This is a genomic window from Mesorhizobium sp. M0991, assembly GCF_040318915.1.
Classification (GTDB): domain Bacteria; phylum Pseudomonadota; class Alphaproteobacteria; order Rhizobiales; family Rhizobiaceae; genus Mesorhizobium.
Map to the genome: position 1 here is coordinate 224,354 of NZ_JAMYNE010000004.1, position 56,510 is coordinate 280,863.

The window sequence follows — 56,510 nt, forward strand, 5'->3', positions numbered from 1 at the left end:
GGAATATCTGGTCAATTCCGACATGATGCAGATCAAGGTCGCGCAAGGGGCGAAGCCCGGCGAGGGCGGCCAGCTGCCGGGCCACAAGGTCGATGCGACCATAGCCAAGGTCAGGCATTCGACGCCGGGCGTCGGCCTGATCTCGCCGCCGCCGCATCATGACATCTATTCGATCGAGGATCTGGCGCAGCTCATCTACGATCTGAAGAACGTCAATCCGGCGGCCGATGTATCGGTCAAGCTGGTCTCGGAAGTCGGCGTCGGCACAGTTGCGGCCGGCGTTGCCAAGGCGCGTGCCGACCACATCACCATATCAGGCTATGACGGCGGCACCGGCGCCTCGCCGCTGACCTCGCTCAAGCATGCCGGCAGCCCGTGGGAGATGGGCCTTGCCGAGACGCACCAGACGCTGGTGCTCAACGGTCTCAGGTCGCGCGTCGCGCTGCAGGTCGATGGCGGCCTGCGCACCGGGCGTGACGTCATCATCGGCGCACTGCTCGGCGCCGACGAGTTCGGCTTTTCGACCGCGCCGTTGATCGCGGCCGGCTGCATCATGATGCGCAAGTGCCATCTCAACACCTGCCCGGTCGGCGTCGCGACACAGGACCCGGTGCTGCGCAAGCGCTTCAAGGGCACGCCCGAGCACGTCATCAACTTCTTCTTCTATGTGGCGGAAGAGGTGCGGGCGCTGCTTGCCGAGATGGGCCATACCCATCTCGACCAGATCATCGGCGACACCGACCTTCTGGAAAAGCGCGAGCTGATCCAGCACTGGAAGGCGCGCGGGCTCGACTTCAGCAAGATGTTCTACAAGCCTGATGCGCCGCACGAGGCGGTGCACTGGACCGAGCGGCAGAAGCATCCGATCGACGACGTGCTCGACCGCAAGCTGATCGAACTGGCAAAGCCGGCGCTCGAAGCCAGGCAGCCGGTCAGTATCGAACTGCCGATCCGCAACGTCGACCGTTCGACGGGCGCCATGCTGTCGGGCGAGGTGGCAAAGCGCTTCAAGCACAAGGGCCTGCGCGAGGACACGATCTCGGTCAAGCTCACCGGCACGGCCGGCCAGTCCTTTGGCGCCTTCCTGGCGCGCGGCGTCTCGTTCGAACTGGTGGGCGCTGCCAACGACTATGTCGGCAAGGGCCTGTCGGGCGGCCGCATTGTCATCCGCCCGCCGGAGAACACGAAAATCGTTGCTGCCGAGTCCATTATTGTCGGCAATACCGTGCTCTACGGCGCAACCGAGGGCGAGGCCTATTTCTGCGGCGTCGCCGGCGAGCGTTTTGCCGTGCGCAATTCGGGTGTCGCCGCCGTCGTTGAAGGCGTCGGCGACCATGGTTGCGAATACATGACCGGCGGTATCGTCGTCGTTATCGGCCAGACCGGCCGCAACTTCGCCGCCGGCATGTCGGGCGGCGTCGCCTATGTGCTCGACGAGGCGGGCGATTTCGCCGAGCGCTGCAACATGGCGATGGTCGAGCTGGAGCCGGTTCCGGAAGAGGACGACCTTATGGAAAAGCTGCTCCACCATGGCGGCGATCTCGACCACAAGGGCCGTGTCGACGTATCCGGCGATATGACCAGCCACGACGAGGAGCGGCTCTACCAGCTGATCTCCAACCACGTCCACTACACTGGCTCGGTACGAGGTCGCGAAATCCTCGACGACTGGACAACTTTCCGGCCGAAATTCCGGAAGATCATGCCGGTCGAGTACCGCCGCGCGCTGATCGAGATGGAACGGATGCGCATGAACGTGGCGGCGGAATAGATTTGGAAATTGCCGGGAGGCCATGCGTCCCGGCAACCATCTTCATCAACAATCCTGACCTCGGACTGAAGGTTGCCACGGCTGCCTTATGAGGTTAACGGGTGCGTCGCCAGGCGTGCCTTCCGGACAGCAGGGACTGGACTATGGGCAAGGTAACAGGGTTTCTCGAGATCGACCGGCAGGTGCACAAGTACCAGCCGGCTTCCGACCGCATCCGGCATTTCCGCGAGTTCACGCTGCCGATGTCGGACAAGGAGGTCGAGAAGCAGGCCGCGCGCTGTATGGATTGCGGCATTCCGTATTGCCATGGACCGACCGGCTGCCCGATCCACAATCAGATCCCGGACTGGAACGACCTCGTCTACAATGGCGACTGGGACAACGCGATCCGCAACCTGCATTCGACGAACAATTTTCCGGAATTCACCGGCCGCATCTGTCCGGCACCTTGCGAGGAAGCCTGCACGCTGAATCTCGAGGACATTCCGGTCGCCATCAAGACGATCGAGCAGGCGATTGCCGACAAGGCCTATGAAACCGGCCATATCCGGCCCTATCCGCCGGAACGGAAGACCGGCAAGCGCGTCGCGGTCATCGGCTCGGGGCCGGCGGGAATGGCCGCTGCCCAGCAACTCGGTCGTGCCGGCCATGACGTTCACGTCTATGAGCGCGAGAGCCGGCCGGGCGGGCTGATGCGCTACGGCATCCCCGATTTCAAGATCGAGAAGCATTATATCGACCGGCGCATCGAGCAGATGCAGGGCGAAGGTGTCAGCTTCCATTGTGGCGTCAATGTCGGCGTCGACAAGCCGGTCGCCGAACTGCTCGCCGAATATGACGCGGTCCTCTATTGCGGCGGTTCCGAAACACCGCGTCCGGCCAACATCCCGGGCGATGATCTCGACGGCGTGCACGACGCCATGCCCTATTTGGTGCAGCAGAACAAGCGCATAGGCGGCGAGCCGATCCAGTCGGTCGCATGGCCGTCCCGCCCAATCGTCGCCGGCGGCCAGCATGTCGTCGTCGTCGGCGGCGGCGACACTGCCTCCGACTGCGTCGGCACTGCCTTCCGCCAGGGCGCGGTGCGCGTCACCCAGCTCGACATCCGGCCGCAGCCGCCGGAAAAGGAAGACAAGCTGTCGGTCTGGCCCTACTGGGCGACCAAGATGCGCACCTCGTCCTCGCAGGCCGAAGGCGCCGAGCGCGAATTCCAGGTGGCGACGCTCGAATTCATCGGCGAAGACGGCCAGCTGACCGGGGTCAAATGCTGCGAGGTCGACGAAAAGCGCAAGCCGATCGCCGGCACCGAATTCGTTATCCGCGCCGATCTCGCGTTCATCGCCATCGGCTTTGCCGGGCCAGCCGCTCGAGGGCCGGTGTCGGAGCTCGACGGGCAGATGACGATCGTCACCGACAGCCGCCGTTCGAAGAATGTCGAGGCCAATGATCGGGATTACAGGACCAGCGTCGAAAGGCTCTATGCGGCGGGCGACGTGCGGCGCGGCCAGTCGCTGGTCGTCTGGGCGATCCGCGAGGGCCGCCAGGCGGCGCGCGCCATCGACGAGGCGCTGATGGGATCGAGCGTGCTGCCGCGTTGAGTCCGTTCCGAAGAGGTTCTGCTTACTGCCGGATCGCCGTCGTCGTGTCGGATGCGGCCGCCGTCGCAGGCTGTGTCTTCGGCGGCCAGGAGAAATCGTCGGCACGGCCCGGTGAGGCGTCGGGCGCCTTGCCCTCGACGATCAGCCTTTCGCCCGGCAAATTCTTGTCAGCTTTTGCCGGCGGGGCGGCGCCGAGAAGTTCCGAACCGCCGTCCAGCGCCGGATCGCTGAGCAGCATCGGCACGGTGCGATCGACCGCTATCGGTGCGGCAGCAGGTGCCGGCGCCTCGACGGGAGCGCCGGCCGGGGCAGAAGCTGTCATCACGCTTCCCGGCGCGGCCAGCCCAAGGATCTTCATCAGCGGCTTTTCGGTATAGAAGGCGAGCTTGCGCTTGCCGGCCTTCGACATGTTGATGCCGTCGTCGGAGCGCAGGCGCACCGATTGGCCGTTGATGTCCGGACCGCTGGTGATGAAGGCGCCGTTCTCGTCGACGAACCCGTCCCAGACGTCGACGAATTCGCCGCCGTGGCTTTCGGCGGACGAGCGGAATATGTCGTTGAAGGCCAGCATGTCGGAGGTCATCTTCGAGACCCGGATGGCCGGCATGCCGACCCACAGATACGGCACCTTGGTTGCGGCGATGGCCTTGCCGAACGCATCGGTCCGGCGCTCGTATTCCTTGGTCCAGTTTTCGGATCGCGGCTGCTCGCGCACATCGCCGACGCGCATCTGCTGTCGGTCGTTGGATCCGAGCATGACGACGACGGCTGCCGGTTTTTCGGCAGCGATCAGCGACTTGACCTGTTCTGGCCAGTTGTAGACATCGTCACGCACGAAGCCGGACGATCCGTTGGCACGGACGACGATCCTGACGCCGGTGTTCTCGGCAAAGGCGGCGTCGAGCCCCTCAGCCAGCCCAGACGCCATGAAATCGCCGACCACCAGAACGACGCGTGCATCCGGCGCCTTCTCGGTCACCGGGGTTGTCGGTTCGGCCGGCGGCGGCCGGCGACCGGACCGGGGCTTCCTCAGCTTGGGTCTGGGCTTTGTTCTCTGGAATTCTCTCTGGAATTCGGGCGGCGGCTGCTCAAACCGCTCGCTTCTGCGCGGAAACAACAGGTCGCGCAGCGACCAGCCACGACTTTCCGGCTCCTGCGCCATGGCCGAGGTATGAAAGGCACTGGCGGCGCCGACTGCCAGAACGGCGATCGCCAGAACGAGGATCGGCACGCGACGAACGATTAACCGGATGCGCGCAGCCGAAACCAATCACCCTCTCCATCCCGTAACCGGCTCTAGTTCTGCCTGAGCCATTTGAGCACTTCCTTGCTCGGATACCCGTCCTGGGTCAAGCCGGCCTTTGCCTGGAAGGCCATGATGGCGGTTTTCGATCCGTCACCGATCTTGCCGTCGAACTTGCCGTCGTAATAGCCGTGCTCGGAAAGTCGCTTCTGAAGCTCCTGCCTTTCCTCGAAGGAGAGCCTGGTAAACGGGCGCTTCCAGTCCTGCACAAGCCCGCCATAGCCGGCGATTTCGTCGGCAAGAAGGCCCACGGCGAGCGCATATTTGTCGGCATTGTTGTAACGCTTGATGACCGAGAAATTCTTGATCATCAGGAAGGCTGGCCCGCCGCGGCCGCCGGGCAGCTTCAACGTCGCCTTGTCCGCACCGTTCTTGAACGGCTTGCCGTTGGCACGGGTGACGCCCAGCGCCTGCCATTGCGACAGCGATTTCGAGCCCCCAGGCAGCTTCTTGCCGTCCGGAATGCTGACCTCATAACCCCAGGTCTTGCCTGCCTGCCAGCCGTTCTTCCGCAGCAAATTGGCGGCTGTCGCCAGTGCGTCGGGAATCGAATTCCAGATGTCGCGCTTGCCGTTGCCGTCCATATCGACCGCATAGGACAGGTAGCTGGTGGGGATGAACTGGGTATGGCCCATCGCGCCGGCCCATGAGCCGCTGAGATGGCTTTCGTCGATGTCGCCGGTCTGCAGGATCTTCAGCGCGGCGATCAACTGGGTGCGGGCAAATTTCGCGCGCTTCGGGTCTGCATAACCAAGCGTCGCCAGCGAGCGCACGACACTGCGCATGATATCATCGCGCTTGAGCGTTTCGCCGTAGTTCGATTCCATCGACCAGATGGCCAGCAGGATGTAGCGGTCGACGCCGTATCTTGCCTCGATCCTGTCCAGCCAAGGCTTCCATTTCCTTGCCATCTGCTGGCCGACGGCGACCGACTGGTCATGGACGCGGTTGTCGAAATAATCCCAGGCGGGCGCGGTGAATTCGGGTTGAGTACGGGCCTTTTCCAGCACCACCGGGTCAGCGTCGTTGATGCCCTTGAATGCCTGGTCGTAGACGGAGCCGGAAACGCCGCTCGCCACGGCGGTAGCACGGAAGCTGGCGACCCATTGGCGGAAGCCGGCATCGGCAAAAGCCGGCCCGCTGGGCATGAGCAAGGCAAGCGAGAGGCTGGCGGCCGTCAGGACGCTGGTGAAGCGCCTTGCGGCGTTGCGAACGGACATCTTTTCCTCCTTCTTCATCTCAGGAAGACTATTCATCGCCGAACCCGGTTAGCATTTGGTTTACCATAGGTGCCGTCCGGGGTGAAAAGATGCGTCAATGCTTTACCAACTGAGATTTCTGACCCGCCGTTCAGTAATCCTCGATTTCGGCATGAAAATGTCTCGAATCGGGATTGCCGAACAGGCATGCAAATGGATAATTGGCACATGAAGAGAGTTCGCAAGGCAGTGTTCCCGGTTGCCGGTCTCGGCACGCGCTTTCTCCCCGCTACCAAGGCCATTCCCAAGGAAATGCTGACGGTCGTCGACAGGCCGGTCATCCAGTATGTGGTCGATGAGGCCCGCGATGCGGGGATCGAGCATTTCATCTTCGTGACCGGCCGCAACAAGGCGGTCATCGAGGATCACTTCGATGTCCAGTTCGAGCTCTACGACACGCTTGCGCAGCGCGGCAAGGACGACCAGCTCGCCCGCCTGCAGCGGCTGCAGCCGGCGCCGGGGCAGACCAGCTTCACCCGCCAGCAGGTACCGCTCGGCCTTGGTCACGCCGTCTGGTGCGCGCGCGAGCTTGTCGGCGACGAGCCCTTTGCGCTGCTGTTACCCGACATGATCATGCAGTCGGAAAAAAGCTGCATGAAGGACATGGTCGAGCTTTACGCCGAGACCGGCAACAACATCGTCGCCGTGCAGGAATGCGATCCGGCCGAGGCGCACAAATACGGCATTGTCGGCCGCGGCGAGGACGCGCATCACGGTTTCCGCATCACCGGCATGGTGGAAAAGCCGAAGACCGGCACGGCGCAGTCGAACCTCTACATCAACGGGCGCTACATCCTGCAGCCGGAGATATTCAAGATACTCGAAGGTCAGGAAAAAGGCGCCGGCAACGAGATCCAGCTCACCGATGCAATGCTGAAGCTGCAGAAGCAACAGCCCTTCTACGGCTACCACTACCGCGGGCGGACGTTCGACTGCGGCTCGCCCGAAGGCTTCGTCGAGGCCAACGTTGCCTTCGCACTGTGGCGCAGCGACATGAATGCCAGCATGGCCGGTGTCATTCGCACGCTTCTGGACGAACTCGCGCCGTCAGAACGCCGCGGCGTAGCCTTGTAGTTTTCAACACCGGCTGCCGCAGACCGGCTAAAGCGCGCCGCGTTCGACCGACCTCATGCGACGCGCATTAGGTTCTTGTTTTATGAATGTCATTATCGCAAAACCGCTGCACACTTTTGCGCGACATGCGTTTAGCGCTGCAACTTCAAGCCGACGAAGATACTGTTGGCCGTGTAGTCGCGCCCAACCAGGTTGCTGGTCAGTTTTTCAGTCCTGGCGCGGGTGGTGAGCCCGGTGTAGCGGTTCAGCCACCACGTCAGCCCAGCCTCGGCGCTCAGCGTCAAATCATGATCGTCGGAGCCGGTATAGTCGCGCCATTCAAGGCCGAGTGCGGCATTTCCGGTCAGGTTGGCGCGGATTTGCCGCTCTCCCGTGAGGCTGCCGGAATAGAGCATGTCGCCGCTTTCGCCCGCGTTCGTCGTGTTCTCGGCGGTCGTCTGTGCGGTGAGCCCGATCGTGGTGCCGCGTTCCGGCGACCATTTGAGATCGGCATTGACCGTCGCGCCCGAAATCGCCGGCAGGGCGTCGTCGTCGATGGCTTCGCGCAGCCAGCCGACCGAGAACTCGCCGCTAAGCTTTTCGCGGAGATCGAGCTCGACGCCGGCCCGCGCGCCAAGCCTGGTCGAGGAGCGCTGGAAACCGTTTGGATCGACTCGCAAATCATAAGCGCGCCGGCCGATCTCGATTTCGGTGAACGGGGTGATGGCAGGCGAGATCTCGTAACCGGTGCGCAAAATGGCCGTGTAGAGCGTCGAGTCGCGGCCCTTCTGCGACAGCGATCCGCCCGACGAAAGCTTGGCGTCGCCAAAGATGTCGTGCTCGACCGCGCCGGTCAGCGCGAAGCGCATCTTGCCGGCATCCTTCTCGACGGCGAGACTGCCGTTCACGGTCTGGCGCACTGGCTGCCCAACGGCACCGACGATGGCGTCCGGCGACGAGGCTGATTCGGGCACGGCCTCATAGCCCAGCTTGGCGATGGCGCGCAGATCATTGTCGAGATCGATGTTGAGCGTGCCGTCGACGCGGCCTTGCGCCTCGTGAATGTCATAGCCGGACAAGGTTTCGCGGAAGATGCCATAGCCCTCAACCGTCGCCGAATTCTCCCGCCAATCGGAGACGGCGTTGAAGCGTAGCGTCGTTTCCGACAGCAATGCCGGCTTGCCGAGGCTGCTCGAATCGGCGTTTGTCGAAGACGTCAGGCCTTGCTCGAGCGTCGGCCGGATCACGAAGGAGCCGAGCTCGATGCCTGCGGCGGCGAACGGATCGTCCTCGTTCTTTTTGTTCTGGCCTTCGATGGCTTCGGTGCGCTCGGCGCCGGGGTCGAGCTTGAGCCTCTCGGCGGAATCGACGGTGACGGCACGGCGGTTGACCGTATCCTGCTCGTCTATGGCAGCTGTATCGGTGTCATCGGTCGTCGCCGCGCCTGCAGTCGCGGTTCCCTTGCTCTTCGTACTGTCCGCGGTCTCGTCTTCGGCGTTGGCCGCATTGGTGGCGCGTTGCGTTGCGCTTGGCCGCCGTCGCGGCGGCGGAGCAGGGTTGTCGGGAAATGGGTCGCCGCTGGCCTCTGGCGGATCGAAAGTGCCGCCGGTTGTGGCCGCTTCGCCCGTGCCGTCGTCAGGCAAGGCCCCCGGACTGGCCGGACGATAGGTAGGCAGCGGCGTATTGTCGTTGGCGGTTGCAGCAGCCTGCGCGGCCTGGGTTCCAGCCATGCTCGATTGCCTGATCTTGTACTGCTGGTCGTCCAGGATTGTCGATTCCGAAACCTCGCCGCGCAGCTCGGTTTCCTGGGCGCAAAGCAGCGCCGGCCGCGACAACGCAAGGACACTGGTTGCCAGCAGCAAAGCGCAGATCGCCTTGCCCTTTCGTCCCATTTTGCTTTGAGGCTGAAACCCGGACATCGGCACCACTGCTTGCGCGGCGCACGCGCGCCATACTTACGAAACCGTAAATGGGGATGGTTAACGGAGCGTTGAGGGATGGGCCGTCAAGGTGTTCGGGGCGGCAATTCCGTTGGACAGGCGCGCGCCGAAGCGCTAATCGCATCGTCCATGGACGTGAAATCCCCAGACAGGAAGCGGCACGACGGGCAGGCCGCGATTGCCTCGGCGCTGAGAACGGTGGCGACGGAGCAGGCCGGCGTCGCGGCACTGGCAGACGCTCTCGAAAACGGGCTGGCCGAGCCGTTCGCACGGGCCGTCGACATGGTGTCGCAGATCGATGGCCGCGTCATCGTCACCGGGGTCGGCAAAAGCGGCCATATCGGCTCGAAGATCGCCGCGACGCTCGCCTCGACCGGCACGCCGGCCTTCTTCGTCCACCCTGCCGAAGCCAATCACGGCGACCTCGGCATGATCGCCAGGAACGACGCTATCGTCGCCCTGTCGTGGTCGGGGGAAAGCCTCGAGCTCAAAGGCATCATCGCCTATTCGAGGCGCTTCTCGATCCCGCTGGTCGCGGTCACTGCGGGCGAAAAATCGGCTCTGGCGCGCGCAGCGGACGTGGTGCTTCTGCTGCCGCGAGCCCCGGAAGCCTGTCCGCACGGCCTTGCGCCGACGACCTCGACGCTGCTGCAAATGGTGATGGGCGATGCGCTGGCCATCGCGCTGCTCGAGGCACGCGGCTTCACCCCGGACCATTTCCGCACGTTCCATCCCGGCGGCCAGCTCGGAGCCAACCTGACGCAGATCCGCGAGATCATGCATGTCGGCGACAGGCTGCCGCTGGTGTCGTCAGGTACCGGCATGCGCGAAGCGATCCTGGAATTGTCGCGCAAGGGGTTTGGCTGCGTGGCGGTGACTGGCGCGGACGGCAAGCTGATCGGCATCATCACCGACGGTGACATCAGGCGCCATATCGGCAGCGATCTCCTGGCGATGAGCGTCGATCAGGTGATGACCAGAGAGCCAAAAATGGCCGCGCCCGACACGCTTGTTGCGACGGCGCTGCAGACGATCAACGACTCGGCCATCACCAGCCTAATGGTGGTCGAAGGCAGGCGGCCGATCGGGCTCGTCCATCTGCACGACCTGCTGCGCATCGGTGCTGCCTAGCGGGCTTCTAGACCGCCTCGACCGTCAGTTCCAGGTCGGTATCAGCGGCGCCCGTCACGCGCACCTGCGTGCCGGCCGGCAGGTCAGGGCCGGAGACGCGCCACAACGTGTCGCCCAGCTTGATGCGGCCGCGCCCGTCCTTGATCGGCTCGGCAAGGGTCGCCGTCCGGCCGACCATCTGTGCGCCGCGACGGTTGAGCAGCGGCTGGTCGGTTTCATCATGGCGCCCGCCCACCAGCCGCTTGCCGACATAGGCCGAGACCAGCGACAGCGCGAGGAAGGCGAGGACCTGGACCTGCCAGGTCCAGAAACCGGCATCCCAGATGAGAAGTGAGACGACGCCGATCAACAGCGCGGCAATGCCGATCCACAGCATGAAAATACCCGGCGCGATAACCTCCATAACCAGCAGGACGAAGCCGAGGACCATCCAGCTCCACGGGCCGAGTTCGGAAACAATGCGGTCGAGCATGGCGGCGGCCTCAGGTTTCGCTCGGGCGAACCACCGGCGGGCGGGCGGCCTGTCGTGCGGCGGCGGCGGTGCCTTCGCTCCGGAAAACCTCCTTGGCGATTTCGCCAATGCCGCCGAGCGTGCCGATCAGCGATGAGGCCTCTATCGGCATCAGAACGAGCTTGCTGTTTGTCGCCGAGCCGATCTTGGTCAGCGCTTCGGTGTATTTCAGCGCGACGAAGTAGTTGAGCGCCTGCACGTCGCCCTTGGAGATCGCCTCCGACACCACCTGCGTGGCGCGTGCTTCAGCCTCGGCCGAGCGCTCGCGCGCCTCGGCGTCGCGGAAGGCGGCTTCCTTGCGGCCCTCGGCCTCCAGAATCTGCGATTGCTTGAGGCCTTCGGCGGCGAGGATCTGGGCGCGCTTATTGCGCTCGGCCATCATCTGGCGGCCCATCGATTCGACGAGATTGGCCGGTGGGTTGATGTCCTTGATCTCGACACGAGTAATCTTGATGCCCCAGGGATGCGCCGCCTCGTCAACGACCCGCAGCAGGCGCTCGTTGATGGCGTCGCGGTTCGACAAAAGTTCGTCGAGGTCCATCGAGCCCATCACGGTGCGGATGTTGGTCATCGTGAGATTGAGAATCGCATTCTGCAGGCCGGAGACCTGGTAGGCGGCCTGCGCCGCGTTGAGCACCTGATAGAAGGCGATACCATCGACGGCAACGGTGGCATTGTCGCGGGTGATGATCTCCTGCGTCGGAACGTCGAGAACCTGCTCCATCATGTTCATCTTGGCGCCGACACGGTCGACGAAAGGCACGATCAGATTTAGGCCTGGGTTCAATGTCCTGGTGTAACGGCCAAAGCGTTCGACGGTATAATTATAGCCTTGCGGAATTGTCCGGATGCCCTTGAAAAGCACCAGGACGACAAGGGCGACAAGAACAAGAAGCGCGATATCAAAACCACTGAAACCCATTTGGCTCTCCCCTCAAAAGCCGGCCATGTTGGACATTCCACGCGGCCGACTTGACCAAACACTTAAGTGTGTTTCAGCAACGTTACAATCAGGTGATCACGGATTGCAGGTGCATGGACGGGTGATCTGTTCAGGCCCAGCCGGACAACTCGCGCCGCACCATCGCCTCGATCACCGCCATGCCCTCGGCACTGTCGTTGAGGCAAGGGATGTGTGCGAACTTTTCACCGCCGGCATGGTGGAAGGTCTCGGCCGCTTCCCTGCCGATTTCGTCCAGCGTCTCGATGCAGTCGACGGAAAATCCCGGATTGACGATGGCGATCGATTTCACGCCTTCGCGCCCTAGTCTTTCGACCGTCTTGTCGGTGTAGGGCTGCAGCCATTCCTGCGCGCCGAAGCGCGACTGAAAGGTTGTGATCAGCTTCTTTTCATCCCAGCCGAGCTTTTCGCGCAGCAGCCGCGTCGTCTCGAGGCAATGGGCTTGGTAGGGGTCGCCCTTGTCGGAATAGGGTTTAGGAATGCCGTGATAGGAAGCGATGACAATTTCCGGTTCGAAGTCGAGGCTCGCCAGATGCTTTTCGATTGAACGGGCGAGCGCCTCGATATAGGCCGGCTCGTTGTAATAGGGCGGCACGCTGCGAATGGCCGGGGCGCGGCGCATCTTCATCAGCGCGCGAAACAGTTGGTCGTTGGCAGTCGCAGTCGTCGTCGCCGAATATTGCGGATAGAGCGGGAAAGACAGGACGCGGTCGCAGCCTTGCTCGACCAGTCTGTTGGCCACGCTCTCGGTCGAAGGGTTGCCGTAGCGCATCGCCCAGTCGACGACGACGTTGGGTAAATCGCCGAGCGCAAGCCCGAGCTTCTCGGCCTGGGCACGGGTGTAGGTTCGCAGCGGCGACTCGTTGCGCTCCCGGTTCCATATCCTGGCATAGTTGGCGCCCGATTTCTTCGGCCGGGTGGTGAGGACCACGCCATAGAGGATCGGATACCAGATCGCCTTGTTGAGCTCGATGACGCGCGGATCGGACAGGAACTCCCGGAGGTAGCGCCACATCGGCTTGAAGCCGGTGCCGTCCGGGGTGCCGAGATTGATCAGCATGACACCGACCTTGCCGGTCCTGACCAGAGGGCGCCCTGCCGACGGCGAGGCGGTGGTCCTCTCGGCTTTGATTTCAGCAGGGCTGGCACGCGTCATGAGGTTCTCCAACACCGCGAACCAACGGTGCCGCGGCGAAAGTAGCGATGCCGCGCCGGTTTTCAAATGCAGCGTCTGGCCGCACCTTATCCCAGAAATGCAGCACCCGCCCGGTTTGCCGGGCGGGTGCATTGCGTTCATGCGGCCGGATTACTTCGAGGCCGCCGGGATAGTCAAGGTTGCGCCGACCGGCAGCCGGCGTGGCTCGTAGGCTTTGTTGGCATCGTAGATCATTTTCCATTTGGTGCCGTCGCCATAGGCCTTCACCGCGAGATCCCAATAGGTATCGCCGGCGACGATTACATGGCTGCTTTCGGCTGGTGCCGTCGCAGCCGGCTCGGCAGGTTTTGCCGGCTCACTTGGGGCTGGCTGACTCGGGGCAGGCGCTGTCTCGGCGGGCTTGGCCGGTTCGGCCGGAGCAGGGGTCGCCGGAGCCGGTGTGGCCGGAGCCGCAGGTGCCGCCGGCTGGGCCGGCTCGGCGGGTGCGGGTGTTGCCGGCGCGGTTTCCGCCGGGACGGCCGGCGGCGTTTTGGAAATGTCGCCGGAGCCGGCCGGCATTTCGGGCATTGCCGGCTCAGCAGGCTTTATCGGCGCTGCCTCAGCAGGTTTTGGCGGTTCGGCCGGGTTGGCAGGTTCTGCGGTCGGGGCTCCGGTCGCGGCGATCTCGGTGATGCGGCCATCGAGCTTCGGCGTATAGGGCCGGTGCGCGCCGAGGTAATCGGCAACGACCTGTTCCAGCCCCGGGCCGTAATCATAGGCGTTCTTGGCCTTCTCGGCGAACACCTTGTAGCCGTCGCCGCCCTGGCGGACATAGTTGTTGGTGGCGACCAGGTAGTCCTTCTCCGGTTTGATCGGCGTCCAGGCGCCGCCTTCTATCACCTCGACCGATTTGACGCGTCCGTTAGGCGGCGCCGATTTGTCGAACGCATATTTCAGGCCGGCAACCTGCGGGAAGCGCCCGGCGCCGTCCTCGACCTGGCTGAGGCCGCTTTCGAGGCCGGCAACCAGATCCTTACCGGAGATCTGGAAGGTCGCCAGCGTGTTCTGAAACGGCAGGACGGTGAGAACCTCGCCCATGGTGACGGTGCCCTGGTCGATCGAGGCGCGCAAGCCGCCACCATTCGAGATGACGATCTCTACACCCTGGCCCTTGACCCGGTCGAGGACGGCGTCGGAGACCAGATTGCCCATCTCGCATTCGCGGGCGCGGCAGTTTTCGCGGCTGCCGTCGATCGCCTTGGTGGTCTCGGCGACTTCCTTGTTCTTCAAAGCCTCGATCGGCGCGCCGAGTTCCTTGATACGGGCAAGCACGGCGGGGTCGGGAATGATCGATTTGTCGAGATGGATAGGATCGCCGCTGGCCTCCTTGACGACGCCGTTGTCGTCGAACACGACCTTGAACTCGCCGAGATATTTCGAATAGGACGCCGCCTGCACGACCGGCACTTTGTAGCCGTCCGGATTGTCGACCATCGTCGGATAAGGGCCTTCCGCCTTGGGGTCGGTGTTGGAAAGCAGCGAATGGCTGTGGCCGCCGACCACCACGTCGACGCCCGGGATCTTGGCGATCACGTCGCGCTCGCGCTTGTAGCCGATATGGGTGACCGCGATGATTTTGTTGACGCCCTCTCCCTTCAGTTTCTCGACCTCAGCGGTGATCGACTTGACGTCGTCTTCAATGGCGATGTTCGGGCCAGGGGAGGCAAGCTCCGGCGTGTCGTTGGTGACCGCGCCGACGATGCCGATCTTCTGGCCGCCGACCTCGACCACGATCGACGGCTTGACGCGGTCGCCGAGCTTGGATTGCGCATTGGCCTTCACGTTGGCGCCGAGCACCGGAAACTGGATCATGTCGAGAAACGGCGCCAGCGCCGACTCGCCATCGTCGAACTCATGGTTGCCGACCACCTCGGCATCGAATTTCATCTGGTTGAGGAATTCGCCTTCGGTCTTACCCTTGTAGGTCGTGTAGAAGAGCGAGCCCTGGAAATTGTCGCCGGCGCTGAGCAGCAGCACGTTCTGGCCTTGCAGCTTCTTGCGCTCCTGGGCGATCGCGGTGACCAGGCGGCCGGCGCCGCCGACGCATTCGCCCTTGGTCTCCTCCTCGGCCGAGCAGGTCGATTCATACTTGTTGTTGCTCTCGATGCGGCTGTGCCAGTCGTTGATGTGCAGGATGTTCAGCGTGTAGTCGGCAAAGGATACCCCTGCCGACAGGCCAAGCGCCGATGCCGACAGCGCGGCGATGGCAGCGATCTTCTTCATTCTCGTCTCCCGGATAACTGGACCAGACGCGTTTAACGCTCTTGTTTGACTGGGATGTAACAGCCCTCTCGGGCCATGTTCACATCGCGTTTCAGTCGATGCAAGCGGAAATCGGCATCAGCTTTGCCGGCGCAAGAAGACGGCGGCTTGAAGCCGCCGCCCTTTGCAAAGTCAAGTCGGAATCGAATTTCAGGTGCGCCTGGTCAGCACAAAATTCTGCCCGCTCGCGCTGGTGCAATTGAGCTGGCTGGTGGAGACCATCAAGCAGTTGAAGCTGATCGGCGTCTGGCGGATCAGCGAAGTGCCATGGATCTCGACTGAGGTGCCGCCGGTCATGGTGTAGCTGCCATCGGCAAGCTTCTGGCCGGTATCGGTGGCGACGGTCGCGAAGCTGCCGCCCCTGAAGGTGGACAAGCCCGTGCCCTGCGCGTCGATCCAGGAGCCTTCGACCCCTTTGGCCGTGATCACCGGCGGCTCGCCTGGGCCGGTGGTGGTGCAGGCCGCCAACGTGACGGCAGCGGCTGCGGCAACGCCAGCCGAAAGCAACCTTTGCACAATCGTCATCATCAAATTCCTCTCCTCGGTCCGCCCTCTTCAATCGCCCGATTTCCGGGCGATTGCAAGCTGGCGGAGTGTCGAGGCAACGCTGCTATCGAACGAGGATGTTGCGGAATTGCCACGGGTCTTTGGTGTCGAGGTCCTCGGAAAACAGACCAGGCCGATTGTCGAGCGGTGTCCAGTCCGTATAATAGCTCCTGACCGGCCCGAGATATGGGTTCTGCACGTCGAGGCAGCGCTTGTAATCCATCTCGTCGGCTTCGACGATGCCGGCCTCGGGATTTTCCAGCGCCCAGACCATGCCGGCCAGCACCGCCGACGTGACCTGCATGCCGGTGGCGTTCTGGTAGGGCGCCAGCTTGCGCGCCTCGGCCAGCGACAGCTGCGAGCCATACCAGTAGGCGTTCTTGGCGTGGCCGTAGAGCAGCACGCCGAGTTCGTCGATGCCATCGACCAGTTCGTTTTCGTCGAGCACGTGATGCACGGGCTGAGCCTCGCCGGCGGCACCGAACATCTCGTGTAGTGACAGCACGGCGTCGTTGCAGGGATGATAGGCGTAATGGCAGGTCGGCCGGTACTGCACCTTGCCCTTCTTGCTGTGCAAAGTGAAGAAATCGGCAATCGAAATCGCCTCATTATGCGTCACCAGGAAGCCGTATTGCGGACCGGACGTCGGGCACCATGTGCGCACGCGCGTGTTGGCGCCGGGCTGCTCCAGAAAGATTGCGGCCTTCGAGCCGTTCTTGTGCTTTTTGGCGTTCTTCGGCATCCACGTCTCATGCGTGCCCCAACCGAGCTCGGCCGGCTGCAGGCCTTCCGAAATGAAGCCTTCGACCGACCAGGTGTTCCAGAACACGTTCATCGGCTTGGGTTTCTTGGTGCGCTGGGTGTCGCGCTCGGCGATATGGATGCCCTTGACGCCGGCCTTCTTCATCAGCCTGGCCCAACCTTCGCGATCGTGCTGCGCGGGTTCCGAGAAGTCGAGGCCAAGATCTGTGGCGAGGTTGACCAGTGCCTGCTTGACGAACCACGAGACCATGCCGGGATTGGCGCCGCAGCACGAGATCGCCGTGGTGCCGCCCGGGTTCTTTGCGATTTCAGTACGCACCGTCTCGCGCAGCGCATAGTTGGTGCGTGAGGCATTGTCGGCCTTTTCGTCGAAATAGAAGCCGAGCCAGGGCTCGACCACCGTGTCGACGTAGAGGACGCCAAGCTTGCGGCAGAGCTTCATCAGCTCGAGCGAGGAAGTGTCGACCGACAGGTTGACGCAAAAGCCCTGGCCGCCGCCATTGGTCAAAAGCGGTGTCAGCAGCTTCTTGTAGTTCTTTTTGGTCACCGCATCCTGCATGAAGGTGATGCCGCGCTCGTCGAGCAATTTGCGGTCGGTGTCGCGCGGGTCGATGACCGTCATGCGCGACTTGTCGAATTTGAAATGGCGCTCGATCAGCGGCAGCGTTCCCCGTCCGATCGAGCCGAAGCCGATCATCACGACAGGGCCGGTGATCTCACCGTAAACGGGCCAGTTTTCATTCGCCATTTATCGATTACTCCCTCAAAAAACGCTTCGGAACAGCGGCTTGGCCGCGGCGCGACAAACCATAGATCATTGTCACAATAAAGCGAAAAGCGGACGGCCGGCCTCACGCCGCGCCATCCCGGCTACGGCTCGACCAGTCTTGCGAATTCAGGCTTGAAGAGGTCACGTGCCTCGGCGACCGGCAGTTCCAGCAGATCGTCGGCGCAGGCCTGGATGGCATGCGGCAGGGTCTGGAGCCCGAAAACCAGAACCTGCTTGTCACCCTGACGCCAAAGGCTGACCGCCAGATATTCGCCGATGAGATCGTCCATGCCGCATTCGGCTTCGTGATCGATATCGGTCTGATCGGTCGGTTTCTTGCGCCGTTGCTTGACCAAGGAGGCGAGGGAAGGACCGGGCTTGCCATCCACCGTATCCAAGAAAATGTCCTGAAGCCCGAGCAGGACGCCGCGGCGCACATCCATGATGTAGGCGTCCGAATAGTTGGTCGGATGCGCTCCGCCGCAGAAGATGCTGCCGGACTCCCGCCAGCTCATCAGCCGCGGCGTCAGCGAGGTCAATTCGAATGTGCTGTCCTCATAGCCGCCGAGTGTGCCGCCGTCCGCACCCTCAATCGACCCGCCTTCGTTGAAGCCGGCATATTGCGCCGCCACGCAGCCCAGTGCGCCGATGTTTGCGCGCCAGTGCCTGTCTTGCAGCAGAGCATTCGCGGCCTCGATTGGAACGTCGCCGAACAGTTCGACAATGCGCGGCGTGGCAAATTTGGTGCGGGGGTCGACGACATAGCGGTAGGTTGCGTCCGGCCAACCAGTCGTCTTGCCGTTATCGAGCCGAGTGTCCATCCGCAGATAGTCATAAGGGGACGTTTCCATGGTGAGCGGCGTGTCATTGCCGAAGAACTTCATGAAGCTGAAATCGTAGAGATCGAGCGGGCTGCTGGGCTCGTTCTCGGTCACCTGCCGACTTGCGACCCGTTCCAATCTGAGCGGCAGCGCCTTCTTTCCGTTCCAGCTGCCTTCAAGGGTTTTGCCGTTACTCGATGAGGCCAGGCGCCAGACGGCGGCAATCGGCGCGGCCTTTCCGTTATCGCAATTGTCGGCGCCGCATGCCTCCTCCTCGGCCAGTTCGAACTTGCTGCCCTTTTGAGACCGGGCCTGCAGCGGGATGTCGACGCCCTTCGAGCGGTAGAAATAACGGCCGGCCAGCGGGCCGCCGGCGGCCGCGGGGTCGCCGGCGAATTCGACGACGATATCGCTCTTTCCAAGCTTGCCGGCATACGTCACCGGCTCCGCCTCGGCTGCTGTCAACAGTCCCAGGATCGCGGCCATGAACGTGACCGGCCTGCCAAGATGCTGGATCATTGTTCCCCCAAGCCACAAGTTACAGTTGTCTTCCGCCGGCAGTCACGGTCGGCTGTCAGGCCCTTATAGTCAAGTTGTGCCTCGTCCAGTGCCAGACGCTGCTCAGAGAAAAGACGCTGCGAGCGCCGCCCCTGGTGCGGATGGCGCGCCCGCCCGTTTCAGCGGATTTTTGCCCTCGGCGCGGCTGTGGAGGCTCGAACCACCAGTTCTACCGGCAGAACGACCTGGCGGGGGGCTTCATTGTCAAGAACCATTCGGGCGGCAAGCCTGCCTTTTCCGATCACGTCCTGTGCGACAGTGGTCATCGGAGGCGTGGTGCGTGCGGATTCGGCGGTGCCATCGAAGCCGACGACCGATACGTGGCCCGGCACGTCTATGCCGCGGCGAACCGCCTCGTCCAATATCGTGATCGCCTGCCAATCCGACATTGTCAGGATCGCGGTTGCTTCAGGTGCTCTGTCGAACACTACTGCTCCGGCAGATGGCTCGCCTGGGATCGTCTCGATGATCGGGACATCGTCGATCGACAAATTCGCCTCCGCCAAACCCTGTTTGAAACCGTCGAGCCTTTCATCGTCGAGCGGGAAGCCGGCCAGAAGCGGGCGGGTTGCCTGTCCGGGCATGTGGACAATCGGCGGGCCGGGAGTCCGGCGCACCGAAAGGATGGCAAAATGCCGGTGCCCCAGCCCGGTCAAATGCCGGACAGCAGCAACCGCTCCACTCCTGCCGTCGATCTTTATCGAATTGATGCCGGGACCTGCGTCGCTTTCGAGAATGACGAAGGGCAGACGCCGTCTCTGTACCGAAGTTATGAGACCAATGTCGGCGCTGTGACCAAGGATAAAGCCGTCAACCAGGGCATCGCGGATGCTGGCGAAGCGCGTATTGACGGTGCCGTTTACAAGGCTGAGCGTCGTTCCAGCCTCGTCGCAGGCGAGCGAAACGCCGAGCACCAGCTCGCGGCCGTAAGGGCTTCTCATCACTTCGGAGATGGCGTAGGCGCCAGGCGGCATGAACCCGATGGCATTGAACTTGCCGTCCCGCAGCAATCGTCCTTTCGGATCGGGGCCGCCAAACCCGAGCGCTCGCGCGGCCGCTTCGACGCGCTCGCGCAATTCAGGCCTAACCAGCTCCGGCCGGTTGAAGACGTTGGAGACAGTCCCCCGGGAAACTCCGGCAGCCTTGCCGACATCGGCTAGGGTGGGCATTGGCGATTCACTCGTTTTCCCTGAGATAGACCATTTTTTGGAGCGCTCCAAGAATTTTATTGACTCAAAACCGAAATAGAGGGATCGTATTCCTTGGAGCGCTCCAAGGGCACCTATTCGGAATATTTCTGCGACTGCGATACCGAGAATCGTCAAATGGCGTGGTCGCAGCGGCCATGCCCAAGGAGAGGATGATGGCAGCAACCGATGCTTTTCCAGCCTCGCTCGTAGGCAAGACTTTCGACTGCGTTTTCGGCCCCTTCGTACCGCGGCTGACATTTCTCTCGCCGCAGGAATTGCATATCCAGGCGTCGATCGGGACCACCGAAATCGACGAGGTGGTCAACGTCGGCCTGACCAGCGTGCGCCCGAATCTCGTGCTCGCGAGCTGGACGGAGCAGAGCGGCAACTTCATTGTGCAGTTGCAGGATCACGAGAACGGGATCGTCCATAATTATGCGCGGCTGGCCGATGGGCAGCTCTTCTGTGCCCAGGGCGCCATTCAAGCCGTTCCGGCGTGAGGGAGGAAATGCGATGGAACTCGCTTACGACGGTCATCTGCTTGCCCGAATTCTGCTGAGCGTCGCGACCGTGGGCTACGGTGTGGTGACGATCAAAGCCGACTTGAACGCCACCCACGCGACCAATCCGTTGTGGACCCCCCACGCCCGGTTTCACGTCGTCTGGTAGGTGCTGAGCTACACCGGAGTGGCGCTGATTGCGCTCGGGCTTATCTGGATCAAGGGGCAACTCGAGGCCGAGCGGCTCTATCTCGCGGGGGGACTGGCCGCGGCCATGTATGGAGCGTTCTTCGTGGCCATGCTCTCGCGGCCGATCTATGGCGGAGTGCTTTACGACGAGAACGGCTATCCACCATTCCGGCCGCCGTTTGGACCGGCGGGCTGGCGGTGGGACGTCAACGTCACCGTCTTTACCGCGATGTCCGCGATCCTGCTGCTGGGCCTGGCTGCGATTTAGGGCAATTCCAGGAAAGGTGTGAAACGGTTTTCCGTCCGGAATTGCGCAAGAACAAAGAGGTAGAGCGGTTCGGCGTTTCCGTGAAACGATGAACTGCTCTAGGACAGCGCCAGCGCCCTGAGCCACGCGACCAGGCGGTCACGGTCGGCGGTCATCCCCTTGTAGTCGAGCTGTGCCTCGTCCAGCGCCAGAAGTTGTTCGGCCAAGGACACTGCGAGTGACGCGCGGTCGCGGTGGCGCTCCAGCACGGCGAGCGGGTCGAGATGGATACGGATGGTGAAGAGTACGTCGCCCGAAACGGGGAGCTTTCTCAGCGTCTGCCGCTCGACGCGGATAAAGGCGTGGGCGTCGATGTCGCCGTCCGGGAATCTCGACGGGCGACTGCTGGCGCGGTCGATGCGTTCGAGGTTCGAGAGCGGATGGTAGAGCGCGTCGCCCGCCTGGATCGACCAGTTATAGCGTTCGACGGCTTGGCCCTGGAGGCCGTCGAACATGCGGTTGATGAGATCGGCCGGGCGTGTGCCCGGACCGAAACCCGGTACCGGCGCGTGGATCTGCTGCAGCGGCTTGCCGAATTTTTCGATCAGCGACCATGACGAGGGGAAGCAGAGCGAGCCGGCCGCCAGACGCCAGCCGCTCTCGTCGCGGCGCATCAGGATCAAATCCTCCTGGACGAGTAACGAGGCCGCGACAAGCGGCGCATCGCTGAAAGAAGCTGCGGTTCCTGGGCCTTCGAGATTGTCGGTGCCGCCGATCACCTCGATCGCGTTGTCGGTACGCCTGTGGGTCTCAGGAAAGTTCGCCGCCAGATGCGCGCCGAGCAGATCGAGCACTTCGCGCTGAGCGTCGCGCGTGGCTTGCTCCTCGACAAAAACCTTGTCGGGAATTTCCGCGTAAAGCCGGCGTTTCTCGGCAAGATAGGGCAGCAGATATTCGTCGACCTCGATCCATCTATCGAGATTGAGCGGCTTCAGCCCGATGGTGAACAGTTTCGACGAGCCGTCATAGGGTGTGTGGGTCGGTGGGCGGAAACTCATGCTTCTTTGTAGACTTCCAGTGCGGCAGCGGCCATTCTCGCCGTGAATTCGGTGATTTCGTAATCGGCGGCGCCTGCCTTGGCGAAGGGATCGTCCGCCAGCCTGGCATCGAGCACCTCGCGTGGACCGTGCGCGATGATGATGCCGCCGGTCCTCGGCCGCTTCGGCCCGGAGGCGACAAAAATGCCTTCCGCATAACAGGCCTTCAGCCACTCGATGTGCGCTTGCTGCAGGCGGTCGATCTCGGCCAGCGGCACCTTGTAGTTCAGCGAAACCACGAACATTGTTGTCTCCCGATGCTTCAGCCCAGCCGCGCCGGGATCAATCCGCGCAGCGAGTTGCCGACGAACAGCGCCTTGGCCGATTTCAGTTCGTTCCACGTGTAGACCGCTTCGCCGGCGCGGCCTTGATCCAGCAGTTCACCGCGCAGGACGCCAGGCAGCAGGCCGCAATCGAGCCGCGGCGTGGCCAGCACGCCGTCGCCGAAATCGGCAAAGACATTGGTGATCGTGCCCTCGCAGATTTCGCCGCGCTCATTGGCGAGCAGCACCTCGTCGGCGCAGCTGGCAAGATATTCGGCGCGGGCGCGCGTATAGGTTTGTCGGCGGCTGGTCTTGTGACGCAGCAGCATGTCGCTCGAATCAAGCCGCACCCGCGCCAGCTGCAGTGTCCAGACCTTGTCTGCGGCGAGCGGCTCGTAGGGCTGCACCGAAACCGCGACTTCGCCCTTGCGCGACAGGACGAGGCGGGTGCGCATCGCGATCTGTTGGTGGCCAACCGCATTCATCAGCGCTTCGCCGACCCTTTGCGGATCGCAGGCGAAACCGAGTTCGCTTGCCGAGCCGTAAAGCCGCGCGAGATGGCGGTCGAAGCGGAGGAAACCCGAGCCGGGCTCCCAGCGCATTGTTTCGATCAGTTCGAAATCGGTAGTGTTCCCGTCGCGAAACGGGCTTTCAGCAGACACTCCTGGTACTCCTCTTCGGTCGTCGAATCGAAGACGACGCCACCGCCGACGTTGTAGACCGCCTCGCCATTGGCAAAGAGCGAGATGGTGCGGATCGCCACCGAAAAGCGCATCCGGCCGCCGGGCGCGATCCAGCCTATGGCGCCGCAATAGACATCGCGCGGGCCACCTTCCAGCTCGCGCAGGATCTCCATGGCGCGGATCTTCGGCGCGCCGGTGATCGAGCCGCAGGGGAACAGCGCGGCGAAAATCTGGCGGATGGTGAGGCCGGACAAGAGTTTCGCCCGTACGCGGCTCACCATCTGGTGGACGGTCGGGTAGCTCTCGATGCGGAAAAGCTCCGGCACATCGAGCGTGCCAACCTCGCTGATTAGTGAAATGTCGTTGCGCAGGAGATCGACAATCATCCGGTTCTCGGCCTGGTTCTTCTCGTCGTTGCGCAAGAACGCTTTCAGGCGATCGTCCTCCGCCTTGGTGGCGCCGCGCGGCGCGGTGCCTTTCATCGGATGTGTCTCGATCATGCCTTCCGCGTCGACCTCGAAGAACAGTTCCGGCGAACGCGACAAGACGATCGGATCGCCGAGCGCGACCAGCGCCCCGTACTTTACCGGCTGGCGTTCGGTTAGCGCGTTGAAGGCGACCAGTGGATCGCCCGACCATTGCGCGTGGACAGGAAAGGTCAGATTGCCCTGGTAGCAGTCGCCCTTGCGGATGTGGTCATGCAGCCTGGCAAAGCGTTTGGCGTAGTCGTCCGAAGACCAGGCTGCCTTGGCGTCAAAAATCGGGCCGTTGCTAGCCGGCAGATCGCCTGGCGCGACCGTCTCTTCGACCGGCGCGTTGAACACGCCGACGCAGAAAAGCGGGGCGCGGCGGCCGGCCGGCAGCAGCGGAACGAGCTTGGGTTCGAGCAGGTAACCGGCCTCGTAGGAGAAATAGCCGGCCAGCCATTTGCCGCCGTCATGTGCGGCCTGCACTGCTTCCAGGGCCGGCAAAAAGTCCGCCTCGCAATGCGCTGCGATTATCTCGGCCGGCCGGTCGAAAACGAGCTGACGCGCGGTCTCGTCGTTCCGGAAGATTGCAAAGGGAAGGGGCAGGGACATAAGGCTCGGATGCTGCGGTCACCAGCGATCGATCTATATGGGGGCTCGACCGTGCGCAATCGAGGGAACGGCGTCTCAAGACGCAAAGGCGCGGGGGGCAAAAACAAAAGCGGCGCCAGAGGGCGCCGCCTTGTTCCAGATGCCGTCTTGCCATGGATCAGGTATTGCTGGCTTCTCCCGCGGTCGGGAAGCGGCGCGCAAATTCCTTCTCGTCACCGGCGGCAAGCAGTTTCGCCTGCTCGATCCAGCGTTCACGTTCGATGCGGCCGTCGAAATTCAATGTCGCCTCGATCCGCTTGACATCGTCGGGCGTCCAGGCGGCGATCTGGGCATAGGTCGTGACCCCAAGCCCTTTGAGCAGCCGCTCGTTGGTCGGGCCGATGCCGATCAGGCGACGCAGATCGTTGGCTTTGCCCGCCGCTGCGGTCGTTGAGTTGCCGGTCGCGGCTTTCTTTGCCGCTGGTGCGGCCTTGCTTGCCACCGGCGCAGCCTTGCTTGCCGCTGGCGCGGCCCTGGGCGCGGCGCTTGCTTTCGATGCAGGCGGTTTCGGCGTTGCCGTTTTCGCGGCACTTGCGCGTGGCGCAGTCGCGGCCTTCGCCGTTACAGATTTTTTCGGCGCCGGTTTGGCTGGTGCGGATGTCGACATCAGGGTTGACGGCGCCTGCATCGCGGCTTTGGTCGCGCCGGTCTTGGCGGCTGGCGCCTTGGCTGTTGCCGCGGTTGGCGCCTTGGCGGCCGGCGCCTCGCCTAGCCGCCGCTCGAGGTCGGCGCGGGCGCGGCCGCATGCATCCAACTCACCGGTCAGACGGTCGCTATCGGCCCGCAATCTGTCACGTTCGCTGCGCGTGCGGTCGAGATCGCCGCGCAAACTGTCGAGCTCGCCACGCAGGCGTCCCCAAATGAACCAGCCAACCAACACACCTACCAGGAACGCCAGGAGCATGTAGAAAAAAGTGCCCATTGTCTTTCTCTCTCCAGTCCGATCCGTCCGCCCTGGCCTGTGGGGCCATGACCTCGGCGAAGGACCATTCGATGGTGGTTCCGCAATCTGCAGAACAGCCGGCTTCGATCGAGCTGTCGGCGACCGGTTTGCCCCTGGCCAACAACCGTTGTCGCATCCGCCGACGCGACATGACCGGTCGGGATTTTCCGACCGGATCCATACGTGCCCGGCTGAGCTTGAGGGCGGACGCTATCATACAGCTTACGGGAATCTAACGGAAAACTTCCATGGAAAGTTATTTAAGAACAAATATCCAAGACAAGAATAGAACCATCGCCAATATGCATTGCAGCTAAACTGTTCTGGAAAACCCGGTCATCCGGTGTTGCGCATCACCCAGTGTTGCGCATCAATTGTCCAATGCTTCCAGCTCGTCGATCAGTCCGCTGATCACGCCAAGCCCGATCTGCCAGAAGGCAGGGTCGGCCGCGTCGAGGCCGAACGGCGCCAGAAGCTCGGAATGATGCTTGGTGCCGCCGGCGCGCAGCATGGCAAAATATTTGTCCTGAAAGCCGCGCTCGGCATTCTGGTAGACCGCGTAGAGCGAGTTCACCAGGCAATCGCCGAATGCATAGGCATAGACGTAAAAAGGCGAGTGGATGAAGTGCGGGATATAGGTCCAGAAAACCTCGTACCCGTCGCGCAGCTTGATCGCCGGCCCGAGGCTTTCCGCCTGCACTTCAAGCCAGAACTGGCCGAGCTTGTCGGAGGTCAATTCGCCGCTCTTGCGCTCGGCATGCACCTTGCGCTCGAACTCGTAGAAGGCGACCTGGCGCACGACCGTGTTGATCATGTCCTCGACCTTCTGGGCGAGCATGGCCTTGCGTTCGCGCTTGTCGGTGGTCCGCTCGAGCAGCGAGCGGAAGGTCAGCATTTCGCCGAACACCGATGCGGTTTCGGCCAGCGTCAGCGGCGTCGACGCCATCAAGGCGCCCTGGCCGCCGGCCAGCACTTGGTGCACGCCGTGGCCGAGCTCGTGCGCCAGCGTCATCACGTCGCGCGGCTTGCCCATGTAGTTGAGCAGCACATAGGGATGCGCCGACGGCACGGTCGGATGCGCGAAGGCACCAGGCGACTTGCCGGGTCTAACCGGTGCATCGATCCAGTTGCGGTCGAAGAAAGTTCTGGCGATCTCCGCCATGTCGGGCGAAAAGCGCTGGTAGGCGGAAAGCACGGTGTTCTTGGCCTCGTCCCAGCCGATGACCGCCTGCGGGGTCTCCGGCAGGGGCGCATTGCGGTCCCAGTGGTTCATCACCTCCATGCCGAGCCAGCGCGCCTTCATCGCATAATAGCGATGCGACAGGCGCGGATAGGCGTCGCGAACCGCGGCGGCGAGTGCATCCACCACGCTGCGTTCGACGCGGTTGGCGAGATGGCGGGAATCGGCAATGTCCTCGAAGCCGCGCCAGCGGTCAGAAATCTCCTTGTCCTTGGCCAGCGTGTTGGTGACCAGCGTAAAGACGCGCAAATTCTTGCGAAAGGTTGCGGCCAGCGCCTCGGATGCCCGGCGGCGCACCTCGCCGTCGGCATCCTGAAGGCGATTGAGTGCCGGCTCCAGCGTCAACTCCTCGCCGTCGACGTCGAAGCGCAAATCGGTCATCGTCTCGTCGAACAGGCGGTTCCAGGCCCCGCGCCCGGTGATCGATTTTTCATGGAAGAGCTGCTCGATGCGGTCTTCGAGCTGATAGGGCTTGTCCTTGCGCAGATCGAGCACCCAGGGCCGGTAATGGGCGAAGGCCGGATCGGCGGCGAGTGCGGTTTCGATCGCGCTATCGTCGATGAGGTTCAGCTCGAGCGCGAAAAACAGCAGGTGCGCGCTGGCATCGGTCATCTTTTCCTGGATGTCGCCATAGAGCTTGGCGCGCTGCGGATCCGACGTGTTGCCGGCATAGACAAGCCCCGCATAGGAGACGATGCGGCCGATCAGCTCCTCCAGCGCTTCATAGGCCTGAAGCGCCTCGCCCAGCCTGCCGGCGCTTCCACGCCCGGCCTCGGCGGCGAGCGTGCCTTTCCAACGGCTTTCAAAGGCGATGGCATCCGCGGCGGCCTTGGCGATGTCGCGCTTCAACTCGGGCGCTTCCATGCCCGAATAGAGATCGGCCAGATTCCATTCCGGAAGATCGCCAAGCTCCGCCACGCCCTGACCGGGCGCCGCCGCCAGCTTTCGAGCAAAAACCATGCGCATTGCCGATCCTTCCAGACACAAAAATTCGAGGAAACGAGAAGCCGGTCAAATCCTAAGGAATTCATTCACCGGGTTTTTTGAAAGCTTATTTAGAACCCTGTGCCAAGATGATCCATAGGGCGCATTCTCGGGCGGGGCACGGTCGGATCAGTCATGGCAGCTTCCATACTCATAGTCGATGACGATCCCGTGCAGCGCAGGCTGCTCGAGGCGGCGGTGACGAAATTCGGCCACACGGCGATCGTCGCCGATGGCGGCGAGGCCGGTCTCGATCTCGTCGACGGGCCCAATGCGCGCGAGGTGTCGGTGGTCATCCTCGACCTGATGATGCCCGGCCTCGACGGCATCGGCGTGCTGAAGGCGATGCGCGAGCGCGGCATCCACATTCCTGTCATCGTGCAGACCGCGCAGGGCGGCATCGAAACCGTCGTTTCGGCAATGCGTCACGGCGCCTTCGACTTCGTCGTCAAGCCGGCCTCTCCCGACAGGCTGCAGGCGTCGATCGGCAACGCCCTCAAGGTCGAAGCGCTCGAAGGCGAAGTGAAGCGCTCGTCACGGCAGCGCGGCGGCCATCTGACGTTCAAGGACATGATCACCCACAGTCCAGCGATGGATCGGGTGATCCGGCTCGGCCGCAAGGCTGCGGCCTCCAACATTCCGATCCTGATCGAAGGTGAATCCGGCGTCGGCAAGGAACTGGTGGCGCGCGCCATCCAGGGCAGCGGCGACCGCCGCTCGAAACCCTTCGTCACCGTCAATTGCGGCGCCATCCCCGACAATCTGGTCGAATCGATCCTGTTCGGACACGAGAAGGGCTCGTTCACCGGCGCCACCGAAAAACATACCGGCAAGTTCGTCGAAGCGCACACCGGCACGCTGTTCCTTGACGAAATCGGCGACCTGCCGCTCGACGTGCAGGTCAAGCTGTTGCGCGCCGTGCAGGACGGCGAAGTCGATCCGGTTGGCGGGCGCTCGACCGTCAGGGTCGACATCAGGCTGATTTCGGCAACCCATCGCAACCTGCTGCAACAGGTCAAGGACGGCAAGTTCCGCGAGGACCTGTTCTATCGGCTGAACGTCTATCCGATCTTCGTGCCGCCATTGCGCGACCGTCGCGACGACATCCCCTATCTGGTCGAGCACTTCATGGAGAAGGTGGCGCCCACCGATCCGCGCCACCGTCTGCGAGGCATCTCGGCTGCGGCGCTTGCCATGCTGCAGGCCTACGACTGGCCGGGCAACATAAGGCAGCTCGAAAACGCCGTCTTCCGGGCTTCGGTGCTCGCCGACGGCGACATGCTGACCGAAGAAGAATTCCCGCAGATCCGGGCGCAGGTCGAGGGCACGGTCAATCTCGATGCGGGTATCGCCTTGCCAGCTTCAGGGGGGCCAGCTCCAGGGGGGGCAGCTCCAGGGTGGCCAGCTTCCGGATTGGCTTCGGGCAGCCAGCCGCGCGACAGCATACCGGCCGCCGGCGGCATCGCAGCCGCCGAGCCCGATGCGCCGGCCAGGCCTCGTTTCGGCACGCTGCGGGCGCTCGACGATCGCGGCAATGTGCGTGCGCTGGCCGACGTCGAGCTCGAAATGATCAAGCTCGCCATCGACCACTACAACGGCCAGATGAGCGAAGTCGCCCGCCGCCTCGGCATCGGCCGGTCGACGCTCTACCGCAAGCTCAAGGAATACGGCATCGACCCGGAAACCGGCCGGGTCGAACGGCTCGCTTCCTGAGCCACAGGGCCAAGCGGGTTCTCATCCGGGCATCCATTCGAAGCAAGCACGCCTCGAAACGAGGTATTCGCCGCAGTGTTCACGTATTAAGGCGGACGGTAACAGATCGTGTTTCGAGCTAGCGCCAAAACATGATCTAAACCAGCGGTTTACCAAGATATCCTGCGCAATATTTTTGGCGGGATATCGCCACCGTGTTACCGCATTTCGGCTTCAATAAGCGATGATTAACCATTAGGATCGATATTCGGATGCACACACCACGCATCCGTTTGGTCAAATCCGGGGACAAAACGGCAGCCTGCAAGGCCTTTTGATTTGAACAGAATCGAACGACACAAAAACGGGCGGCATTATCACATGAGCGTCTGGCCGAGATGGCTGGCAGCGGTGATTGTTGCCGTCGGGTTCCTTGCAGCGGCGGCAACCGGCGCCGTCGCCGAGACACGCTCGCTGAAACTCTATCATCTCCACACGCATGAAAAGGCGGAGATCGTCTACAAGCGCAATGGCCGCTACGACCAGGCGGGATTGCGAAAGATCAACATCATCCTGCGCGACTGGCGTCGCAACGAGCCGACCAAGATGGATCCGCGCCTGCTGGACCTGGTCTGGGAAGCGTATCGGGAGAGCGGCGCCACCGATTATATCCAGGTCGTGTGCGGTTATCGTTCGCCGTCGACGAATTCGATGCTGCGCAGCCGCAGCAGGGGCGTCGCCGAGAAGAGCCAGCACATGCTCGGCAGGGCGATGGATTTCTACGTTCCTGGCGTCCCATTGAAGAAGCTGCGTGACATTGGCCTCAGGATGCAGGGCGGCGGCGTCGGCTACTATCCCAGCTCCGGCTCGCCCTTCGTGCATATGGATGTCGGCAACGTGCGCCACTGGCCCGGCATCAGCCGCCAGGAACTGGCGCGCGTGTTCCCCAACGGCAAGACGCTGCATGTACCGAGCGACGGCAAGCCGCTGCCTGGTTATCAACAGGCGCTCGCCTCCTACAAGGCCCGCAAGGGCGCCGGCGCGCCGGCCATCGAACTGGCCAGCGCAAGCGGCGGTGGCAAAAAATCCCGCGGCTTCCTGGCAGCCTTCTTCGGCGGCGGCGACGACGAGGCGGACGACAGCGCCGATGTGGCGATGGCCGAGCCAGCGCCAAAGCCCCGTAACGTGAAGCCGGCGCCGTCCGCCAAGAGCAGCAACCTGCCTGGCATTGCCATCGTGGCGCCTCAGGACGCCAAGCGCGCCGAAATTCCGGAAGCCGCCGATGCTCCGGCGCCTGCGCCTGAACCGGAGAACGACACGCCGGAGACGATCATCGCGGCATTGCCGGCGCGCAGCATTCCGCTGCCGGATTTTGCTCCGCGTCCGAAGACCGAAGTCGGCGCCCAGCCGCCTGAAAACGTTCCGTTCGGCGTGGCGGATGCGGCTGGATCGACCGAACAGGCGGTGGCGACCGCGCAAGCGCCGGCAAGCATGGCGCCTGAAAACGTTCCGTTCGGCATGGCAGACCCGTCTGCTGCGGCCGGCCCGGTGCAGGTCGCGGCCAACACCATTCCCGTGCCGAGCTGGCGGCCCGATCATTCGCTGCCGGCCGATCTTTCGCAGGCGGGTCTTGCACCGCAGGACAAGCAAGTGTTGCTGGCGCTGGCGAGTGCGGCCGAGCGGAGCAACACCGCCACCGACGCATTCTCGGTATTGCCGTCGGCGCGGCCAGACAGCTCCCAGCCCGACGAGGTCAAGGCCGTTCTGGAACGGGTCAGCGCGACCGACGAATACAAGGTCGCGTCGCTTTCCGAGCAAGCATCGGTGTTCGAGGAACCGGCGAACGACGACGGGGCATCGAGCGACGGGGCATCGCCGCGCGAGGCCATCGTTGCCCGCCCGGCCGGCTCCGATCCGGCGGCCGTCATCGGTGCGGGCGTGAAGACCACACGCAAGGAGCCCAGGGCCACTGCCCGCGACCTGAAACCCGGCCCCAAGCCGGTGGTGGTCGCCGCCGCGCCGCAGGCTGCCCGCTGGGCGCTGCACAGCGGTGAGTATGTCGCAACCGTTTCAGATGCGACAACGGCGCCGCGCTACGCCTACGACTTCGTCCGTACGGCACCGAGCGAGGTCTATACCGTGGGCTTCCAGCCGGGCAACGAAATGGCCGACGCCAACCGCTTCACCGGCAAGGCCGTCAAGTTCATGTCGGTAGCCCGCTTCAAGACAGAGTAGGCCGCGCTGGGCATCCCGCGCGGCTGCCTCCACCGCCGGCACTGGCTTCCTTCGTCCCGGGATGCTAACCACTGGTCAGCATTCTCCCGCTTCGTCTAATGGTAGGACAGCGCCCTTTGAAGGCGTGAATCGTGGTTCGAGCCCATGAGCGGGAACCAGCCGGCGAACCAGATCGGCTGCAGGCCAGATCGGCAGCGGCTTTTCATACAGAAGGTGCTAGCGCCCGAGCTTGCTTGCGGCGCGCGCCAAGGCTTCGATCTCGTCCCATTTGCCGGCCTTGACCAGATCGTCCGGCGCCACCCAGGAACCGCCGACGCAGATGACGTTGGGCAGGCTGAGGTAGTCGGCGGCATTCTTGCCGGTGATACCGCCGGTCGGGCAGAATTTCACGTCGGCAAGCGGCGAGGCGAAAGCCTTGAGCGAGCCGATGCCGCCCGACTGTTCGGCCGGGAAGAATTTCAGAAAGCGCAGGCCGGCTTCGCGCGCGGCCATGACCTCTCCCGGCGTGATGGCGCCGGGCAGCAACGGCACGTCGCTGTCCCTGGCTGCCGCGAGAAGCTCGCGGGTGATGCCTGGGCTGACGATGAACTTCGAACCGGCGGCCGCCGCCTCGCCGAACTGGCGGGCGTCCAGGATGGTGCCGGCGCCGACGACGGCGTCTTCGACCTCGCCCGCCACCCGGCGGATCGCCTCCAGAGCGTCGGCGGTGCGCAGCGTGATTTCGATCGCCGCCAGGCCGCCGCGGGCCAGCGCCCGGGCCAGCGGCACCGCGTCGGCGGGATTGGCGATCTTCAGCACCGGTATGACCGGCTGGCCGTTGAGGAGCGACAGGAGCTTTTCGGTCGTGCTGGGCATTCGTCGTCTCTCCTCTGTTGATCAAGTCGACCGGTTAGCAGAAGGCGGTTTTTCTGTCCACGAAACGCGGCGTGTCGCGATGTCACGCGTGGTGTCGAAACGCACCCGCGGTAAGACCGCTCCCGGCTCTGCCTTGATCCGGCTGTCGTGAGCGTTTAGTGGCTTGGTGATGACACTGCCCAGCCAAGCCTTCCGCGTTGCCGCGCTTTACCGCTTCGCCCGGCTCGACACCTTCGAGGTGCTGCGAGCGCCGCTCGCCGCCTTCTGCTGCGCACGCGGCATCAAAGGCACGCTGCTGTTGGCGCGTGAGGGCATCAACGGCACGGTCGCCGGCAGTGAATCGGCAATCGCCGCGCTCATCGATCATCTCGAATCCATCGACGGTCTCGCCGGCCTCGAGATCAAATACAGCAACGCCGCAACGATGCCGTTCCACCGCATGAAGGTGCGGTTGAAGCGCGAGATCGTCACCATGGGCGTGGAGAATATCGATCCGGCGGCAGGTGCAGGCACCTATGTTGCGCCAGCTGACTGGAACGCACTGATCTCGGATACAGGCACCATCGTCATCGACACGCGTAACGCCTACGAGGTGTCGCTCGGCACCTTCAAGGGCGCTGTCGATCCCACCACCACCAGCTTCCGCGAATTCCCGGCCTGGGTCGAGCAGCATCGGCATGAGCTCGAGGGGCGCAAGGTCGCCATGTTCTGCACCGGCGGCATACGCTGCGAGAAGGCGACGGCCTACGTGAAGTCGCTCGGCTTCGAGGATGTGTTCCACCTCAAGGGCGGCATTCTGAAATATCTCGAGGACGTGCCCGCCGAACAGAGCCTCTGGCAAGGCGAATGCTTCGTCTTCGACGAGCGCGTTTCGGTGTCGCACGGGCTGCTCGAAGGCGAGGCCGAACTCTGCCGCGCCTGCCGGCATCCGCTGGCGGCAGAAGACCGGCTGTCGCCGAAATATGCCACCGGCGTTTCATGCCCGCATTGCTTCGATGCCCGCTCGGACGAAGATCGCTCCCGTTATGCCGAGCGCCAGCGCCAGGTCGAGCTGGCGCAAGCACGCGGCGACCGCCACATCGGAAGTTAGCTTCAAGCAACAGAGAAGCGATCGATGACCCACAGCCATGTCCCGTCGTTCCGCCGGCGCGCGACCTCGGTAGTGATCGTGCCGTCGGGAAGCCGGGTCGAGGTGAGCGCCAGGTCGCCACTGATGACAGCCGGACGCTGATCTCCGGATTGAAATTTTCGGCCGGTTGCGGTGATCTCCGCGAACAGCGTTCGGATGGCTTCGCGGCCGAACGTTAGTTGTTCGCCACCGCTGTCGATGACTGCATGCGGCTCAAAAAGCGCCGCCATGCCGTCAATGTCTCCGACCCACTGCCGCGAAATCAGCAGGCGCTCCAGCTCCTGGGGATCGCGTGCCGGCTGGCGGTCTGTCTCATCGGTCATGCCAGGCTCCTCTCAAGCGACATGCCGCGACATTAGTCGAAGTCGGGGGCGGTTTCGACACGTCCAATGTCCAGAGCGCCGCGTGTTTTTTTGGGCGCGGAAGGAGGCTGCAGCACTGTGATTTCCGCGTGAAATCCCAGCAGATGCCGGTGCGAGGTCATGCGTGGCAGCGGGCAAAAGGATGTACGCCGTCATTGTAATGTCAAACTGCGGGACCTAGGTCTTCGACGTGCAAACCTGCCCGCGCACCTTCGGCCGGGCCAATTCTGGAGGCATAGATGTTCGATCCCAAGAAGCTCCTCGACGATCTGCTCGGCTCGCAGGTTCCCGGTACCGGATCGACTGTCCGCGACAAGGCCGGGCAGGCGGTGCAGATGGCCAAGGACAATCCGCTTGCCGCCGGTGCGCTGGCCGCGGTGCTGCTCGGAACCGGCCCGGGCCGTCAGGTTACCGGTGCGGCGGTGAAGCTTGGTGGGTTGGCTGCGATCGGCGGCCTCGCCTACAAGGCCTACCAGAACTACAAGAACGGCAACGCGCCAGCCGAGACACAAGCTGCCGGCGAACCGGAATTGCTGCCGCCGCCGGCTGATACCGCCTTCCATCCGTCGCAAGCGCCGCAGGGCGAAGACGAATTCACGCTGACGCTGGTCAGGGCGATGATCTCGGCGGCGAAGGCCGACGGCCACGTCGATGACGAAGAGCGGCAGAAGATCGCCGGCAAGCTCAGCCTCGCCGGCGTCGGCGCCGAAGCGGAGAAATTCCTGATGTCGGAACTGGAGGCACCGCTCGATCTGGATGTGCTGATCGCCGGCGCCAAGACCGATGCGCAAAAGCTGGAACTCTACACCGCCTCGCGTCTTGCCATCGATCCGGACACGCGGGCCGAACGCGGCTATCTCGACCTGCTTGCCGGCCGTCTCGGCCTGCCGGACGCGCTGGTCGATCATGTCGAGGCGACGGTGACGGCGGCGAAGGTGCCGGCAGCGGGCAGCACGGCCAAGCCGGTCGCAGGCTCGCGCTGGTAGCTTGAAGGTTGGGCGGCGGAGACCCGGTGCGCCATTGGCGTTAGCTTCTCGTTAATCCGGTGAGCGCATGATTCAGGCAGTCGGATCGGCTTTCCTCCTCCCAAGCCCGGTTCGGATCAGGGGCGGTCGCCAATGGCCGCCCTTTTTGTGAGCACAGGCTTTGGGCCGGCTTGCCATGGTTCCCGTCATTTGCGATGGCTCATCCCTTTCAGGGAGTACAGCCATGACCGACTATAAAACCGCCATCGTCACCGGCGCCGGCACGGGCATCGGCAAGAGCGTCGCCACGGCGCTGCTCAAGACCGGCTGGAACACGGTCTTCTGCGGCCGCCGCAAGCCGGTGCTGGAGGAGGCGATTGCCGCCGCCGGGCCGACGCAGGCCAAGGCATTGGCCTTCGCCTGCGACATCAGCAAGGCCGATCAGGTCGACGATCTGTTCGAGACGGTGGCTGCGGCTTTCGGGCGCGTCGACCTGCTCTTCAACAATGCCGGCACGAGCTACAAATCGACATTGATCGACGATATCCCGGTCGAGGTGTGGAACGACATCGTCGGGGTCAATCTCACCGGCTCGTTTCTGTGTGCTCGCGCCGCCTTCGGCGCCATGCGCAGGCAGCAGCCGATGGGCGGCCGCATCATCAACAACGGCTCGGTATCGGCCTATGCGCCACGGCCGGGCTCGGTGCCCTATACGGCGACCAAGCACGCCATCATCGGACTGACCAAGACGCTGGCGCTGGACGGCAGGCCCTTCGACATTGCTTGCGGTCAGATCGACATCGGCAACGCACTGACCGACATGGCGCAAGCGATGACGGTCGGCGTGCCGCAAGCCAACGGCACCATTGCCGCCGAAGCGGTGATGGATGTCGAGCGCGTCGCCGACGCCGTCCTCCATATGGCCAGCCTGCCGCTCGACGCCAACGTGCTGTTCATGACCGTGATGGCGACCAAGATGCCGTTTGTCGGGCGAGGCTAAATTAGTCTCACCCGGTCCTAAATCAGGGTCGCGTGACCGGAAGCGGCACGCCGGGAAGATAGAGCGAAATCGGACGGATTTCGTAGACCGCGGTCGGATTGACGCGGCGAAGGTCGCGCGCAATGTCGACAGCGGCGTCACGGTTGGCGCAGTCGACGACATAGAGCCCCAGCAATTGTTCCTTGGTCTCGGCGAAGGGTCCGTCGACAACCATTCCGGTGCCTGGCCCGCGCAAGGTACAGGCGTCTTGTGTCGCGCCGAGCCGCGCCGCCGGCCCAAGGGTGCCTTGCCGGTACAGCCGATCGTTGATCTGGAGAAGATCGGTCATCAGCGCCGCATCCTGCTCCGGCGTCAGCGCCGTGATCGCTTCTTCCTCGTGATAGGCAAGAATGGCATAGAACATCTGGCGTCTCCTTGCGTCGGTCGTGCGTCCTCACTTCGCCAGGAACGCCTCGATCCGCTCCAGCGCGCGCAGGATGTTCTCCTCGGAATTGGCGTAGGACAGCCTGACATAGCCTTCGCCGAGAATGCCGAAATCGGGGCCGCCGATTAGCGCCACGCCGGCATCCTCGAGCAGCGCCGAGGCGAGCTTCTTGGCCTTCCAGCCGGTTTTTGAAACATTGGGGAAGGCATAGAAAGCACCTTTCGGCGTGATGCAGGAAACGCCGGGCAAGGCATTCAACCCCTCGACCACGACCTTCCTGCGGCGGTCGAAGGCGCGCATCATCCTGTCGACGTCGTCCTGCGGGCCGTCGATGGCGGCTATGCCGGCATACTGGCTCGGCGCGTTGACGCAGGACCAGCAATTGACCGCCAGCTTGCGCACCTTGTCGTAGAGATGCGCGCCCTTGTCGCCGTTCGGCCAGATCGACCAGCCCATGCGCCAGCCGGTCATCGCCCAGGTCTTCGACCAGCCGTTGAGGACGATCAGCCGGTCACGGATCTCGGGGAAGGCGAGCAGCGAACAATGTGTCTCGCCGTCATAGGTCATCACGTCGTAGATCTCGTCGGAGAGGATGGCCACGTCCGGGTGCGCTTCCAGCCCTTTGACCAGCTTCTCGATCTCGGTTCGCGGCGTGACGCCGCCGGTCGGATTGGCGGGCGAGTTGAGGATCAGCAGCCTGGTCCTCGGGGTGATCAGCGCCAAGGTCTCCGCAGCCGAAAAGGCAAAGCCGTTCTCCTCGCGCATCGGCACCGGGATGGGGGCAGCGCCAGTGAACTCGATCATCGAGCGGTAGATCGGAAAGCCGGGATCGGGATAGAGAATTTCAGCACCCGGCTCGCCGAACATCAGGATGGCCGCGAACATGGTCGGCTTGCCGCCGGGCAGGATCATCACCGCTTCGGGCGAGACTTCGACGCCGGTAGTGGCCAGCGTGCGGCGTACCACCGCTTCGCGCGTCGCCAGCAGGCCGTTGGCCGGCGTATAGCCGTGATGGCCGTCGCGTAGCGCCTTGATCGCGGCCTCGACGATATGCTGCGGCGTCTTGAAGTCGGGCTGGCCGATGCCGAGATTGACGATGTCGCGGCCCTGATGGGCAAGTGCAGTGGCACGCGCCAGCACCGCGAACGCATTTTCCTCGCCGAGGCGGTCGAAGGCCGAAATCGTGTGGAGCATTTTTCCCGTCCGTGTGGTTCTTTCAGCGAGCGTGCGTTTTTGTGAGCGTCCGCCCGCAAAAGTCAAACGGATTGGAGTTTTCGGTGTCGGAAAATCTCGAGAATTGGCAACCGCGCCCGCGGCCTGGACGCAAGGTGCTGGAAGGGCGCACTGTCAGGCTGGAGCCGCTCAACGCCGAAAAGCACGGCGACGGCCTGTTCGAGGCCTCGTCGGTGGCCGATGCCGGCGATCGCTTCGCCTGGCTGTTCGACTACCCGCCCCAGACCCGCGCCGATTTCCAGCCGTGGCTGGACAAGGTCGAAGCCAGCGAGGACCCGCTGTTCTTTACCGTCATTGACAAGGCCAGCGGCAAGGTCGCCGGGCGCCAGACGCTGATGCGCATCGACGCCACCTACGGCGTCATCGAGATCGGCAACATCTATTGGGGCCCGCTGATCTCGCGAAAGCCGGCGGCGACGGAAGCGCAGTTCCTGTTCATGAAGTACGTCTTCGACGAGCTTGGCTACCGCCGTTACGAATGGAAATGCAACAATCGCAACGAGCCGTCGAAGCGCGCGGCGGAACGTTTCGGCTTCAAGTTCGAGGGCATTTTCCGTCAACATCTTGTGGTCAAGGGCGAAAACCGCGATACCGCGTGGTATTCGATCATCGACAAGGAGTGGCCTGATCTGCGCAGAGCCTATGAGGCGTGGCTCGATCCGGCCAATTTCGACGGCGATGGCCAGCAGAGGCGGCGGCTCGAGGATATTCGCGCCGAGTTCGGCGCCTAGCAAGGGCTCATAGAATGGCGCATATCCACGACCACGCTTCGCAAGGGCATGACGACAGCCATGGCGCAGGTCATGTGCACGGCTCGACCGACAAGAAGCGCGTGCTGATCGCTGCTTGCCTGACCGCCGGCTTCATGGTTGCGGAGACGCTGGGCGCCATCTTCACCGGCTCACTGGCGCTGCTGGCGGATGCCGGCCATATGCTTGCCGATTGCGTCGCGCTCGGCCTTGCCTGGTATGCCTTTCATCTTGCGAGCCGGCCGGCGACCGTGCGCCTCACCTACGGCTTCGGCCGGGTCAAGACGCTGGTCGCCTACACCAACGGCATCGCCATCTTCGCAATCGCGCTGTGGATCGTCTACGAGGCTTGGGGCCGCTTGCAAGCGCCGGTTCCGGTGCTCGGCGGGCCGATGCTGGTCGTGGCGATCGCCGGCCTGCTGGTCAATCTCGGCTCGTTCTACGTGCTGCATGGCGGCGACCGCGGCAGCCTGAACATGCGCGGTGCCATGCTGCACGTACTCGGCGACCTGCTCGGCTCGGCGGCGGCGATCGTCGCGGCGCTGGTGATCCTGGCGACGGGCTGGACGCCCATCGATCCGATTCTGTCGATCCTGGTCTCGCTGCTGATCCTGTCCACGGCCTGGTCGCTGATGCGCGAGGCTGCCCACGTCCTGCTCGAGGGCGTGCCTGCGAGCCTCGACCGCGACCTGATCGCGAGGGACATCGAAGGCTCGGTCAAGGGCGTGCGCGAGGTGCATCACATGCATGTCTGGTCGCTCGACGGCTCCAGCAACATGGCGACATTGCATGCCTGCCTCAATGACGGCGTCGATGCGCATATGGCGGTCAGCGCGATCAAGAAGCGGCTTGCGGCGGAACATGGCATAGCCCATGCCACGGTCGAACCGGAATTCGGCCAATGTGCCGATAGCCATGAGCATGATGACGAGCACGAGCATGCGCATGATACGGCACAACACCGTGGCCACTATCACTGACTTCGGGAGTTCTGGGCATTGGCAACGATCGACATGAACTCCCGCTACTCTCGGGCCGCATAATGGACCGCGACACCCGCAATGCGGCGATCGGCGCCGCCTGGATTTTGCTGCTGTTCGGCATCGCTGCTTATTATCTTCCAACCGTGATGCTGGCTGTCGGCAAGGTCTCGACGGTGCTTGCCGGCGTCGTCGCCGCGATCTTCATGGTGGCAATCTTCGTCGTGTTCTGGCTGCGTAGCCGCAGCCAGCGCAAAAAGGGAAAGTGACATGCGCATTCTGATTACCGGCGCGGCAGGCATGGTCGGCCGCAAGCTCATCGCCAGGCTGGCCAAGGACGGGACGCTCGGCGGCCGCAAGATCGCCGCGCTCGACCTTCACGACATCGTGCCGCCGCAGGCGCCGGTCCTCGAAGGCGTCAGCATCAGCGTCCACACCAGCGACCTCGCAGCGCCCGGGGCGACGGCAAATCTGGTCGCGCCGCGCCCTGACGTGATCTTCCATCTCGCCGGCGTGGTGTCGGGTGAGGCGGAGGCCAATTTCGATCTCGGCTACCGCGTCAATCTCGACGGCACAAGGGCGCTGTTCGATGCCATCCGCTTAGCCGCCTATACGCCACGCGTCGTCTTCACCTCGTCGATCGCCGTGTTCGGAGCACCGTTTCCCGACATCATTCCGGACGAGTTCCACCCGACGCCCTTGACCTCATACGGCACGCAGAAGCTGATCGGCGAGGCGCTGCTTGCCGACTATACGCGCCGCGGTTTCTTCGACGGCATCGGCATCAGGCTGCCGACCATCTGCGTCAGGCCGGGAAAGCCGAACAAGGCGGCCTCAGGGTTCTTCTCCGGCATCATCCGCGAACCGCTGAGCGGCCATGAAGCCATCCTGCCGGTGCCGCGCTCGGTCGTCCACACACACGCCAGCCCGCGTTCGGCGGTGAATTTCCTGATCCATGCGGCTCAGATCGACGGTGCCGCCGTCGGCCCGCGCCGCAACCTGACGATGCCGGGCGTCGCCGTCAGTGTCGGCGAGCAGATCGAAGCGCTGGAACGCGTCGCCGGCGCCAAGGCGGTGAAACCGATCCGCGAGGCGCCCGACGAGACGATCTGGGCGATCGTCAAGGGCTGGCCGACACGCTTCGAGGCGCGGCGCTCGAGGGAGCTTGGCTTTGCCGCTGAAACGAGCTTCGACGACATCATCCGCGTCCATATCGAGGATGAGTTGGGTGGCAAGATCCCTAGTTAACGCGCCCTGATCGGACGCAACGAGGTCAGGCGCCAGTCAGGCTGGCCGAAAGCAGCAGCAGGCCGAACAGGAAGACGAAGGCGGCGCCGCCAATCTCGACGAAGGAGTGGATGCGGTTGCCCATGCGGCCGTCGCCGGCGAAATACACCGCCCAGTTCTTGGCGGTCACCGCAAGCGTCGCCAGGGCCGAGACGGTGATTGCGGTGCCGAGCGCCATGGCCAGCACCGACAGGATGCCGCCGAACCACAGCCCATTCAGCAAGGCGAAGCTCAGCACGATCAGTGCGCCGGAACAGGGGCGGATACCGACGGCAGCCACCGCCGACCAGGCCGTGCGCCAATCGAAGCGATCGCCGGAAAGCAGCGCCGGGTCGGGCGCGTGCGAATGCCCGCAGGTCTCGCAGACCTCGCCCGCGGCATGGCTGTGGTGACCGTGTGCGGCATGGGCGTGGTGGTGGTCGTGGGCATGAAGCGCATGGGAATGTGCCGCATGGGCATGCGCGGAATGTGAATGGCCGGCATGTGAATGGCCGGCGTGGGCAGCCGAGAGGCTGTAGCCGGGATTTGCCCCGAACAGGCGAAGGATTGCCGGGCCGGCCTTGCGCCACAGCAGCCAGGCGCCGAACAGAGTGACGAAGACATAGCTCATGATTTCGAGGAACCATGCCGCGTCGGTCATCGAGACAGAAGTGCCGCGCAGCACGAAATAGGCCACCAGCATCACCACGATCGCGGTCAGCGCCTGCAGCAGGGCCGAGACGAAGGACAACATGATACCGCGCCGGAGCGCCACTTCATTGGCCACCATGTAGGACGAGATCACCGCCTTGCCGTGACCGGGGCCGGCGGCGTGGAAAATGCCATAGGCAAAGGACAGGCCGATGAGCAGCCACAACTTGCTGCCGTCCTGGCGCATCGCCTTCATCGCGCCGGCAAGCGCATGATAGAATTCCTGCTGGCGCAGATTGATCCACATCAGGATGTGGGCGAACGGGCCGGTGGCGGTTGGAGCCATGCCGTCATTGGTGCCGATGCCGAGTGAGCTCTGGGCGTGGGCGGAGCCGAGAAAGTGCGTCATCACAAAGGCGACGGCCAGAAGACCGAATGCCAAACGCAGGGACGGTTTGGTCACTGGATCTATCCTTCCGGCTGACAGGTCAGTTCAAGCTTGGTGGCAAAGATCTTGCTCATGTCGGTGCCTGTCGGATCGTTGAAGAACGCGTCGGTCAGGGTCTTCTGGTTCTGGGCGATCGCCTCATCCGGATTCGGGCGGACAACCTTGCTGGTGCAGGTCGGCGGCAATCCATCGACCTGCAGATGGGCATCCTCGGTGAAATCGATGGCGGTGTAGAAGGTCGGGTCGTAGACGCCGATATCTATCTTGCCGCTCAGTTTGATCGGCACCTTCGGTTCGGATTCAAACAGGATGATCAACTGGTCATTGTCGAAATTGGCCATCAAATGCGGCGGCGGGGTCATTGCCACGTCCTTGCCGTCGACGGTGACGAGCTGGAAATAGTTGAATTCGGCAAGCGAGGCATGGACGGTGTCGGCAACATCCTTCAACTCCTTGTCGTCGAGTTTCAGGTCGGAATTCTTGTCGAACTCCATCATCACTGTGCTCGAAAACAAATCGTCGAAGCGCCAGACATGGCGCAATGCCTTCACAGTTTGGTGATCCGGGCTAAGGACCACTTCGAGGCGGGCCTCGGCAAAGACGTGGGGATGCACCTCAGCCGGTCCGACGGCGGCAAACGTCGCGGTCAAGGCCGAAGCCAGCATCATTGCTTGCTGTTTCAGGTGCATTCTCGGTCGCGATTCAATCGGCTTCGGTGAATTGCCGACAGTTACCAGAAAGCGGGCGAAAATGGGACCGCAACGCGGCTGAAAGCTCATGCGTTGTCCAGCGTCTTGAACCACTGCACCAGGAAGTCGACGAAAACGCGAACCTTTGCAGGCAGATAGCGCCGGTGCGGATAGACGGCGAAGATGCCGCCGCCGGGCAGGATGCGGTCATCCAGCGCAGTCACCAGCCTGCCGTTTTCAATGTCGGGCGCGGCGATGAAATCCGGCAGGATGGAAAATCCCAATCCAGCCACGGCAGCGGCCCTTGCCGCCATCGGGCTGTTGACCTCGATCGGGCCGGAAACCGAAACGCTCACCGTATCGCCGCTGTCGCCCTTGAACGGCCAGTTGGTGAGCCAGCGGCCATTGGTGTCGATGATGCAAGGCACGCGGGCAAGGTCTTGCGCCCTGACCGGCATGCCGTGCTTGGCGATCAGTTCGGGAGACGCGCAAAGCCGTACCGAAAATGGCGCCAGACGCCTGGCGATCAGCGAGGAATTTTCCAGCCGCGAAATGCGCACCGCCAGATCGAAACCCTCCTCGACCAGATCGACGAAACGGTCGTCGAGATGGATGTCGAGGACGATATCGGGGTGCTGCTTGGCGAAGTCGATCAGCGACTGGCCGATCGGCGCGTCGGCAAAGGTACGTGGCGCCGACAGCTTGATCCTGCCGCGCACGTCGCCGGAGGATTCACGCACGGCATCGGCCAGGCTGTCGACCTCGCGCACGATCTCCGAGGCGCGCCGGTAATAGGTGTGGCCGGCCTCGGTCAGGGAGAACTGCCTGGTCGTCCGATTGAGCAGCAGCGCGCCGAGCTCGTCCTCCAACTCGCGCACATATTTCGACAATAGCGCCTTCGAGCGGCCGATCTTGCGCGCCGCCGCCGAAAAGCCTTCGGCCTCGACCACGTCGATGAAGGCGCGCATGCGGGTCAGCGTATCCATGTCATGCGCCTCCTTGGTGGGCTGAAAGGATGCGGGCGGCCAGCGCAATCAACTGCCGGTCGCTGTTCTTCGGGCCGAGCAGCGAAAGACCGAACGGCGCCCCGCCGGTCTTGCCGAGCGGCAGCGTGATTTGCGGAAAACCGGACAGGCCGGAAAGGCATAGCAGTCTCAGCGCGCGCTCGCGATAGGTCTGCAAATCGTCGAATGATGCGGCCTTAAGCGGCGCGGCACCCGGAACAGTCGGAAGCACAAGAACGCCGTCATCGCCAAGCAGGCCGGCAAGCTCGAGTCGAAACGAAACGCGACGTTCCGTTTCGCGATGCGCGGTTGCCACGTCGATTGTCGCGCCGTGCTCGAAACGCTCCTTGACCCCGGGTCCCAGCATGCGGTCGCCGCCGGCGATCCAGGCGCCGTGATTTTGCCAGGCTTCATAGCCCTGCAGCTTGCGGAAGCACCAATAGAGATCGTCGGTCGAATGCGACAGCGGGCCGACGCTGCGCGGCGCGCCCAGCACCGACGAGACACTGCGGAGCATGGCGCGATATTCGTCGGCCTCGTGCGGGCCGAGCACAAGGCCGTCCAGCGCAGCGAGGGTGACGGGGCGTGCCAGTTCGTGGGAATGCGGATCATCGCCGAGCAGCACCGTGCCGACCTTTTCGTAGATGACGATGTCGCTTGCGAACCAGCCGAACGTGTCCAGCGAAGGGGCCAGCGGCATGGTGCCGTCGAGCGGGATGCGGCCATGCGTCGTCCTGAGGCCGACCAGGCCGCAGAAGCTTGCCGGCGCACGGATCGAGCCGCCGGTGTCGGAGCCGGTGGCGATATCGGCAAGCCCGCCGGCAACCGCCGCGGCAGAACCCGAGGATGAGCCGCCGGTGACCCGGTCGGGCGCCGCCGGATTGACCGGCGACGGGAAATGCGCGTTCAGCCCCAGCAGGGAAAACGCCAGCTCATCGGTCTGCGTCTTGCCGACGAAGCGCGCGCCCGAATCAAGCAGCGCCTGGACGGCCGGCGCGGTCGCCATGGCCGGCGAAGCCTCCCGGTATCTCTGCGGATTGCCGCAGCCGGTGCGGTAGCCGGCGACGTCGAAGATATCCTTGACGGCAAGCCGCAAGCCGGCAAGCGGGCCGGATTTCGTATCGGCTACAGGGGTTTGATCAAGGTCGAGCAAAGCGTTCAGCGGGCCACGAGTGCCTGTCATGCGTTCGATATCCGGATGTGCTTGCCGCAGCATTGTTCTTCTGGTTGCCGCAGCATTGTTCGATGCCACAAATTTTACAACCTGCCATACGATTTTTATTGATTGTGAAATCTTTCGATCTTATATCGCGCTTGCCCAAAGTCGCACGTGCCTGTGGGTGTCCGCCGATCCTCGAATGGTGAGGGCAATCGGTAAGGTAACTGGAGCCAACCCCTCCAGTCGGTTTAGCGGCCAACCGCCAACCGAGGACACCTTGAAGCAACGACGGTGCGGGCCTTTCTGGTGTTCTGCCGGTCGTCCAAAGACCGGGGTTACTGAAGAGGCACACCTTCATTGCCGGCAGTGCGGACGGGTCTCCCATCCAAGCCAAGGCAGACAAAGCGAACCGAGGCCGGGCAAGGCCAAGGTTCACCGCCGCGAGACGGCGCTTCATGGTTCCGGGGTCTCCACCGGCTGGTTCCATGGATTTCCGTCCCGCCTTTGTCCACCGCGTGTTCGCGAGGCCGAGAGCCCGCGTCCGCAAGCCTTTGTGCGCGCCGAAAGGCGCTGATGGAGAGACCCCGATGGCTACCCAGCGCATCCTTGACTTTCTCGCCACCCGACGTCCGAACGGCCCGTGCCTTGTCGTCGACCTCGATGTCGTGCGCGACAATTTCCGCGCCTTCGAGAAGGCGCTTCCCGATTCCAAGATCTACTATGCGGTGAAAGCAAACCCGGCGCCGGAAATCCTGCGCCTGCTTGCTGCGATGGGCTCGTCCTTCGACACCGCTTCCGTTGCCGAAGTCGAGATGGCGATGGACGCCGGTGCGCCAGCGGACCGCATCTCCTTCGGCAACACCATCAAGAAGGAGCGCGACATCCAGCGTGCCTACCAGCTCGGCATCAAGCTGTTTGCGGTGGACTGCGTCGAGGAGGTCGAGAAGATCGCCCGCGTCGCTCCCGGCGCTCGCGTGTTCTGCCGCGTCCTGACCGACGGCGAGGGCGCCGAATGGCCGCTGTCGCGCAAGTTCGGCTGTGTGCCGGCGATGGCGGTCGACGTGCTGCGCCATGCCAAGGCGCTCGGCCTCGACGCCTATGGCGTGTCGTTCCATGTCGGCTCGCAGCAGACCGACCTGACCGCCTGGGACCGCGCGCTCGCCGACGCCAAGAAGGTGTTCGCGACGCTGGCCGACGAAGGCATCGTGCTGAAGATGGTCAATATGGGCGGCGGCTTCCCGACCCGCTATCTCAGGGATGTGCCGGTGGCGCAGGCCTATGGCCAGGCGATCTTCTCGGCGCTCAGGAAGCATTTCGGCAACGCCATCCCCGAGACGATCATCGAGCCGGGCCGCGGCATGGTCGGCAATGCCGGCGTCATCAAGTCGGAGGTCGTGCTGATCTCGAAGAAGGCCGACAACGACAATGTGCGCTGGGTGTTCCTCGACATCGGCAAGTTCGGCGGTCTCGCCGAGACCATGGACGAGGCGATCCGCTATCCGATCGTCACCGCGCATGACGGCAGCGAGACCGCGCCTTGCGTACTCGCCGGCCCGACCTGCGATTCGGCCGACGTGATGTACGAAAAGACGCCGTATCCGCTGCCCTTGTCGCTGACCATCGGCGACGAGGTGCTGATCGAGGGCACCGGCGCCTACACGACGACCTACGCCTCGGTCGCCTTCAACGGCTTCGAGCCTCTCCGATCCTACGTGATCTGACGGTTCGAAAGAACCGGTCAGATCATCCGAGGTGGGCGCCTGTCGCCCGCCCGGGCTCGCCTGTGGAACAATCCGCTCGTGAAGGATCGCGGAAATGGACGTTTTGGATTTCATTGTTGAAGGCGCCGCGGGAATCTCCCCCCTCGAGGGGGAGATGGCCACGAAGTGGCCAGAGGGGGTCGCCGCGCGTGAAGCGCCGACGTTCTTGGCCTACGATAGGGTGTCGCGTCAGGACGTGCCGACCTCCTCTGTCGCCTGTGGCGACATCTCCCCCTCGAGGGGGGAGATTGCCGGCGCTTTTGTCATCACTGCCGAAACCGCCGCCGACGCCGGCGCGCGCGAGGCTTTGCTCGATCGCGCCATGGGGCCGAAGCGCCGGAAAAAGTCGTCGGAAAAGCTGCGGCGCGGCCGCCGGCCTTCGGAGGGCCTGGCCTTTGTCGCGCGCGATGCGTCGGGCACTGTTGCCGGCACCGTGCGGCTGTGGGACGTGGTGCTGGGCGAGGGCGGCAAGGCAGCGCTGCTGCTCGGCCCGCTTGCGGTCGACCCGGCGTTCAAGAATGCAGGCATCGGCTCGGCGCTTATGCGCCATGCGGTCACTGAGGCCGAGCGGCTTGGCCATGCGGCGATCCTGCTGGTCGGCGACGCGCCCTATTACGAGCGCTTCGGGTTTTCGGCCGCAAAGACCGGCTCGCTGGCCATGCCGGGGCCTTACGAGCGGCACCGTCTGCTGGTGCGGGAACTGGTTGTCGGCGCGCTCGACGGCGCGCAAGGCACGCTGAAGGCGGCCGGGCGCAAACTGAAGGCGCAGAGACTGCCGCTCGCTGCCTGATGGTTCGAAACAAGCCGCCGATCGCGGCGGCTTGTTTCGCCTTAACTGGATCAGCCGATCAACTGGCTGAGCGCCATGGCGACTGTCATGTCGCCTTCGACCTTTATCTTGCCGGACATGAAGGCCATGGTCGGGTTGAGATCGCCTGATATCAGCGAGTCCAAATCGTCGAGTGACAGCTTTATGGTGCAATCGGCCGGCGCATCGGTGGTCGAGACATCGGCGCCGTCGATGACGATGACGCCGTCGCTGCCGGTGTCGAATTTCACGGAGCGATCGAACCCGGCACTCGCCACGCGCGACCTGATGTTGTCGGCAATCTCCTGAACGCTCATGGCGGTTCTCCTCGTCTGGTTGCGTTTGTCGCGCGCCGGCGCTCCGACCTGGCCGAAGCCGCTTGCCTGGTTTTACAGCCACGGCCGCCGGCGCATATAGCTTCGGGTTGACGTTTACGTCAACGCAGTTCCCCGAGCCGAAGATGGGCTTTATCGCCGCAGCATCACGCGGGCATGACACCTCGGCGGCCGGCATTGTTGCCATGCGAAGCCGCCGGGCGTATCAGGCACCACTCCCCTTTGATGTCGGCGAGCCGCCCTGGTGCTTTCCAGAAACGAACCGCAAGTCTATGCCCGCCGGTTGCGCGCGGTGCTGATCCGATCGATCCCGCTGCTCGAGGCGCGCGGCATCGCCGTCGTCATTCTGGCGGCTTTGGTCGGGGTGATGGCGGGTGCGCTGGTCACCGGCATGAGCGGACTAGTGCAGGTCCTGCATGGGCTTATGTTCGGCGTTCAGCCCGGCGGTCGGCTTTCAGCGATGTTTTCGCTGCAAAGGCCGGAGCAGGCGCTGATACCGGCGATCGGCGGCATCCTGCTCGGGCTGACGGTGATCTGGCTGAGAAAGCGGAAGTTCCGCACGCCGGTCGATCCGATCGAAGCCAACGCGCTTTATGGCGGCCGCATGTCGCTCACCGACACCTTCATCATCGCCGGGCAGACGATGATCTCGAGCGGCTTCGGCGCTTCGGTCGGGCTCGAGGCCGGCTATACGCAGGTGGGTTCGGGCCTGGCGTCGCGGCTGGCGCGCTTGTTCAGGCTGCGCCGCAACGATGTCCGCATCCTCGTCGGCTGCGGTGCCGCCGGCGCGATCGCCGCCGCCTTCGACGCGCCGCTGACCGGCGCCTTCTACGGTTTCGAGCTGGTCATCGGCATCTATTCGGTCGCCAATGTCGCGCCGGTGATGGCCGCCGCGATCTCGGCCTCGCTGACCGCCGAGGTGTTTGGCGGCGTGCCGTTTCCGCTGGAGCTCGCCGGCCTGCCGCAGCTCACCGTCAGCCAGTATTTGCCGTTCATGCTGCTCGGGCTTCTGGGCGGTGGTGCTTCCATCGCCATCATGCATCTGGTGAGCCTGATCGAGCGCCTCTTTGCCAGGCTGTCGATCGACGCCTCGCTGCGCCCCGCCATCGGCGGCGTGATGGTCGGGCTGCTGGGGCTGGTCACGCCGCAAGTCCTGTCCAGCGGCCATGGCGCGCTGCACCGCGAATTCGCGATGAATTACGGGCTGGCCGTAGTGGCCAGCGTCTTCGTGCTGAAGCTGGCGGCGTCGGCGATCTCGCTCGGCTCCGGCTTCCGTGGCGGCCTGTTCTTTGCCTCGCTGTTCCTCGGCGCGCTGCTCGGCAAGATGTTTGCCGGCGCGATGGCATTCGTCTCGCCGGCGATCGGCATCGATCCCGCCGTCGCCGCCGTCGTCGGCATGACCTCGCTCGCCGTCGGCGTCGTCGGCGGCCCGTTGACGATGACCTTCCTGGCGCTGGAATCGACCCGCGACCTGACGCTGACCGGCGTGGTGCTGGCCGCCTCGCTCATGGCGGCGATCCTGGTGCGCGAAACGTTCGGCTATTCCTTCTCGACATGGCGCTTTCACCTGCGCGGCGAAACCATCCGCAGCGCCCATGACGTCGGCTGGATGCGCAGCCTGACTGTCGGCTCGATGATGCGAAAGGATGTCCGCACCATCGACGCCTCGACGACGCTTGCGGAATTCCGCAAGCAGGTGCCGCTCGGTGCCTCGCAGCGCGTCATCGCGGTCGACGCCGACCTGCATTATCTCGGCGTGCTGATCGTCGCCGAACTGCACAGCCATTTGTCGGATGACGAGATGCCGGTGCTGTCCTTCGCCAAATTCAGAGATGCGGTGCTGGTGCCGAGCATGAACGTGCAGTCGGCGGCCGAGACCTTCCAGCGCGCCGGCGCCGAGGAATTGGCGGTGGTCGAGGATTTCACCGACCGCAAGGTGGTCGGTTTGCTGACCGAAGGCCATCTGATGCGGCGCTATGCCGAAGAACTCGACAAGGCGCGGCGCGATCTGTCGGGCGAGGGGTAGCCGAGAGGGGATGGCGATCCCGCTGCATTTAGCTGGACACCGCCGGCGAATGATCGCTACCATCGCGGTGGCTTTGAACCAGATTTCATCTGGAGCCAGATTCCGCCTGGAGATGGCGTGCTCGAAGAACCGAACAGAAATCCCGGATCCCATCGCTATGGAAAGCCGAGCTTGTGGTGGCCACCACCGTTGGGTTGATGGCCTGCGGGCCTGATCCAACCTGAAAATCAAATTCTGTGTTCAGAGAGACATCATCATGAATACCCTGCTTTCCGTGGAGGCCCGGGAGACCGCGCTTGCCGTGACTTTCGTGTCGGGCGAAACAGTCTGCTATCCCTGGCTTTGGCTAAAGGACAATGCGCCATCGGCGTTTCACCCGCAGACCGAAGAACGAACTTTCGATCTGACCAGCGTAGACCCCTCGCTCAGACCCATCAGCGTGCGGAACAGGGGCAGCGCTGTGGGCATTGTCTGGCAGAACGACCAGGCTGAGGAGGAATTCCCGAGCCAGTTCTTTGAGTCCTACCGTCCCGGCAGAAAGCGGGACGATCCGGCCGACATCGCTCCGAAACTCTGGGACGCCTCGGTCGATCTTGAAACCATACCGCGTCACGCCGCCGGAGACATCTTGCAAAGCGATGACGATCTGCTCGCTTGGCTGAGGGCAACGGCTGCATACGGGCTCTCCATCGTCGATGGGCTTGACGATGATCCCGACGCGGGGCGGCGTGCGGCCGAGCGGATTGGTTTCCTGCGCCAGACAAATTTTGGCGCGATGTTCGAAGTCGTGTCGATGCCGAACCCGAACAATCTGGCCTATACGCCGGTCGCCTTGCCGCTACACACCGATCTCGCCAACCAGGAGGTGCCGCCCGGCTACCAGTTCCTGCATTGTATCGCAAACGACGCTGAGGGTGGTGGATCGATCTTGGCCGACGGGTTTGCGGTCGTCGCCGCGCTACAGGCGGAAGATCCGGAAGCCTACCGCCTGTTGTGCGAGGTCGAGATCCCCTATCGTTTTCACGATGAAAACTACGATTTGCGGGGCAGGTTTCCCGTGATTGTAACTCGACGCAACGGGGAAGTGACGGAGTTGCGGTTCAACGCCCATCTTGTCGATGTCATCGACCTTCCCTCCGAGCTATGCGCGCCCTTTTATGGGGCTTATCGCAAGCTGATGATGATGATCCGCGGGCCGCGTTTCCAGATAGCCTACCGCCTGAAGGCCGGCGAAATGGCGGTCTTCGACAATCGCCGGGTGTTGCATGGCCGCCAATCGTTCAACCCGAACACCGGGCGGCGACATCTGCGCGGATGCTATGTCGATCGTGGTGAGTTCCAGAGCCGGATTCGCGTCCTCTCGCGATAGCGGCATGCACCGAAAGAGCATCGACTTGCCGAAGATCGCATTCGGCAGGGTTCGTTAGTAGGTCAGTCAAGACATAGCCCTTATTAGCCGGAGGCACTTTGGCGCAATCGGCGGTGCTGTCGTTCGCCAATTTGAACGAATCGCTGCTGGTGCCGAACGTGCAATCGGCGGCAGAGACCTTCCAGTGCCGGCGCCGAGGGGATTCGCGGTGGTCGAGGATTTCACAGATCGCAAGGACGTCGGGCTGTTGACCGAAGGTCATCTGATGCGCCGCTATGCCGAAGAACTCGACAAGGCGCGGCGCGATCTGTCGGGCGAAGGGTAGGGCGGGGGAGAGCCAACGTTTGGATACGAGCCCGACGTTGACCTTCGCACACCGAATCCTGAATGGCTGCTTTGCGCCTCATTTCGGTCGTAGAGATCAGCTTCGCCGCGTCCTGAAAGCAGACATCGCAAGCGAGGACTCCGGAGGCCGCGGTTGTCGCGCAGATCGTGGCCGTTACGCGCCGCCGATTTTCTGGAGTGATAAGCCGCGCCCGACGCGGCGAATTCGTTACCCTACTCGGCGGCCGTCTCCGATGGCGCCTCTGCCGGCTCCGAAGGCTCGGCCTCGGCACGGGGCTTGCGCCGTGAAAACAGCGACCTGAGCGTGACGTAGAACACCGGCGTCAGGAACAGGCCGACGAAGGTGACGCCGAGCATGCCGGAGAACACCGCGGTGCCGAGCGACTGGCGCATTTCTGCGCCCGGGCCAGTTGCGATCACCAGCGGCACGACGCCGAGGATGAACGAGAAAGCGGTCATCAGGATCGGCCGCAGCCTGAGCCGGCAGGCTTCGACGGCAGCCTCGGCGGCCGACAGGCCGCGTTCCTGCGCCTGGCGCGCGAATTCGACGATCAGGATCGCGTTCTTGGCGGCAAGCCCGATCAGCACGATGAGGCCGATCTGCACGAGGATGTTGTTGTCCAGCCCTCGGAAAGACACGCCGAGCAACGCCGCGAGCACGCCGAGCGGCACCACCAGCACAATGGCGAACGGCAGCACCCAGCTTTCATATTGCGCCGCCAGCGCCAGGAACACGAACAGCACCGACAGTCCGAAGATATAGACAGCGGCATTGCCGGTGTTGCGCTCCTGATAGGCGAGCTCGGTCCATTCATAGGAGGTACCGGCCGGCAGCGTCTTTGTCGTGATCCCTTCCATCAATGCCAGCGCGTCGCCCGTGGAAACGCCGGGCGCGGCGTTGCCCTGCAGCGGCACCGAGACGTACATGTTGTAGCGCTGGACCAGCGCCGGGCCGGTGACGTCGCGGATCTCGATCAACGTGCCGAGCGGAACCAGCGCGCCGGTCGCCGAGCGCACCTTCAGTTTCAAGATGTCGGCGCGATCGAGGCGGAACGCCTGGTCGGCCTGCGCCCGCACCTGGTAGACGCGCCCGAAAGCGTTGAAGTCGTTGACGTAGGCGGTGCCCAAATTGATCGACAGCGTCTCGAAGATGTTGGGGATCGGCACGTTCAGGATGCGCGCCTTGTCGCGATCGATCGCCAGGAAGAATTGCGGGCTCGACGCGGAGAACGTGGTGAACACGCCCGTCAGCCCCGGCGTCTTGTTGGCCTTGCCGGCGATTTCGTTGGCAAGCGCCAGGATCTGCCGCATGTCGGCGCTGTTGCGCTCCTGGATCTGCAGCTTGAAGCCGCCGGCATTGCCGACGCCGCGGATCGGCGGCGGCGGCAGTGCGATAATGAAGGCTTCCTTGATGCTTTGCAGGCTGCCGAACAGATTGCCGATGACCTGGGTCGCCGACTGGCCGGCTTTCAGTCGCTCGTCAAAGGGCTTGAACCTGGCGAAGATCACGCCCGCGTTGCTGGCGTTGGTGAAGGTCGCGCCGGAGAAGCCGGCGAAGGCGACTGCGTAGTCGACGCCTGGCGTTTTCTGGATGATCTGCGACGCCTGCTGGATGACCGCATCGGTCCTCGACAGCGAGGCGCCGTCCGGCAACTGGACGACGACGATCGCATAGCCCTGGTCGAGCGACGGAATGAAACCGCGCGGCACCGCCTGCACCATGTAGACCGTGGCGTAGATGAGGGCCGCGAAAACGGCCAGCATGGCGGCGATCGTTATCCACGAGCCGACCAGCACGCGGATGATGCTCGAATACCAGTGGGCGACCCTGTCGAAGCCGCGATTGAAGCCGTCGGCGAGCGCGCGTCCGAACCGCGCCAGGAAAAAGCGCGGCGGCGCCGCCGCGGCGTGGTGCGGCTTGAACAGCAGTGCGGCCAGCGCCGGCGAAAGCGTCAGCGAATTGAATGCCGAGATCGCCGTCGACACCGCGATGGTGATCGCAAACTGCAGGTAGAACTGCCCAGAAATGCCGGGGATGAAGGCTGTCGGTACGAACACGGCTATCAGCACCAGCGAGATCGCGATGACCGCCGTTCCGACTTCGTCCATGGTCAGGTGCGACGCCGGATTGGGCGCCAGCCCTCTGGCGATATTGCGCTCGACGTTCTCGACCACGACGATCGCATCGTCGACGACGATGCCGATCGCCAGAACGAGGCCGAACAGCGTCAGCATGTTGAGCGAGAAGCCGGCGGCGTAAAGCACCGCCAGCGTGCCGATCAGCGACACGGGGATCGCCACGATCGGCACGATCGCCATGCGCCACGATTGCAGGAAGACGATGATGACGATGATGACCAGCAGCATCGCCTCGAGGATTGTCTTGTAGACCTCCTGGATCGACTCGGCGACGAACTCGGTCGGATTGTAGACGATGTCGTAGCTCAACCCCTTCGGGAAGTCGCGGGAAAGCTCCTTCATCTTGTCCTGAATCTCCGCGGCTGCGGCGAGCGCATTGGTGCCCGGCCGCTGGAAGATGGCGAGCGCCACCGCCGGTTTGCCGTTGAGATAGGAGTTGGTGACGTAATCCTTGGCGCCGAGCTCGATGCGCGCCACGTCCTGCAGCGAGATCAGGCGGCCGTCGTCGGTCGATTTGACGATCACGTATCGGAAGTCGCGTGCGTCGTTGAAGCGGCCTTGCGTGGTGACCGTGTACTGGAACGCCATGCCAGTGCTGGTCGGCGGCGCGCCGATCGAGCCACCCGACACCTGGACGTTTTGGTCGCGCAACGCCTGCACCACATCGCCCGAGGTCATCCCCAGGGCGGACAGTTTTTCCGGATCGAGCCAGATGCGCAGCGAATATTCGCGTTCGCCGAAGATGATGAGGTCGCCGACGCCGTCGAGTCTGAGCAGTATGTCGCGCACCCGCGAGCGGGCGTAGTTCGAGACGTAAAGCTGGTCGTAGGTATTGTCGGGCGACAGCATGTGCACGACCATCATCAGGTCGGGCGAGCTCTTGGTGGTGGTGATGCCGAGGCGGCGGACTTCTTCGGGCAGGCGCGGCTCGGCGACCGACACGCGGTTCTGCACCAGCACCTGCGCCTGGTCGAGATCGGTGCCCAGCTTGAAGGTGATGGTCAGCGCCATCGCCCCGTCGCCCGACGAATAGGACGACATGTAGAGCATCCCCTCGACGCCGTTGATCTCCTGCTCGATCGGCGTTGCCACCGTCGCTGCAACCGTCTCGGCGTCGGCGCCCGGATACTGCGCGCGAACGACGATGGTCGGCGGCGCGATCTCGGGATATTGCGCGACCGGCAGCTGGGTATAAGCAATCCCGCCGAGGACCAGCAGGACGATCGAAACGACCGATGCGAAGATCGGACGGTCGACGAAGAAATGTGCGAACCTCATTGCTGCAACTCGGCGGTCTCGGCCTTGGGCGGCAATGTCACCATCTCGACCTTCACCTTGGTGCCGGGCCTGGCGTGCATCAGCCCGTTGACGATGATCGTCTCGTCGCCGGTCAGGCCCCCGCGGATCACCCGGTAGCCGTCGAGAAGCGGGCCGGTGCGCACGGGCTTCGCCGACACCATCCCGGCCTCATCCACCAGGAACACGATGCGGCGATCCTGATCGGCGCCGATCGCCTCGTCGGGCACCAGCACGCCGCTATGCGGCAGCGACCCCGGCACGTTGATGCGCCCGAACATGCCTGGCTGGAGAATGCCGTCGGCGTTGGGAAACCTTGCACGCACCCGCATGGTGCCGGTCGCGTTGTCGATCCGGTTCTCGGCAAAATCGAGCTTGCCTTTGAATACCGCCTCCGCGCGGTCGGCGACGCGAACCACCACCTCGAGCCCGCCGGCGCCTTCCTGCATGCTGCCGCCACGCTCCTTCGCGTCGCGGGCGTAGCTGAAATACAGGCGCTCATCGACGTCGAAATAGAAGTCGATCGGATCGCGCGTAACGATGGTCGTCAGCAAGGTGGTATCCGGCTGCACGAGGTTGCCGACCGACACCAGCCGGCGGTCGATGCGGCCGGACAAGGGCGCCTTGATCTCGGTGAATTCCATGTTCAGGCTGGCCGTCGTCAGCGCAGCCGTCGCGCCCTGCATCTGCGCCTGCGCCGAAAGGTATTCCCGCCGGCGGTCGTCGACCGTCGCGGTTGAGATATTGCCGGTCTTGGCGAGTTCGTCGGCGCGATCCAGCTGCATCTTGGAGAATTCGAGCAGACTCTTGGCGACGTCCACTTGCGATTTGGCGGCATCATAAGCCGCCTGGTACGGACGCTGGTCAATGGTGAAGAGCAGGTCGCCCTTGTTGACCAGTGCGCCGTCCTGGAAGCTGACCTTGTCCAGATAGCCGCTGACGCGCGAACGGATGGCGACCTGGTCGACGGATTCGAAGCGCCCGACGAACTCGTCGTCTTCGACGATTTCACGGACCACCGGCTTGGCCGCCGTCACCTCGGGAAGCTGCTGGTCCTGCGCAAACACAGTGCTGCTGAAAGCCATGCCGAGCAGGAATGCCGCCGACATGGCGGCGCGGGCAAGCCAGCCGGCCGATCGACGGGGTCGCCCGCCCGCGTCGCGATGCAATTGCCCATTCTCTGGGGTGTCCATTTGCGTCCTCGCTCGCTGGACCGGAGGTCGGTTGATCCGCTTCTACGCTCAGGCTTCTCGTCGAGATCAGAGCATTGCAGTGTTGTGCATGGCAACATGATCATTTTCCATGTGGGCTGAAATGTCCACCCTGTGGCTGCCCTGCCACCGGGCTAAAGTCAGTCGCGAATTAAGGGATTCAGGATTCCTTTGATGGACGGCTTATGATTCATATTGCTCGAAGGAGACCGATATGGGCATTACCACGCCGGCCGGATTCAAATGGACTGCAACACTGCGGCATCGAGCAGTGCGTTGACATATCCCTCCCGCTGCAGCCGTTGTTCCGTCTCGCTCATTGAAGACGATACATCGACACAAAGAACCAGTTCGAGATCCACCGAGGAAACCTGCTCCGCCGTGGCCGACAGCGACGTTGTCAGGCTCACCGCCAGAGGGAATAGCACGCCTCGTGCCCGTTCGGGTTTTCTCCGACCAGCGAAGCGTGGAATGAAGGACATCATCTCGGCGCGTCCATCCGGTTGGTCAAACGGGAGGATGCTGCGGCGGCAATTGCACTCGGCGTCAGCCGCGAAACCGCGCGCACCCAGCTCAAAGAGGTATTCGCCAAAACCAACACATACCGTCAAGCGGAACTCGCCACGCTCGTCACCCGCCTTCGGCCACACGCATGATGACCGATTGGTAGGAGCGTATCACGGCCGGAAGCGTCAAGAGGCAGGTGCTGGCGCAAGGCGGCCAACGCGGCGCCGCAGTTGTTTTCAGGCAACGGCAAGTAACGTCGTTGCGGCCAAGATGGGGCGCCAGCGGAATGGCACCTTCTGGCTAGTTCGTCCCAGAACCGGACCGTTCGTTCCCGGCGGACTGAAGCACCGCAGCATTTTCCACTTTGAGGCGAAATAATTCTCAACTATGGTCCGCCAGGCTTTAGGCATGGGGGAATATTGCCGATGGTTTTATCACGCAGGGGTGTCGTGCTTGGCGGCCTGGCGCTGGTCGCGGTGGGTGCAACCAGCAATATTGCTCAAGCCGCGGCGGCAAAATCCTTTTTCGCCGGTACCGCCAGCGACAACAATTTTGTCTATCGCAAGACCAACTTCGCCAAGATCGACAAGAGATGGCATCGCCAGATCGTCAAGTATTTCAGCAGCGAGCCGGTCGGCACCGTCGTGGTCGATACGCGCCACCACTTCCTCTACGTCATCATGGAAAACAAGACCGCCATCCGCTACGGCGTCGGCGTCGGCAAGGAGGGCTTCAAATGGTACGGCCGCGCGACGATCGACCGCCGCGCGCTGTGGCCGGATTGGGTCCCGCCCCCCGAAATGCGTAAGCGCAGGCCGGAACTACCGCCCATGATCGCAGGCGGCGCGTCCAACAATCCGCTCGGGCCGCGCGCGCTCTATCTGCACCGCGACGGCGCCGACACCGGCTACCGCCTGCATGGCACGCTGGAGCCATGGAGCATCGGCACCGACGCTTCCAGCGGCTGCATCCGCATGTT

Annotated in this window: 51 protein-coding genes and 1 tRNA gene (2 of these 52 running past the window's edge); 23 read left to right on the forward strand and 29 right to left on the reverse strand. The window is 63.4% G+C overall.

Annotated elements, in window-relative coordinates:
- A protein-coding gene (gene gltB, locus NKH70_RS08720; protein WP_352713543.1) for a glutamate synthase large subunit crosses the window boundary here: on the forward strand, positions 1-1,771 show its final stretch. The gene continues 2,960 nt to the left of window position 1, outside the view; only the last 1,771 of its 4,731 coding nucleotides appear in the window; its start codon lies beyond the left edge, outside the window; it ends in the stop codon at positions 1,769-1,771.
- A gap of 143 nt (positions 1,772-1,914) precedes the next feature.
- On the forward strand, positions 1,915-3,369 hold the full coding sequence (locus NKH70_RS08725) for a glutamate synthase subunit beta (RefSeq protein WP_353025100.1): 1,455 nt from the start codon (positions 1,915-1,917) through the stop codon (positions 3,367-3,369).
- Between the two features lie 22 nt (positions 3,370-3,391).
- Here NKH70_RS08725 and NKH70_RS08730 read toward each other — a convergent pair whose 3' ends face one another.
- The gene (locus tag NKH70_RS08730) at positions 3,392-4,639 is read right to left on the reverse strand and encodes an SGNH/GDSL hydrolase family protein (RefSeq protein ID WP_353025102.1); all 1,248 of its coding nucleotides are present in this window, start codon (positions 4,637-4,639) and stop codon (positions 3,392-3,394) included.
- Positions 4,640-4,665: 26 nt separating this feature from the next.
- Positions 4,666-5,892, reverse strand: coding sequence for a lytic murein transglycosylase (locus NKH70_RS08735; RefSeq protein WP_352910752.1), 1,227 nt, complete (start codon positions 5,890-5,892; stop codon positions 4,666-4,668).
- 207 nt (positions 5,893-6,099) lie between these two features.
- Between NKH70_RS08735 and galU the strand changes: the two genes are divergently transcribed.
- Positions 6,100-7,005, forward strand: a complete 906-nt coding sequence (galU, locus tag NKH70_RS08740) for a UTP--glucose-1-phosphate uridylyltransferase GalU (RefSeq protein ID WP_352713532.1) — start codon at positions 6,100-6,102, stop codon at positions 7,003-7,005.
- A 131-nt stretch (positions 7,006-7,136) separates the two neighbouring features.
- Here the strand turns inward: galU and NKH70_RS08745 are convergent, their stop codons facing one another.
- Entirely contained in the window at positions 7,137-8,876 is a 1,740-nt protein-coding gene (locus NKH70_RS08745; protein ID WP_502908331.1) for an outer membrane beta-barrel protein, read from the reverse strand.
- 177 nt (positions 8,877-9,053) lie between these two features.
- On the opposite strand from NKH70_RS08745, the gene NKH70_RS08750 reads away from it, so the two are divergent.
- Positions 9,054-10,055 carry a KpsF/GutQ family sugar-phosphate isomerase gene (locus NKH70_RS08750; RefSeq protein WP_292664673.1) on the forward strand — a complete coding sequence of 334 codons (1,002 nt, stop codon included), beginning with the start codon at positions 9,054-9,056 and terminating at the stop codon, positions 10,053-10,055.
- Between the two features lie 7 nt (positions 10,056-10,062).
- On the opposite strand, the gene NKH70_RS08755 is transcribed toward NKH70_RS08750, so the two are convergent.
- From NKH70_RS08755 to NKH70_RS08790, 8 genes are all read right to left on the reverse strand, one after another.
- On the reverse strand, positions 10,063-10,527 hold the full coding sequence (locus NKH70_RS08755) for an NfeD family protein (RefSeq protein ID WP_352454064.1): 465 nt from the start codon (positions 10,525-10,527) through the stop codon (positions 10,063-10,065).
- A gap of 10 nt (positions 10,528-10,537) precedes the next feature.
- Positions 10,538-11,488: an SPFH domain-containing protein gene (locus NKH70_RS08760; RefSeq protein ID WP_353025106.1), complete on the reverse strand. Its 951-nt coding sequence runs from the start codon at positions 11,486-11,488 to the stop codon at positions 10,538-10,540.
- Positions 11,489-11,618: 130 nt separating this feature from the next.
- A complete protein-coding gene (hemH, locus tag NKH70_RS08765; RefSeq protein ID WP_352665513.1) occupies positions 11,619-12,683 on the reverse strand; it encodes a ferrochelatase in 1,065 nt (354 codons plus the stop codon).
- 150 nt (positions 12,684-12,833) lie between these two features.
- A complete protein-coding gene (locus NKH70_RS08770; protein ID WP_353025108.1) occupies positions 12,834-14,945 on the reverse strand; it encodes a 5'-nucleotidase C-terminal domain-containing protein in 2,112 nt (703 codons plus the stop codon).
- Between the two features lie 189 nt (positions 14,946-15,134).
- Positions 15,135-15,509: an outer membrane lipoprotein Omp10 gene (gene omp10 / locus NKH70_RS08775; protein ID WP_352665656.1), complete on the reverse strand. Its 375-nt coding sequence runs from the start codon at positions 15,507-15,509 to the stop codon at positions 15,135-15,137.
- Positions 15,510-15,594: 85 nt separating this feature from the next.
- A complete protein-coding gene (locus NKH70_RS08780; RefSeq protein ID WP_352465847.1) occupies positions 15,595-17,040 on the reverse strand; it encodes a homospermidine synthase in 1,446 nt (481 codons plus the stop codon).
- Between the two features lie 122 nt (positions 17,041-17,162).
- Entirely contained in the window at positions 17,163-18,401 is a 1,239-nt protein-coding gene (locus NKH70_RS08785; protein ID WP_352910756.1) for a hypothetical protein, read from the reverse strand.
- 158 nt (positions 18,402-18,559) lie between these two features.
- Positions 18,560-19,609, reverse strand: a complete 1,050-nt coding sequence (locus NKH70_RS08790; protein ID WP_352910758.1) for a LacI family DNA-binding transcriptional regulator — start codon at positions 19,607-19,609, stop codon at positions 18,560-18,562.
- A 161-nt stretch (positions 19,610-19,770) separates the two neighbouring features.
- Here NKH70_RS08790 and NKH70_RS08795 point away from each other — a divergent pair, with 161 nt between their 5' ends.
- From NKH70_RS08795 to NKH70_RS08805, 3 genes are read left to right on the forward strand one after another with little or no spacing between them, the layout of a single operon-like run.
- Positions 19,771-20,130, forward strand: coding sequence for a MoaF-related domain-containing protein (locus NKH70_RS08795; protein WP_353025110.1), 360 nt, complete (start codon positions 19,771-19,773; stop codon positions 20,128-20,130).
- Between the two features lie 13 nt (positions 20,131-20,143).
- Entirely contained in the window at positions 20,144-20,299 is a 156-nt protein-coding gene (locus tag NKH70_RS08800; protein ID WP_352910761.1) for a hypothetical protein, read from the forward strand.
- Positions 20,300-20,587, forward strand: a complete 288-nt coding sequence (locus NKH70_RS08805; protein WP_352910765.1) for a hypothetical protein — start codon at positions 20,300-20,302, stop codon at positions 20,585-20,587.
- A 98-nt stretch (positions 20,588-20,685) separates the two neighbouring features.
- Here the strand turns inward: NKH70_RS08805 and NKH70_RS08810 are convergent, their stop codons facing one another.
- The 6 genes from NKH70_RS08810 to NKH70_RS08835 all read right to left on the reverse strand — a co-directional run bounded on the left by NKH70_RS08810 (position 20,686) and on the right by NKH70_RS08835 (position 26,876).
- Positions 20,686-21,624: a heme-dependent oxidative N-demethylase family protein gene (locus NKH70_RS08810; RefSeq protein ID WP_352912626.1), complete on the reverse strand. Its 939-nt coding sequence runs from the start codon at positions 21,622-21,624 to the stop codon at positions 20,686-20,688.
- Complete coding sequence (locus NKH70_RS08815; RefSeq protein WP_352912625.1) at positions 21,621-21,908, reverse strand: YciI family protein; 288 nt, start codon at positions 21,906-21,908, stop codon at positions 21,621-21,623. Before NKH70_RS08815 ends, NKH70_RS08810 begins: the two co-directional genes overlap by 4 nt.
- Before the next feature lie 17 nt (positions 21,909-21,925).
- The gene (locus tag NKH70_RS08820) at positions 21,926-22,588 is read right to left on the reverse strand and encodes an aminotransferase class IV family protein (RefSeq protein ID WP_352713511.1); all 663 of its coding nucleotides are present in this window, start codon (positions 22,586-22,588) and stop codon (positions 21,926-21,928) included.
- Positions 22,537-23,688, reverse strand: coding sequence for an aminodeoxychorismate synthase component I (locus NKH70_RS08825; RefSeq protein ID WP_352713510.1), 1,152 nt, complete (start codon positions 23,686-23,688; stop codon positions 22,537-22,539). Before NKH70_RS08825 ends, NKH70_RS08820 begins: the two co-directional genes overlap by 52 nt.
- 157 nt (positions 23,689-23,845) lie before the next feature.
- Positions 23,846-24,649, reverse strand: coding sequence for a helix-hairpin-helix domain-containing protein (locus NKH70_RS08830; protein WP_353025113.1), 804 nt, complete (start codon positions 24,647-24,649; stop codon positions 23,846-23,848).
- Positions 24,650-25,040: 391 nt separating this feature from the next.
- Positions 25,041-26,876 carry a M3 family oligoendopeptidase gene (locus tag NKH70_RS08835; RefSeq protein WP_352912622.1) on the reverse strand — a complete coding sequence of 612 codons (1,836 nt, stop codon included), beginning with the start codon at positions 26,874-26,876 and terminating at the stop codon, positions 25,041-25,043.
- Between the two features lie 153 nt (positions 26,877-27,029).
- On the opposite strand from NKH70_RS08835, the gene NKH70_RS08840 reads away from it, so the two are divergent.
- The 3 genes from NKH70_RS08840 to NKH70_RS08850 all read left to right on the forward strand — a co-directional run bounded on the left by NKH70_RS08840 (position 27,030) and on the right by NKH70_RS08850 (position 30,979).
- Positions 27,030-28,607, forward strand: coding sequence for a sigma-54-dependent transcriptional regulator (locus NKH70_RS08840; protein WP_353025115.1), 1,578 nt, complete (start codon positions 27,030-27,032; stop codon positions 28,605-28,607).
- Positions 28,608-28,967: 360 nt separating this feature from the next.
- Complete coding sequence (locus tag NKH70_RS08845) at positions 28,968-30,821, forward strand: peptidoglycan L,D-endopeptidase MepK (protein WP_353025117.1); 1,854 nt, start codon at positions 28,968-28,970, stop codon at positions 30,819-30,821.
- Between the two features lie 84 nt (positions 30,822-30,905).
- Positions 30,906-30,979: transfer RNA gene (locus NKH70_RS08850), tRNA-Gln, on the forward strand.
- Between the two features lie 58 nt (positions 30,980-31,037).
- On the opposite strand, the gene NKH70_RS08855 is transcribed toward NKH70_RS08850, so the two are convergent.
- Positions 31,038-31,676 (reverse strand): 2-dehydro-3-deoxy-phosphogluconate aldolase, encoded by a 639-nt coding sequence (locus NKH70_RS08855; RefSeq protein ID WP_352912620.1) that lies wholly within the window; start codon positions 31,674-31,676, stop codon positions 31,038-31,040.
- Between the two features lie 169 nt (positions 31,677-31,845).
- On the opposite strand from NKH70_RS08855, the gene trhO reads away from it, so the two are divergent.
- Positions 31,846-32,766, forward strand: a complete 921-nt coding sequence (gene trhO, locus NKH70_RS08860; RefSeq protein WP_502908332.1) for an oxygen-dependent tRNA uridine(34) hydroxylase TrhO — start codon at positions 31,846-31,848, stop codon at positions 32,764-32,766.
- A 2-nt stretch (positions 32,767-32,768) separates the two neighbouring features.
- On the opposite strand, the gene NKH70_RS08865 is transcribed toward trhO, so the two are convergent.
- The gene (locus tag NKH70_RS08865; RefSeq protein WP_352912619.1) at positions 32,769-33,128 is read right to left on the reverse strand and encodes a YybH family protein; all 360 of its coding nucleotides are present in this window, start codon (positions 33,126-33,128) and stop codon (positions 32,769-32,771) included.
- Between the two features lie 278 nt (positions 33,129-33,406).
- Here NKH70_RS08865 and NKH70_RS08870 point away from each other — a divergent pair, with 278 nt between their 5' ends.
- A complete protein-coding gene (locus NKH70_RS08870; RefSeq protein ID WP_352488764.1) occupies positions 33,407-34,153 on the forward strand; it encodes a tellurite resistance TerB family protein in 747 nt (248 codons plus the stop codon).
- A 223-nt stretch (positions 34,154-34,376) separates the two neighbouring features.
- Positions 34,377-35,132: an SDR family oxidoreductase gene (locus tag NKH70_RS08875; protein WP_352912618.1), complete on the forward strand. Its 756-nt coding sequence runs from the start codon at positions 34,377-34,379 to the stop codon at positions 35,130-35,132.
- 22 nt (positions 35,133-35,154) lie between these two features.
- Here the strand turns inward: NKH70_RS08875 and NKH70_RS08880 are convergent, their stop codons facing one another.
- Both NKH70_RS08880 and NKH70_RS08885 read right to left on the reverse strand, forming a co-directional pair.
- Complete coding sequence (locus tag NKH70_RS08880; RefSeq protein ID WP_352912617.1) at positions 35,155-35,535, reverse strand: YciI family protein; 381 nt, start codon at positions 35,533-35,535, stop codon at positions 35,155-35,157.
- A 30-nt stretch (positions 35,536-35,565) separates the two neighbouring features.
- Positions 35,566-36,750: a pyridoxal phosphate-dependent aminotransferase gene (locus NKH70_RS08885; RefSeq protein ID WP_352713487.1), complete on the reverse strand. Its 1,185-nt coding sequence runs from the start codon at positions 36,748-36,750 to the stop codon at positions 35,566-35,568.
- Between the two features lie 83 nt (positions 36,751-36,833).
- Between NKH70_RS08885 and NKH70_RS08890 the strand changes: the two genes are divergently transcribed.
- From NKH70_RS08890 to denD, 4 genes are all read left to right on the forward strand, one after another.
- A complete protein-coding gene (locus tag NKH70_RS08890) occupies positions 36,834-37,520 on the forward strand; it encodes a GNAT family N-acetyltransferase (protein ID WP_352713485.1) in 687 nt (228 codons plus the stop codon).
- Positions 37,521-37,534: 14 nt separating this feature from the next.
- Complete coding sequence (locus tag NKH70_RS08895; RefSeq protein ID WP_352713482.1) at positions 37,535-38,518, forward strand: cation diffusion facilitator family transporter; 984 nt, start codon at positions 37,535-37,537, stop codon at positions 38,516-38,518.
- A 62-nt stretch (positions 38,519-38,580) separates the two neighbouring features.
- Positions 38,581-38,787: a hypothetical protein gene (locus NKH70_RS08900; protein ID WP_031211377.1), complete on the forward strand. Its 207-nt coding sequence runs from the start codon at positions 38,581-38,583 to the stop codon at positions 38,785-38,787.
- A 1-nt stretch (position 38,788) separates the two neighbouring features.
- Positions 38,789-39,766 carry a D-erythronate dehydrogenase gene (denD, locus tag NKH70_RS08905; protein ID WP_352912616.1) on the forward strand — a complete coding sequence of 326 codons (978 nt, stop codon included), beginning with the start codon at positions 38,789-38,791 and terminating at the stop codon, positions 39,764-39,766.
- Positions 39,767-39,791: 25 nt separating this feature from the next.
- On the opposite strand, the gene NKH70_RS08910 is transcribed toward denD, so the two are convergent.
- From NKH70_RS08910 to NKH70_RS08925, 4 genes are all read right to left on the reverse strand, one after another.
- Positions 39,792-40,898: a nickel/cobalt transporter gene (locus tag NKH70_RS08910; protein WP_502908333.1), complete on the reverse strand. Its 1,107-nt coding sequence runs from the start codon at positions 40,896-40,898 to the stop codon at positions 39,792-39,794.
- A 5-nt stretch (positions 40,899-40,903) separates the two neighbouring features.
- Positions 40,904-41,572, reverse strand: coding sequence for a DUF1007 family protein (locus NKH70_RS08915; RefSeq protein WP_352713476.1), 669 nt, complete (start codon positions 41,570-41,572; stop codon positions 40,904-40,906).
- 86 nt (positions 41,573-41,658) lie between these two features.
- Entirely contained in the window at positions 41,659-42,558 is a 900-nt protein-coding gene (locus NKH70_RS08920) for a LysR family transcriptional regulator (RefSeq protein ID WP_352713474.1), read from the reverse strand.
- A gap of 1 nt (position 42,559) precedes the next feature.
- A complete protein-coding gene (locus NKH70_RS08925) occupies positions 42,560-43,759 on the reverse strand; it encodes an amidase (protein WP_352912614.1) in 1,200 nt (399 codons plus the stop codon).
- 563 nt (positions 43,760-44,322) lie between these two features.
- Between NKH70_RS08925 and odc2 the strand changes: the two genes are divergently transcribed.
- Positions 44,323-45,456 carry an ornithine/lysine decarboxylase gene (gene odc2 / locus NKH70_RS08930; RefSeq protein WP_352576081.1) on the forward strand — a complete coding sequence of 378 codons (1,134 nt, stop codon included), beginning with the start codon at positions 44,323-44,325 and terminating at the stop codon, positions 45,454-45,456.
- Between the two features lie 265 nt (positions 45,457-45,721).
- Positions 45,722-46,285, forward strand: a complete 564-nt coding sequence (locus NKH70_RS08935; RefSeq protein ID WP_502908334.1) for a GNAT family N-acetyltransferase — start codon at positions 45,722-45,724, stop codon at positions 46,283-46,285.
- Positions 46,286-46,335: 50 nt separating this feature from the next.
- On the opposite strand, the gene NKH70_RS08940 is transcribed toward NKH70_RS08935, so the two are convergent.
- Positions 46,336-46,620, reverse strand: a complete 285-nt coding sequence (locus tag NKH70_RS08940) for an SCP2 sterol-binding domain-containing protein (RefSeq protein ID WP_352664381.1) — start codon at positions 46,618-46,620, stop codon at positions 46,336-46,338.
- Positions 46,621-46,882: 262 nt separating this feature from the next.
- Here NKH70_RS08940 and NKH70_RS08945 point away from each other — a divergent pair, with 262 nt between their 5' ends.
- The 3 genes from NKH70_RS08945 (at position 46,883) to NKH70_RS08955 (ending at position 50,358) form a co-directional block, all read left to right on the forward strand.
- On the forward strand, positions 46,883-48,664 hold the full coding sequence (locus tag NKH70_RS08945) for a chloride channel protein (protein WP_353025118.1): 1,782 nt from the start codon (positions 46,883-46,885) through the stop codon (positions 48,662-48,664).
- 256 nt (positions 48,665-48,920) lie between these two features.
- On the forward strand, positions 48,921-50,033 hold the full coding sequence (locus tag NKH70_RS08950) for a TauD/TfdA family dioxygenase (RefSeq protein WP_352713461.1): 1,113 nt from the start codon (positions 48,921-48,923) through the stop codon (positions 50,031-50,033).
- Positions 50,034-50,217: 184 nt separating this feature from the next.
- Entirely contained in the window at positions 50,218-50,358 is a 141-nt protein-coding gene (locus NKH70_RS08955; protein ID WP_292665242.1) for a hypothetical protein, read from the forward strand.
- Positions 50,359-50,591: 233 nt separating this feature from the next.
- Here NKH70_RS08955 and NKH70_RS08960 read toward each other — a convergent pair whose 3' ends face one another.
- The 3 genes from NKH70_RS08960 to NKH70_RS08970 form a co-directional block, all read right to left on the reverse strand.
- Positions 50,592-53,795, reverse strand: coding sequence for an efflux RND transporter permease subunit (locus NKH70_RS08960; RefSeq protein WP_352713458.1), 3,204 nt, complete (start codon positions 53,793-53,795; stop codon positions 50,592-50,594).
- Positions 53,792-54,922 (reverse strand): efflux RND transporter periplasmic adaptor subunit, encoded by a 1,131-nt coding sequence (locus tag NKH70_RS08965; protein ID WP_353025138.1) that lies wholly within the window; start codon positions 54,920-54,922, stop codon positions 53,792-53,794. Before NKH70_RS08965 ends, NKH70_RS08960 begins: the two co-directional genes overlap by 4 nt.
- A 341-nt stretch (positions 54,923-55,263) precedes the next feature.
- Positions 55,264-55,674, reverse strand: coding sequence for a DUF1194 domain-containing protein (locus tag NKH70_RS08970; RefSeq protein WP_352713455.1), 411 nt, complete (start codon positions 55,672-55,674; stop codon positions 55,264-55,266).
- A gap of 282 nt (positions 55,675-55,956) precedes the next feature.
- Between NKH70_RS08970 and NKH70_RS08975 the strand changes: the two genes are divergently transcribed.
- Positions 55,957-56,510, forward strand: partial view of a L,D-transpeptidase gene (locus NKH70_RS08975; RefSeq protein ID WP_352713452.1) — the 5' portion only. Its footprint extends 106 nt past the window's final position; only the first 554 of its 660 coding nucleotides appear in the window; it begins with the start codon at positions 55,957-55,959; its stop codon lies beyond the right edge, outside the window.

Excerpts from the sequence above, each read along its gene's own strand:
- NKH70_RS08845 (WP_353025117.1), top strand. The coding sequence starts at position 28,968 with ATGAGCGTCTGGCCGAGATGGCTGGCAGCGGTGATTGTTGCCGTCGGG.
- NKH70_RS08790 (WP_352910758.1), bottom strand. The coding sequence starts at position 19,609 with ATGCCCACCCTAGCCGATGTCGGCAAGGCTGCCGGAGTTTCCCGGGGG.
- denD (WP_352912616.1), top strand. The coding sequence starts at position 38,789 with ATGCGCATTCTGATTACCGGCGCGGCAGGCATGGTCGGCCGCAAGCTC.
- NKH70_RS08800 (WP_352910761.1), top strand. The coding sequence starts at position 20,144 with ATGGAACTCGCTTACGACGGTCATCTGCTTGCCCGAATTCTGCTGAGC.
- NKH70_RS08885 (WP_352713487.1), bottom strand. The coding sequence starts at position 36,750 with ATGCTCCACACGATTTCGGCCTTCGACCGCCTCGGCGAGGAAAATGCG.
- NKH70_RS08895 (WP_352713482.1), top strand. The coding sequence starts at position 37,535 with ATGGCGCATATCCACGACCACGCTTCGCAAGGGCATGACGACAGCCAT.
- hemH (WP_352665513.1), bottom strand. The coding sequence starts at position 12,683 with ATGACGCGTGCCAGCCCTGCTGAAATCAAAGCCGAGAGGACCACCGCC.
- NKH70_RS08835 (WP_352912622.1), bottom strand. The coding sequence starts at position 26,876 with ATGCGCATGGTTTTTGCTCGAAAGCTGGCGGCGGCGCCCGGTCAGGGC.
- NKH70_RS08900 (WP_031211377.1), top strand. The coding sequence starts at position 38,581 with ATGGACCGCGACACCCGCAATGCGGCGATCGGCGCCGCCTGGATTTTG.
- NKH70_RS08810 (WP_352912626.1), bottom strand. The coding sequence starts at position 21,624 with ATGAGTTTCCGCCCACCGACCCACACACCCTATGACGGCTCGTCGAAA.
- NKH70_RS08865 (WP_352912619.1), bottom strand. The coding sequence starts at position 33,128 with ATGACCGATGAGACAGACCGCCAGCCGGCACGCGATCCCCAGGAGCTG.
- NKH70_RS08940 (WP_352664381.1), bottom strand. The coding sequence starts at position 46,620 with ATGAGCGTTCAGGAGATTGCCGACAACATCAGGTCGCGCGTGGCGAGT.
- NKH70_RS08915 (WP_352713476.1), bottom strand. The coding sequence starts at position 41,572 with ATGCACCTGAAACAGCAAGCAATGATGCTGGCTTCGGCCTTGACCGCG.
- NKH70_RS08735 (WP_352910752.1), bottom strand. The coding sequence starts at position 5,892 with ATGTCCGTTCGCAACGCCGCAAGGCGCTTCACCAGCGTCCTGACGGCC.
- NKH70_RS08780 (WP_352465847.1), bottom strand. The coding sequence starts at position 17,040 with ATGGCGAATGAAAACTGGCCCGTTTACGGTGAGATCACCGGCCCTGTC.
- NKH70_RS08965 (WP_353025138.1), bottom strand. The coding sequence starts at position 54,922 with ATGTCGGCGGCATTCCTGCTCGGCATGGCTTTCAGCAGCACTGTGTTT.
- NKH70_RS08960 (WP_352713458.1), bottom strand. The coding sequence starts at position 53,795 with ATGAGGTTCGCACATTTCTTCGTCGACCGTCCGATCTTCGCATCGGTC.
- NKH70_RS08870 (WP_352488764.1), top strand. The coding sequence starts at position 33,407 with ATGTTCGATCCCAAGAAGCTCCTCGACGATCTGCTCGGCTCGCAGGTT.
- NKH70_RS08950 (WP_352713461.1), top strand. The coding sequence starts at position 48,921 with ATGAATACCCTGCTTTCCGTGGAGGCCCGGGAGACCGCGCTTGCCGTG.
- NKH70_RS08745 (WP_502908331.1), bottom strand. The coding sequence starts at position 8,876 with ATGGGACGAAAGGGCAAGGCGATCTGCGCTTTGCTGCTGGCAACCAGT.
- NKH70_RS08875 (WP_352912618.1), top strand. The coding sequence starts at position 34,377 with ATGACCGACTATAAAACCGCCATCGTCACCGGCGCCGGCACGGGCATC.
- NKH70_RS08830 (WP_353025113.1), bottom strand. The coding sequence starts at position 24,649 with ATGGGCACTTTTTTCTACATGCTCCTGGCGTTCCTGGTAGGTGTGTTG.
- NKH70_RS08760 (WP_353025106.1), bottom strand. The coding sequence starts at position 11,488 with ATGGGTTTCAGTGGTTTTGATATCGCGCTTCTTGTTCTTGTCGCCCTT.
- NKH70_RS08925 (WP_352912614.1), bottom strand. The coding sequence starts at position 43,759 with ATGACAGGCACTCGTGGCCCGCTGAACGCTTTGCTCGACCTTGATCAA.
- galU (WP_352713532.1), top strand. The coding sequence starts at position 6,100 with ATGAAGAGAGTTCGCAAGGCAGTGTTCCCGGTTGCCGGTCTCGGCACG.
- NKH70_RS08725 (WP_353025100.1), top strand. The coding sequence starts at position 1,915 with ATGGGCAAGGTAACAGGGTTTCTCGAGATCGACCGGCAGGTGCACAAG.
- NKH70_RS08770 (WP_353025108.1), bottom strand. The coding sequence starts at position 14,945 with ATGAAGAAGATCGCTGCCATCGCCGCGCTGTCGGCATCGGCGCTTGGC.
- NKH70_RS08880 (WP_352912617.1), bottom strand. The coding sequence starts at position 35,535 with ATGTTCTATGCCATTCTTGCCTATCACGAGGAAGAAGCGATCACGGCG.
- trhO (WP_502908332.1), top strand. The coding sequence starts at position 31,846 with ATGACACTGCCCAGCCAAGCCTTCCGCGTTGCCGCGCTTTACCGCTTC.
- NKH70_RS08815 (WP_352912625.1), bottom strand. The coding sequence starts at position 21,908 with ATGTTCGTGGTTTCGCTGAACTACAAGGTGCCGCTGGCCGAGATCGAC.
- NKH70_RS08840 (WP_353025115.1), top strand. The coding sequence starts at position 27,030 with ATGGCAGCTTCCATACTCATAGTCGATGACGATCCCGTGCAGCGCAGG.
- odc2 (WP_352576081.1), top strand. The coding sequence starts at position 44,323 with ATGGCTACCCAGCGCATCCTTGACTTTCTCGCCACCCGACGTCCGAAC.
- NKH70_RS08855 (WP_352912620.1), bottom strand. The coding sequence starts at position 31,676 with ATGCCCAGCACGACCGAAAAGCTCCTGTCGCTCCTCAACGGCCAGCCG.
- NKH70_RS08920 (WP_352713474.1), bottom strand. The coding sequence starts at position 42,558 with ATGGATACGCTGACCCGCATGCGCGCCTTCATCGACGTGGTCGAGGCC.
- NKH70_RS08750 (WP_292664673.1), top strand. The coding sequence starts at position 9,054 with ATGGACGTGAAATCCCCAGACAGGAAGCGGCACGACGGGCAGGCCGCG.
- NKH70_RS08785 (WP_352910756.1), bottom strand. The coding sequence starts at position 18,401 with ATGATCCAGCATCTTGGCAGGCCGGTCACGTTCATGGCCGCGATCCTG.
- NKH70_RS08755 (WP_352454064.1), bottom strand. The coding sequence starts at position 10,527 with ATGCTCGACCGCATTGTTTCCGAACTCGGCCCGTGGAGCTGGATGGTC.
- omp10 (WP_352665656.1), bottom strand. The coding sequence starts at position 15,509 with ATGACGATTGTGCAAAGGTTGCTTTCGGCTGGCGTTGCCGCAGCCGCT.
- NKH70_RS08825 (WP_352713510.1), bottom strand. The coding sequence starts at position 23,688 with ATGTCCCTGCCCCTTCCCTTTGCAATCTTCCGGAACGACGAGACCGCG.